This window comes from Helicobacter sp. MIT 03-1616 (assembly GCF_000765685.2).
In the GTDB taxonomy this organism is placed as follows: domain Bacteria; phylum Campylobacterota; class Campylobacteria; order Campylobacterales; family Helicobacteraceae; genus Helicobacter_C; species Helicobacter_C typhlonius.
Genome location: NZ_JROY02000005.1, coordinates 114718 through 172388 on the forward strand (window position 1 = coordinate 114718; position 57671 = coordinate 172388).

At 40.1% G+C, this 57671-nt stretch carries 53 protein-coding genes (2 of these 53 only partly in view); 19 read left to right on the forward strand and 34 right to left on the reverse strand.

Annotation, left to right across the window (positions count from 1 at the left end):
* The 5 genes in view from LS67_RS05120 to lysA are tightly spaced (at most 14 nt apart) and all read right to left on the reverse strand, a layout consistent with a single transcriptional unit that may run on beyond the window.
* Positions 1–580: the 5' portion of an alpha/beta fold hydrolase gene (locus LS67_RS05120; RefSeq protein WP_034325470.1), read on the reverse strand. 527 nt of this gene lie to the left of the window's left edge; 580 of the gene's 1107 nt are visible here — the first part of the coding sequence; its start codon is at positions 578–580; the stop codon falls past the left edge of the window.
* A 13-nt stretch (positions 581–593) separates the two neighbouring features.
* The gene (locus LS67_RS05125; RefSeq protein ID WP_034325471.1) at positions 594–1388 is read right to left on the reverse strand and encodes a glycoside hydrolase family 25 protein; all 795 of its coding nucleotides are present in this window, start codon (positions 1386–1388) and stop codon (positions 594–596) included.
* On the reverse strand, positions 1385–2278 hold the full coding sequence (locus tag LS67_RS05130; RefSeq protein ID WP_034325473.1) for a DUF2156 domain-containing protein: 894 nt from the start codon (positions 2276–2278) through the stop codon (positions 1385–1387). The genes LS67_RS05125 and LS67_RS05130 overlap by 4 nt, the downstream gene beginning before the upstream one ends.
* Positions 2279–2280: 2 nt before the next feature.
* The gene (pheA, locus tag LS67_RS05135) at positions 2281–3366 is read right to left on the reverse strand and encodes a prephenate dehydratase (RefSeq protein ID WP_034325475.1); all 1086 of its coding nucleotides are present in this window, start codon (positions 3364–3366) and stop codon (positions 2281–2283) included.
* 14 nt (positions 3367–3380) lie between these two features.
* Complete coding sequence (gene lysA, locus LS67_RS05140; RefSeq protein ID WP_416372874.1) at positions 3381–4718, reverse strand: diaminopimelate decarboxylase; 1338 nt, start codon at positions 4716–4718, stop codon at positions 3381–3383.
* Between the two features lie 156 nt (positions 4719–4874).
* Here lysA and LS67_RS05145 point away from each other — a divergent pair, with 156 nt between their 5' ends.
* Positions 4875–5282 (forward strand): hypothetical protein, encoded by a 408-nt coding sequence (locus LS67_RS05145; RefSeq protein ID WP_034325478.1) that lies wholly within the window; start codon positions 4875–4877, stop codon positions 5280–5282.
* 57 nt (positions 5283–5339) lie between these two features.
* Here LS67_RS05145 and LS67_RS05150 read toward each other — a convergent pair whose 3' ends face one another.
* Together LS67_RS05150 and metK are read right to left on the reverse strand one after the other, a co-directional pair.
* Positions 5340–6410: an ATP-binding protein gene (locus tag LS67_RS05150; RefSeq protein ID WP_034325480.1), complete on the reverse strand. Its 1071-nt coding sequence runs from the start codon at positions 6408–6410 to the stop codon at positions 5340–5342.
* Between the two features lie 73 nt (positions 6411–6483).
* Positions 6484–7644, reverse strand: coding sequence for a methionine adenosyltransferase (gene metK, locus LS67_RS05155; RefSeq protein WP_034325482.1), 1161 nt, complete (start codon positions 7642–7644; stop codon positions 6484–6486).
* 187 nt (positions 7645–7831) lie between these two features.
* Here metK and LS67_RS05160 point away from each other — a divergent pair, with 187 nt between their 5' ends.
* On the forward strand, positions 7832–9850 hold the full coding sequence (locus tag LS67_RS05160) for a TonB-dependent receptor domain-containing protein (RefSeq protein ID WP_081953893.1): 2019 nt from the start codon (positions 7832–7834) through the stop codon (positions 9848–9850).
* Positions 9851–9914: 64 nt separating this feature from the next.
* Here LS67_RS05160 and rny read toward each other — a convergent pair whose 3' ends face one another.
* Together rny and LS67_RS05170 are read right to left on the reverse strand one after the other, a co-directional pair.
* Positions 9915–11471: a ribonuclease Y gene (gene rny, locus LS67_RS05165; RefSeq protein ID WP_034325603.1), complete on the reverse strand. Its 1557-nt coding sequence runs from the start codon at positions 11469–11471 to the stop codon at positions 9915–9917.
* Positions 11431–12033 (reverse strand): 5-formyltetrahydrofolate cyclo-ligase, encoded by a 603-nt coding sequence (locus tag LS67_RS05170; protein WP_034325484.1) that lies wholly within the window; start codon positions 12031–12033, stop codon positions 11431–11433. The genes rny and LS67_RS05170 overlap by 41 nt, the downstream gene beginning before the upstream one ends.
* Before the next feature lie 58 nt (positions 12034–12091).
* Between LS67_RS05170 and LS67_RS05175 the strand changes: the two genes are divergently transcribed.
* Genes LS67_RS05175 through LS67_RS05190 form a run of 4 tightly spaced genes read left to right on the forward strand, consistent with a single transcriptional unit; the run spans position 12092 to position 15974 of the window.
* Positions 12092–12772, forward strand: a complete 681-nt coding sequence (locus LS67_RS05175; protein WP_231944820.1) for a hypothetical protein — start codon at positions 12092–12094, stop codon at positions 12770–12772.
* Entirely contained in the window at positions 12769–13644 is an 876-nt protein-coding gene (gene ftsY / locus LS67_RS05180; RefSeq protein WP_034325485.1) for a signal recognition particle-docking protein FtsY, read from the forward strand. The genes LS67_RS05175 and ftsY overlap by 4 nt, the downstream gene beginning before the upstream one ends.
* Positions 13645–13646: 2 nt before the next feature.
* On the forward strand, positions 13647–14984 hold the full coding sequence (gene radA / locus LS67_RS05185) for a DNA repair protein RadA (RefSeq protein ID WP_034325487.1): 1338 nt from the start codon (positions 13647–13649) through the stop codon (positions 14982–14984).
* Between the two features lie 57 nt (positions 14985–15041).
* Complete coding sequence (locus tag LS67_RS05190) at positions 15042–15974, forward strand: hypothetical protein (protein WP_138109621.1); 933 nt, start codon at positions 15042–15044, stop codon at positions 15972–15974.
* 68 nt (positions 15975–16042) lie between these two features.
* Here the strand turns inward: LS67_RS05190 and LS67_RS05195 are convergent, their stop codons facing one another.
* Positions 16043–16504, reverse strand: a complete 462-nt coding sequence (locus tag LS67_RS05195) for a DUF4156 domain-containing protein (protein ID WP_034325490.1) — start codon at positions 16502–16504, stop codon at positions 16043–16045.
* The gene (locus LS67_RS09605; RefSeq protein WP_156407272.1) at positions 16501–16647 is read right to left on the reverse strand and encodes a hypothetical protein; all 147 of its coding nucleotides are present in this window, start codon (positions 16645–16647) and stop codon (positions 16501–16503) included. The genes LS67_RS05195 and LS67_RS09605 overlap by 4 nt, the downstream gene beginning before the upstream one ends.
* Before the next feature lie 104 nt (positions 16648–16751).
* On the opposite strand from LS67_RS09605, the gene LS67_RS05200 reads away from it, so the two are divergent.
* Complete coding sequence (locus LS67_RS05200) at positions 16752–16991, forward strand: helix-turn-helix domain-containing protein (protein ID WP_081951491.1); 240 nt, start codon at positions 16752–16754, stop codon at positions 16989–16991.
* 560 nt (positions 16992–17551) lie between these two features.
* Here the strand turns inward: LS67_RS05200 and LS67_RS05205 are convergent.
* The 10 genes from LS67_RS05205 to murJ all read right to left on the reverse strand — a co-directional run bounded on the left by LS67_RS05205 (position 17552) and on the right by murJ (position 33734).
* Complete coding sequence (locus tag LS67_RS05205) at positions 17552–18382, reverse strand: cysteine ABC transporter substrate-binding protein (protein ID WP_034325494.1); 831 nt, start codon at positions 18380–18382, stop codon at positions 17552–17554.
* Between the two features lie 67 nt (positions 18383–18449).
* Positions 18450–19379, reverse strand: a complete 930-nt coding sequence (gene accA / locus LS67_RS05210; RefSeq protein ID WP_034325496.1) for an acetyl-CoA carboxylase carboxyl transferase subunit alpha — start codon at positions 19377–19379, stop codon at positions 18450–18452.
* 13 nt (positions 19380–19392) lie between these two features.
* Positions 19393–20628, reverse strand: coding sequence for a beta-ketoacyl-ACP synthase II (locus LS67_RS05215; protein WP_034325497.1), 1236 nt, complete (start codon positions 20626–20628; stop codon positions 19393–19395).
* Between the two features lie 90 nt (positions 20629–20718).
* On the reverse strand, positions 20719–20952 hold the full coding sequence (gene acpP, locus LS67_RS05220; protein WP_034343474.1) for an acyl carrier protein: 234 nt from the start codon (positions 20950–20952) through the stop codon (positions 20719–20721).
* A gap of 72 nt (positions 20953–21024) precedes the next feature.
* Complete coding sequence (gene fabG / locus LS67_RS05225) at positions 21025–21768, reverse strand: 3-oxoacyl-ACP reductase FabG (RefSeq protein WP_034325500.1); 744 nt, start codon at positions 21766–21768, stop codon at positions 21025–21027.
* A gap of 45 nt (positions 21769–21813) precedes the next feature.
* A complete protein-coding gene (gene pbpC, locus LS67_RS05230) occupies positions 21814–24132 on the reverse strand; it encodes a penicillin-binding protein 1C (RefSeq protein WP_236096352.1) in 2319 nt (772 codons plus the stop codon).
* A complete protein-coding gene (locus tag LS67_RS05235) occupies positions 24122–29578 on the reverse strand; it encodes an alpha-2-macroglobulin family protein (protein WP_081951490.1) in 5457 nt (1818 codons plus the stop codon). Before LS67_RS05235 ends, pbpC begins: the two co-directional genes overlap by 11 nt.
* Positions 29579–29652: 74 nt before the next feature.
* Positions 29653–30558 carry an RluA family pseudouridine synthase gene (locus tag LS67_RS05240; RefSeq protein WP_034325502.1) on the reverse strand — a complete coding sequence of 302 codons (906 nt, stop codon included), beginning with the start codon at positions 30556–30558 and terminating at the stop codon, positions 29653–29655.
* A 225-nt stretch (positions 30559–30783) separates the two neighbouring features.
* Complete coding sequence (gene cysS, locus LS67_RS05245) at positions 30784–32250, reverse strand: cysteine--tRNA ligase (protein WP_201273476.1); 1467 nt, start codon at positions 32248–32250, stop codon at positions 30784–30786.
* Complete coding sequence (gene murJ, locus LS67_RS05250; RefSeq protein WP_034325505.1) at positions 32250–33734, reverse strand: murein biosynthesis integral membrane protein MurJ; 1485 nt, start codon at positions 33732–33734, stop codon at positions 32250–32252. The genes cysS and murJ overlap by 1 nt, the downstream gene beginning before the upstream one ends.
* Before the next feature lie 80 nt (positions 33735–33814).
* Here murJ and LS67_RS05255 point away from each other — a divergent pair, with 80 nt between their 5' ends.
* The 11 genes from LS67_RS05255 to LS67_RS05305 all read left to right on the forward strand — a co-directional run bounded on the left by LS67_RS05255 (position 33815) and on the right by LS67_RS05305 (position 43090).
* Entirely contained in the window at positions 33815–35659 is a 1845-nt protein-coding gene (locus LS67_RS05255; protein ID WP_034325507.1) for a hypothetical protein, read from the forward strand.
* Positions 35656–36252, forward strand: coding sequence for a Holliday junction branch migration protein RuvA (gene ruvA / locus LS67_RS05260; protein ID WP_231944822.1), 597 nt, complete (start codon positions 35656–35658; stop codon positions 36250–36252). The genes LS67_RS05255 and ruvA overlap by 4 nt, the downstream gene beginning before the upstream one ends.
* Positions 36253–36263: 11 nt before the next feature.
* On the forward strand, positions 36264–37862 hold the full coding sequence (locus LS67_RS05265; protein ID WP_034325509.1) for a methyl-accepting chemotaxis protein: 1599 nt from the start codon (positions 36264–36266) through the stop codon (positions 37860–37862).
* On the forward strand, positions 37862–38476 hold the full coding sequence (locus tag LS67_RS05270; protein ID WP_034325510.1) for a hypothetical protein: 615 nt from the start codon (positions 37862–37864) through the stop codon (positions 38474–38476). Before LS67_RS05265 ends, LS67_RS05270 begins: the two co-directional genes overlap by 1 nt.
* A gap of 47 nt (positions 38477–38523) precedes the next feature.
* Positions 38524–38841, forward strand: coding sequence for a hypothetical protein (locus tag LS67_RS05275; RefSeq protein WP_034325513.1), 318 nt, complete (start codon positions 38524–38526; stop codon positions 38839–38841).
* Between the two features lies 1 nt (position 38842).
* A complete protein-coding gene (gene lgt / locus LS67_RS05280) occupies positions 38843–39745 on the forward strand; it encodes a prolipoprotein diacylglyceryl transferase (RefSeq protein WP_034325515.1) in 903 nt (300 codons plus the stop codon).
* The gene (locus LS67_RS05285) at positions 39742–40074 is read left to right on the forward strand and encodes a DMT family transporter (protein ID WP_034325517.1); all 333 of its coding nucleotides are present in this window, start codon (positions 39742–39744) and stop codon (positions 40072–40074) included. Before lgt ends, LS67_RS05285 begins: the two co-directional genes overlap by 4 nt.
* Positions 40075–40084: 10 nt before the next feature.
* Positions 40085–40402 (forward strand): SMR family transporter, encoded by a 318-nt coding sequence (locus LS67_RS05290; RefSeq protein ID WP_034325519.1) that lies wholly within the window; start codon positions 40085–40087, stop codon positions 40400–40402.
* Positions 40403–40421: 19 nt separating this feature from the next.
* Positions 40422–41216: a 3-methyl-2-oxobutanoate hydroxymethyltransferase gene (gene panB / locus LS67_RS05295; RefSeq protein WP_034325521.1), complete on the forward strand. Its 795-nt coding sequence runs from the start codon at positions 40422–40424 to the stop codon at positions 41214–41216.
* Entirely contained in the window at positions 41216–42277 is a 1062-nt protein-coding gene (ruvB, locus tag LS67_RS05300; RefSeq protein WP_052099806.1) for a Holliday junction branch migration DNA helicase RuvB, read from the forward strand. Before panB ends, ruvB begins: the two co-directional genes overlap by 1 nt.
* A 69-nt stretch (positions 42278–42346) precedes the next feature.
* The gene (locus LS67_RS05305; RefSeq protein ID WP_034325523.1) at positions 42347–43090 is read left to right on the forward strand and encodes a carbonic anhydrase; all 744 of its coding nucleotides are present in this window, start codon (positions 42347–42349) and stop codon (positions 43088–43090) included.
* A gap of 74 nt (positions 43091–43164) precedes the next feature.
* On the opposite strand, the gene LS67_RS05310 is transcribed toward LS67_RS05305, so the two are convergent.
* The 13 genes from LS67_RS05310 to mltG form a co-directional block, all read right to left on the reverse strand.
* Positions 43165–44502, reverse strand: coding sequence for a class II 3-deoxy-7-phosphoheptulonate synthase (locus LS67_RS05310; RefSeq protein WP_034325525.1), 1338 nt, complete (start codon positions 44500–44502; stop codon positions 43165–43167).
* Positions 44503–44577: 75 nt separating this feature from the next.
* On the reverse strand, positions 44578–45342 hold the full coding sequence (locus LS67_RS05315) for an SDR family NAD(P)-dependent oxidoreductase (RefSeq protein ID WP_034325527.1): 765 nt from the start codon (positions 45340–45342) through the stop codon (positions 44578–44580).
* Positions 45343–45361: 19 nt separating this feature from the next.
* Entirely contained in the window at positions 45362–46390 is a 1029-nt protein-coding gene (locus tag LS67_RS05320; RefSeq protein ID WP_236096353.1) for a S1-like domain-containing RNA-binding protein, read from the reverse strand.
* Between the two features lie 10 nt (positions 46391–46400).
* The gene (locus LS67_RS05325; RefSeq protein WP_052082077.1) at positions 46401–47015 is read right to left on the reverse strand and encodes a DUF305 domain-containing protein; all 615 of its coding nucleotides are present in this window, start codon (positions 47013–47015) and stop codon (positions 46401–46403) included.
* Positions 47016–47097: 82 nt separating this feature from the next.
* Positions 47098–47862, reverse strand: coding sequence for a DUF815 domain-containing protein (locus LS67_RS05330; RefSeq protein ID WP_034325530.1), 765 nt, complete (start codon positions 47860–47862; stop codon positions 47098–47100).
* A complete protein-coding gene (locus tag LS67_RS05335; RefSeq protein ID WP_034325532.1) occupies positions 47843–50146 on the reverse strand; it encodes an AAA family ATPase in 2304 nt (767 codons plus the stop codon). The genes LS67_RS05330 and LS67_RS05335 overlap by 20 nt, the downstream gene beginning before the upstream one ends.
* 9 nt (positions 50147–50155) lie before the next feature.
* Positions 50156–50455, reverse strand: a complete 300-nt coding sequence (locus tag LS67_RS05340) for an ATP-dependent Clp protease adaptor ClpS (protein ID WP_081951433.1) — start codon at positions 50453–50455, stop codon at positions 50156–50158.
* Positions 50456–50706: 251 nt separating this feature from the next.
* Positions 50707–51264 (reverse strand): 2-oxoacid:acceptor oxidoreductase family protein, encoded by a 558-nt coding sequence (locus tag LS67_RS05345; RefSeq protein ID WP_034325539.1) that lies wholly within the window; start codon positions 51262–51264, stop codon positions 50707–50709.
* Positions 51261–52094, reverse strand: a complete 834-nt coding sequence (locus LS67_RS05350) for a 2-oxoglutarate ferredoxin oxidoreductase subunit beta (RefSeq protein ID WP_034325540.1) — start codon at positions 52092–52094, stop codon at positions 51261–51263. The genes LS67_RS05345 and LS67_RS05350 overlap by 4 nt, the downstream gene beginning before the upstream one ends.
* 1 nt (position 52095) lies before the next feature.
* On the reverse strand, positions 52096–53220 hold the full coding sequence (locus LS67_RS05355; protein WP_034325543.1) for a 2-oxoglutarate synthase subunit alpha: 1125 nt from the start codon (positions 53218–53220) through the stop codon (positions 52096–52098).
* Between the two features lie 9 nt (positions 53221–53229).
* The gene (locus tag LS67_RS05360; protein WP_034325546.1) at positions 53230–53541 is read right to left on the reverse strand and encodes a 4Fe-4S binding protein; all 312 of its coding nucleotides are present in this window, start codon (positions 53539–53541) and stop codon (positions 53230–53232) included.
* A 46-nt stretch (positions 53542–53587) separates the two neighbouring features.
* On the reverse strand, positions 53588–54535 hold the full coding sequence (locus tag LS67_RS05365; protein ID WP_034325548.1) for a malate dehydrogenase: 948 nt from the start codon (positions 54533–54535) through the stop codon (positions 53588–53590).
* 127 nt (positions 54536–54662) lie between these two features.
* On the reverse strand, positions 54663–55592 hold the full coding sequence (gene mltG / locus LS67_RS05370) for an endolytic transglycosylase MltG (RefSeq protein ID WP_173644075.1): 930 nt from the start codon (positions 55590–55592) through the stop codon (positions 54663–54665).
* Here mltG and LS67_RS05375 point away from each other — a divergent pair.
* Positions 55540–57671, forward strand: the 5' portion of a protein-coding gene (locus LS67_RS05375; RefSeq protein ID WP_236096354.1) for a DUF3971 domain-containing protein. 910 nt of this gene lie beyond the right edge of the window; 2132 of the gene's 3042 nt are visible here — the first part of the coding sequence; it begins with the start codon at positions 55540–55542; its stop codon lies beyond the right edge, outside the window. The genes mltG and LS67_RS05375 overlap by 53 nt on opposite strands.

Consider the following 57671-nt stretch of genomic DNA (forward strand, 5'->3'; position numbering starts at 1 on the left):
AAAGAATAAGCGCATTTATTTCATATTGATAGTTTTTAATGTAAGAGCGGGCAAGAAGTGAGCCCATAGAATGCCCAAGTAGCACATAATGCGTGGGTTTAAAACGTGCCTTGATAATCGTAGTAAGTTCGTGCATATCCGCCACTGCGCGCATAAAGCCACTGAGATTCTGTGTATCTTTTTGTGGCGCATTTGATATTTTTGCATTATTTTGTAAATCATCATTTTGCATCTTGTTTAAGCTTTCTGTATCCATTGTATTTTCCGCATATCCTAAGCCCTGCGTTTTGCCTTTCATCTCACCCCACGGGTGTGTGCTATCTATGCTTTTGCCGTGTCCTCTATGGTCGTTAATGACTACAACAAAGCCTTTTTGTGCCAACTGCATACCTACCCATTCATATCTTCCCTTATGCTCGACCATTCCGTGTGCGATTTGCACCACTATGCGAGATTTTAAACTTTGAGAATCTGTGCTGGATTCTATTATTTGAGAATCCATATATACATCGTAAAATATTCGCAGATAATCTACGCTTGATTGAAAGCTTAAATCAAGCTCCTTTATGATGTTTTGCATTCATTTCCTTTAATTAGGGATTTTTAGAGCTTTGCGCATTGTTTTGAATCCATCTCTTCAAATCTGTTTCATCACCATTAAATACATTTAAATCAATGTATTTTTCTGCACCCCGATAGCCTTTTAAAATGCCCTTTGGATTGTATTGCCAAAATACCCAAGCGTCTTTGTCAAAATATACATTAAAGAGTCGCGCCCATAGAGAATCTGGCGCGAAAAAAACAGACCTTATCCATAATGGATTATCTTTATATCGCCCGCGTAAATATATATCATAAAAACTCGGCGTAGTATAAATAATAGGCTTCACTCCATAGTATTGCTCTAAGCGCAAGAGAAGATTATCAAGCTCTTTATACACAGATTGAGCGCTTGGAGGATTGCTTGCCTTTGTGCCATAAAACTCTATATCTACTACAGGCGGCAAGCTCTTAGGCAATTTAGAATCTTGCACATTGCGAATAAAATTCTCTGCCTGTGTAAGTCCGCTGCTATCAAAGCTAAAAAAATGATATGCCCCCACATATAGCCCAGAATCTCTTGCGGAGGCGAAATTATATGAAAAATGTTTATCCACCCAACTGCTACCCTCTGTGGCTTTGATAAAGGCAAAGCTAATGCCTTGCTCTTTGAGTATTTTCCATTCAATATGTCCTTGATGGGCAGAGACATCTACGCCCTTTATGGGATAAGACTTATCACTAGGCATATTAAACCACACAAGCCCATTGTTTTGCAGGATAAAAAACATCCCTCCGAGCACACAAAGAACGATAATATCAATAAAAAAGAAACCTATTTTTTTCACATTTTAAACCTCGCATTCGACTTTTCTAGCAAAAATGCGGGCTGATAGGAAAGCTTTGCCTTACGCAACCCTTCTATGCCTAAATCCTCCTCGCGATTAGCATATTGCGTGTGCGAAAAAGTATGTTTGAGTAAGGCTTGATTAATCGCCTGATATGCGCCATTAAATATGATATTTGCCTTTTCAATATGTATCAATGCGCAATCTTTATCAAGCTCCTCACCAAAGCTAAAAGCGGCGATTTCATTATCAATACGCAAAATTCCACCTTGCAAACTCAGCTCGTCAAAATATGTGAGTGAATCATTTATGCCAAGATTCTCAAAATACAATCCCTTGTCATCTTTGTTTGCATTGCTATACCATAAGTTATTTACAGCAATAACTTCATCAATGTTTGTGCTACTTATAGTTTCAAATTTTGTTTGTGGATACTGCAGATAAAAGCGGTTGAGGTGATTTTTCTTTTTGTGAAACTTGCGCCCAGTGAGCGAGATAAGCTCCTGCGTATTGTAGATATAATCAAATCTATCACGTTGCTTTTCTATCTCAAATTGTCCCGGAAAGTCGCGTGCTAGCTCATCACATTCTTCTTGTGTGAGTGAGTGAAACTCAAGTGGGAGATTCAAAGTCTTGTAATACGCAATAAGTGCCTCGATAATGGGCTTTTTATCCCCCTTTCCTAGAGGATAAAAAATAAAGGGATTTGCATTTGGGTAGCGCGTTTGAATCACACAATGCCCTTGTAGCAAGGCAAAGCTAATCTCCCGTGCGTGTCGCCACATAAACATATTTGTAAAGCTTGTATCCGCAATCCACCGCCCTTGCACGCTCACAAAAGGTTGTAAAACCGCCCTATCGCTTAATTCTAATAACTTAAAATTTATCATTTCTACTCCCGCATATCTGTGAAAACATAACTCCCAAGCCATTTTATCTCATCAGCTCGTTTATTTAGCAGTCTCTGCAATGGTGCATCTTTGTAATGTCCCTCGCAATCGATAAAAAATCCCATTCTAAAGTCGTTACTATCGCGCACAGGACGAGATTCTATGCGTGTAAGATTAATGCCTTCTTTTTCAAAATCACCGAGTAGCCGAAATAAATCCCCCACTTGGTCTTTTTCTTTAAGATTTACAAAAAGCGAGGTTTTGTCTCTTTCACTCGGTGCCATTTCAAAATCGCTTATAATGGCAAAGCGCGTTTTGTTGTTTGTAGAATCTTCAATATCCTCAAACATCAAGGGTAGTTTGTATATCTTACCAGCGATTTTTGAGCCAATCGCCGCGCTGTTTGGATTGTTTGCAGCAAGCTGCGCCGCGCGCGCGGTAGAATCTGTGGGAATCTGCTCGATGTGGTGAAGATTATGCGCGTTGAGAAAGTTACGACACTGCCCAAAAGCAATATCCTTAGAATAAATGGTTTTAATCTCGCTTAAATGTTCGCAATTACTCAAAAAGCTATGGTGAATAGGTAAAATCATATCCGCAATAATCTTGCAGTCAAACCGAGCAAGTAGGTCGATACTCTCGCCCACCATTCCATTTGTGTTGTTTTCAAGTGGCACAACGCCGTATTTTACACGTTTGGCGCATAATGCCTCAAATACCGCACTAATGGTATTAAGTGGTATATATTCGCTCATTGCGCCAAATCGTTCTTCTGCCGCCTGATGCGTGTAGCTGCCAATAGGACCTAAAAAGGCGACTTTTTGAGGAAGTTCAAGGTTGCGCGAAATTGCAAAAATCTCTTGATAAATAGCCTCAATCGCGTGTAAATTCATAAATCTGCTATTTTTTGTGCCAAGCCTTTGGATAATCTGCTTTTCACGTTCGGGACGATAAATCGCACCACCATATTTATGCTTATACTCACCCACTTGTGCCACGAGCAACATACGCTTTTCTAATGCATCAAAAATCGCATCATCGACTTTATCAATCTGTGCGCGTAGCTCTTGTAATATGTTTTCTTGCATTTTGCTGCTCTCCCTCAATCACACTTAAAATCTTTATAATTTTGTAATAACTCTGCCTCATCTCTCATTATATCATCAAGAGATTCTCTATGCTTAATGATGCGAACATCTTCTCCCATAAAAGCTACTTCGGCAGGACGAGGACGCGTATTGTAGTTACTCGCCATACTCGCTCCATATGCACCGGCATTTTTTATCATCAGCACATCTCCAGCTTTGAGTGGAGGTAAAAGCGCATTTTTTGCGAGAAAATCGCTACTCTCACATATTGGTCCCACGACATCGCATAGGCTTTTGTTTGACTCGGGTGCATTTGCCAAATTCTGTGAATCTTGTGTGATTTTAGAATTCTGCGAATCCTCTATATTTTTAGGATCCTGTGTATCTTTAGCTTCTTTTGCAAGGCATACCTCGTGCGTGGCATTATACAGCGATGGGCGCATTAAATCATTCATAGCCGCATCAACAATCACAAATCGTTTCGCTCCATTGTGTTTTTCATACAACACACTTGTAAGCAACACGCCACTTTCTCCCACCAAAAATCGCCCGGGTTCGCAAATAATTGTCAAGTCAAGCCCATACAATGCGCTTAGAATCGCCTGTGCATAGTCATATGGCTCAATCAAAGATTCATTAGTATATCGTATGCCAATGCCACCGCCCACATCAAAGAATTTCAAATCAATTTTGAGTGCAAGGAGGCTATGGGCAAGTTCTGCGATTTTTTGCGCGGATTGCCTAATTGGTTCTAGGTCTGTGAGCTGTGAGCCAATATGGAAGTGAATCCCCACTGGCTCGAGATTTTTAGCATTTTTTGCAAAAATATACATCGCCTTTGCTTGTTCAATATCCACGCCAAATTTATTCTCGTGCAAACCTGTGGAGATGTAGGGGTGGGTCTTTGGGTCAATATTTGGATTCACACGCACAGAGATACGCGCAACTTTATCGATATTTTTTGCTAAAGATTCTACGCGGGATAATTCCTCTTCGCTCTCGACATTGATAAATAAGATATCACTTTGTAAAGCCTCTAAAATCTCGCTATCGCTTTTCCCCACACCACTAAAAATAATTTTATATTTAGGAATCCCGGCTCTTAAAGCGCGTCTTACTTCACCGATAGATACACAATCCGCTCCGCTCCCAAGTTGAGCTAGGTGATGAATAATAGAGAGATTAGAATTTGCCTTTAATGCATAGCAAATAAGCGATTTTCGCGCCTTGAAAGCGTTCTTTATAGCATTAAAGGCATTTGTGATATGCGCCAAATCATACGCATAAAGGGGCGTTTTATAGGTCTTGGCAAGCTCTACATAGTCCATATCTACTCCTATTTTACCGCGCATACTTTAGCTATGCTTCAAGTAAGCAAGGCAAGATTGTGCTTAAGATTCTACAAATTTGATGTGTAAGGTTTGTTTATCGCGCAATTTTATCCACAATAGCATAATATTATGTTAAAATCATCGTTTTGCTTTAATAAAATAATATTAAGGAATGTTATGGTTTTATCACCAGATAGTGTATTTATGCTTGTAAGTATATTTTGTGTAGCGATTTTTGTGCTAGTAACTATGCTGTGGCTCTTTGGTCCAGCACCAAAAAAACTAGAATCTGAAAACGAAGAAAAAGGTATTGTAACTATCGAAGAAATTATGAAGGTTTTAGATAATCCACGAAGCACTCTTACTAAGCTCACAGAAGCCGCGGATAATTTTTTTGAAAACTATGACAAGCTCGAGCTAAGCGACTACCGCAAGAGAAGTTTTCTTTTTGCGATAACGGTTCATCATAATACTTCTACTGAACTCATCGTAAAGACAGAGGAGAAGCTACGAGAGCTCAATCCGACCCTAGCGCGAGATTTGAATAAAACGCTCAATCGCGCCCTTGACGCAAGGAGTTTATAATTTTTTGCCTTTGTTGATAGTTATAAGTCTTACCCTGCGGGATTTTAGAGTGAGATTCTAAATCAAATCTATACTAAATTCTAAGGCAAAGTTAATAAAACTCATCGCTACCCATTGTAAGGGTTGTGGAGCGTGTATCTCTCCATTTCCCTCGAAATCAAAAGTAATGATGAAAATACTTGTATAGGGTGCATTGAGCTTTGTAAGCTTAGATTCTATACTTTCACTTGTGGCAAAGGGGAGAAAGAGAAACACGCCAAGTGCACAAACAAATTCCCCCATATCCCCATAGCTCACCTCTGTGCTAACATTGAATCTCTCGCAAAAGTGATAAAGTTCTAAGAGGAGCATATTTTCTAGCATAGCTTGTAGGTTTTTTTCAATCCTCACGCAAAGCGGGAGCGTGAAATCATAAAAATACAGCTTCTTATGCGCGTTTGTGATGTGGGGCACGAAGTGGATGATGCCTCGCTCTTGCAGTGAGCGCAGGAGTGGGTAGATTCTATCCTTTGAGATTTTATGTGATTTTTTTAGTAATGTGTAAATGTGGTGCGTGCTGAATTTTTGTGCTTGGAGTGGGAGCAGGGCGCAAAATAGGTTAAAGTCATTCCAAAGGGCAAGTTTGAGCATATCCTGTTTATACAAGACCTTTTGATATGTAGGGAGCAGGGCGACTTTAGCGAGGTTGCCCTCTTTCAAAAAAGCGTTAAAGAGGTGATGAAGCGAGAGATTTTTATTATCAAAACTCACATATTCTTCAAAGCTTAGGGCGCGAATATGTTTTGGCTTGAAGTCCTCTGGACAGAGCGTGAGAGAATCTGCGATAAGGATAATGTGATTGAGATTTGGTAAAGAAATATGAGGTGTGTAATTATCGATGATGAGAAGCTCGAGTTTGCGCTCAAGGTAGGATTTGAGAATAAAGGCATTTGCAGATTCTATATCGGTGCGACAATCCTCGCAATTAATATAGAGCGTATTTTTATGCCCCTTGCTATATAAAAGTGCTAATGCACTTTTGCCCACACCCGGTGCGCCATAGAGAAAGGTTTTGCCTACTTTTATACCATATCGGCGAGGTAGCGCACTCTGTGCGCCCTCAAGGTAGGATTTAGAAAGATCCTGCATTATACTTTATACCCTGTTGTACGAGATTCCCCAAAGTGAGTAAGCTTTTAGAATTTCGCCTGTTTTGTAGAAACTATTTAATACCGCAAAAATCCTTAATTGCCTCAACTTTATCTGTTCTCTCCCAAGTGAAGTCTGGCAACTCCCGCCCAAAATGTCCATAGGCTGCGGTTTGACGATAGATAGGGCGGAGTAAGTCTAAAGATTCTATAATACCCTTTGGTGTGAGGCGGAATACCTTTTTCACGCATTCAGTGAGTTTAGAATCTTCAACTTTTCCTGTGCCTTGCGTATCAACTAAAATTGATACAGGCTCTACCACGCCGATAGCATAGGCTACTTGCACGACTGCTTTATCACATACGCCACTAGCGACAAGATTCTTAGCGACATAGCGCGCTGCATACGCTGCGCTTCTATCTACCTTACTTGGGTCTTTTCCGCTAAAAGCACCGCCGCCGTGCGGGCAGCTTCCGCCATAGGTATCTACGATAATTTTACGCCCTGTAAGTCCCGCATCGCCTTGCGGTCCGCCGATAACAAACTTTCCGGTGGGATTCACAAAATAGCGGATATTATCGTTTAAAAATTCCTTTGGTAGCACTTTTTGCACGATTTCTTCAATCACAGAATCTTTAAGATGATTTTGTTGTGTTTCCGGGCTGTGCTGCGTTGAGATAACAATCGTATCAATACTTGCAGGTTTGCCATTTTCATAGCGCACGGTTACTTGGCTTTTGCCATCAGGGCGTAAGAAAGGCAAAGTGCCATCTTTACGCTTTGCCGCTAAACCTTCTGTGAGACGATGAGAGAGCCAAATAGGCAGTGGCATAAGTGAGGGCGTTTCTCTACACGCATAGCCAAACATTAGCCCTTGGTCGCCCGCACCAATCTCGCCATCTTCTCTATCCACGCCTTGATTAATATCTGGGCTTTGCTCACCAATGCCATTAAGCACCGCAGCAGAGCGATAATCAAAGCCATAGAGCGCATCAGTATAGCCAATCTCCTGCACTACTTTTCGCGCAATGTCCTGCATAGGGGCGTAAATGTGAGTTTTGAGCTCACCTGCAATTACGCAAAAGCCATTGCTCACGAGTGTTTCACACGCTACACGCGCCTTTTTATCACGCTCAATGATGTAGTCAAGCACCGCATCACTGATTTGGTCAGCCATTTTGTCTGGATGTCCTTCGGTTACAGATTCCGAAGTAAAAAGAAATGATTTTGACATAAACTCACCTTGTAATTTGAATTTTGTGCGGGATTCTATCACAAAAAATTAATATTACAATATGTATTTTGCATTTTTGTTTATTTTTTACACAATTCATTAATTCAAAAAAAAGAAAATAATTCTAAGATAATTCTTAAGATATATTGTATTATAAGATAACATTGATTTTTAGAGGAGGGCTTTTATGGATTTGTTAAGATGTAAGTGGTTGTATGTTTGTGGGATATTTCTAGCACAAAGCACTTTGTATGCAGAGGAAGAAAATAAGGAGCTAAAAAGACGCATTCTTCCCACATCAGTTGTAACAGCCACATATTCTAAGGACATCTTAGATTCTCCTTTAAATGTAGATATGTATGGTAACGATACACCATTGCATTCAGGTGATGTGGCTAAATCTATGCTCTTGTTTCCGGGATTTTCAATGACGCGCAAAGGTGGTGGCGGAAGTGAAATACTTTACCGCTCACAAGGTGCTTCAAGGTTGCCGATTTTTATAAGTGGTGGGAATCTTAATGGTGCTTGTGGCGGGCGTATGGATACAACAATCACTTATATTTTTCCCGAAAATTATAATCGCATCAGTATATTAAAAGGTCCTCAAGATGTGCGATATGGCGCACTTATAAGCGGTGGTTTGTTGTTTGAACGCGACATACTCAGGCTTGAGAAGGGAAGTTTTAATGTTGATGCAAGTGCAATGTATGGGAGCTTTAATCGCTTTGATATGAATATAAATGCTTTAGCTGGGGGAAAGTATGGTTCTTTACAGGCGATAGTTTCACATTATGAATCTGCAGATTATCGCGCTGGAGATAATACAATCGTGCATTCGGCTTATAATAGAGAATCTGCAAGTGTTATAGGCACACTTACGCCTACTTCAAGCACAGCGATTGAGTTTGATATTGATGTGGGGCGAGGCTGGGCTTCTTACGCAGATAGGGCAATGGACGCGCGGACATTTGATAGAATCTCCTATAATCTTGCCTTAGAGCAGCATATTAATGATACTTTTGATAGGCTTGATGTGCGACTTTGGCATAATGCTATAGACCATATTATGGATAATTTTTCACATCGCCCCCCACAAGTGCTAAATGGGAATCTTTACAATATCAGCAATCCCAAACGCACCAATACAGGCGGTAGGGTAGAGGGGAGATTCTATTTTGGTGAGAGTGTGGAGCTGTATGTAGGGAGTAATTATAACCACGATTCGCACGAGATTCGCAATGGTGGAGGGCAAACGGAATCTGTAGCAAATGCTATACTCAATCAAAAATATAATCCAAACTTTACTTTCAAAAATCTAGGGTTTTTCACACAAGGGCAATATCATTCACAATCAAACTTTGGCATAGCCTTTGGTGCAAGATATGATTATTTAACAACAGAGCGAAAACAACGAGGAACAACACAACAAGCAGCAGAGGATAAAAATAATCTCGCAAGTGCTTTTGTGCGATATGAGCATTATTTGGATAAATCCACATTCTATGCAGGATTAGGTGTAGCGCAGAGAGGAGCAGACTTTTGGGAAGTAAGTAAGACAGGAGGAATGGCTCTCAAACCTGAAACAAATGCTCAACTTGATATAGGGCTTACCTATCAAGATAATGTGCTTAAGGGTAAGATTTCAGCCTATGCTTCGCATATTGCAAATTATATCGTGCTAGATTACAATCCAAGCAATCCAAGTGCTTTTAATACAAATGCTATGCTTATGGGTGGAGAGATAGAGGCAGAAGCTATTACTTGGGAGGTTTTGCATTTTTATGCCTCTCTTGCTTATACTTATGGTTTAAATCTAAGCAGCCAACAAGGCTTACAATCTCATTCACCACTTCCACAAGTCGCTCCACTTCAGGCTCAAGTATCTAGCTTTTATGAAAGCGGTAATTGGCTTTTGCGCCTTGATATGATAGCAAATGCGGCACAACATCGCTATGCCCTGAATTATGGTAATGTGATAGGGCGCGATTATGGCAATTCTAAGGGTTTTGCACTTTTGAATCTGTATGGTGGCTATAAGAGTAAATATTTTATGCTTCTTGCAGGAGTGGATAATCTCACAAATACGCTCTATGCGTATCATTTGTCTAAAAATGGCGTAAATATTGGCGCATTAAATATCGCTCCCACACAGAGAGTGTATGAGCCCGGACGCAGCTTTTGGGTGAAAGTCCGCGTGAAGTTTTAGAATCTAAGACTTACAAATTATAGAATCTAATGCCTACTTTTTAGATTCTATAATACACGCGAGTTTATCTCGCATATTCCACCGCGCGGGTTTCGCGTATCACACTTACCTTGATTTCACCCGGATATTGCAGGGTGGATTCTATATCTTTAGCTATATCTCGTGCGAGAACGATACTTTGCTCATCATTGACAAGTTCTGCGCGTGTAATCACTCGCACTTCGCGCCCTGCGTTAATGGCATAGGCTTGTTTCACACCTACTTTATCCATAGCTATGCGTTCAATATCTTGCATTCTTTTTAAGAAATTTTCCACCGCATCTCTTCGTGCGCCCGGACGAGCGGCAGATAGCGCATCAGCAGCACATACCGCGGCGCATTCTATACTTTGAATCTCCTCATAGCCGTGATGGGCTTTGATAGCGTTGATAACAACAGGGTGTTCCTTGTATCGTGTGCATACTTCAGCACCTAGCTCCACGTGATTGCCACTTAGTTCTTGTGTGAGTGCTTTGCCAATATCGTGCAAGATTCCCGCGCGTCTAGCAAGTTTTTCATCACCACCTAGCTCACCGGCGATAATAGCGGCGAGTTTCGCCACTTCGATAGAATGCCCGAGCGCATTTTGTCCAAACGATGCACGATAGCGCATTTTGCCAAGCAAGAATTTTAGCTCTGGGTGCATATAGCCAAGCTCCATATCAATCGCAATATCCTCGCCGTCTTGCTGAATCTGCTCGTTCATTTCGTTTTTCACACGCTCATACATTTCCTCGATTCGTGCGGGTTGAATCCGCCCATCCTCCACGAGTCGTTCTATGGTCTTTGTCGCAATGGCACGGCGATAGAGATTAAAACTACTCAAAATAATGCTACCGGGCGTATCATCAATAATCACATCTACGCCGCTAATAAGCTCTAGGGCTTTGATGTTTCGCCCCTCTTTACCGATAATCCGCCCTTTTAGCTCATCGCTAGGTAGATTCACTACATTGATGAGTCGTTCATTTGCAAATTCCCCTGCATAGCGCGTGGTCGCTTGAGCTAGGATATAGTTTGCCTTTCTCTTTGCCTCTTGGTGCGCCTCTCTCTCGTATTGGCGGATAAGGTGCGCTCTTTGTTCGCATAACTCCTCCTCGAGATGAGCGAGTAAAATATCTTTTGCTTCATTTTTACTCATTTGCGTATATTTTGAGAGAATTTGTAGCATCTCCTTTTTGCTCTGCATCGTTTCGTTTTTAAGCTTATCAAGTTCCGCCTGTGAGCGCAATACCTTTGTCTTTAGCTCACTGACTTCCTTGCTCTGTTTATCTAGCTCTGCTTTTTGCGCATTGAGCTGATTGATTTTTGATTGCTCGAGTTTGTCAAGTTTAGCTAACTTACAATCATACTCTCGTGCTAATTCTGCACATTCTTGCTTGTAGCTTTGCTTGAGATGAAGTTCCTCTTCTTTCATCGCTAGATGATGATTTTGGAGCATTTTTTGCGTCTCGTATTCAATCGCCTTTGCTTTTGCCTTAGCTTGTTCTACCACGACTTGAGCGTGAGAGTTGCATACCTTTCTTGTAATGATATATACACTAATCCCTACCAATAATCCAAAGATTATACTTCCTATCACATACCATATTTCCATTGTGTTTCCTTATACACAAAGCCGATGGTGTATAAAAATAGTCTCCCTGCACATCATAATCTTGTGTTATGACATCTAGTACATAGTTTGCGCTTCGTGCTACAAAAATGATTTGAATCTTATCTTTGAGAGCAGATATAAATCTATCATACATACCCCTCCCAAAACCTATTCGCCTAAAAAGTTTATCAATACCCAAAACAGGGATAATCACAACATCAACTTTGATTAAATTGAAATGAGAATTATTTGATTCATAAATACCAAAAGCATTTTTATGCAATGGTAGGCGCAATGGTATCATTTTAAAGCTAAATTCTTGTATAAAAGGAATAAAAACACGATATTTTCTCTGTCGCAAAGTAGCAATAAGAGGCATAATATCTACTTCATTGCCAAAAGGCATATATACAAGCACATTTTTGCACTTATGCCGTGCTAAATGTGCAAATAGTGCTTTGCTTAGCTTTTTGTGTGCAAACGGATTGTGGCTTTTGCAGTATTTTAATCGTGTTTTTGCGTGGATTCTAAAATCTTGTTTGGTAATTGTTAATCCTTTTTTTAGATATAATGATACCTAAACATAGCATAAATGGAGTGATTTAATGAAAGCTATTTGTGGCACTTTTGTGGGTTTTGCGAAGTTTTTTGTCATTTTTGTGCTTCTAGGCACGATATTTCAAGCGTGTAGCGATGATGGGGAGCGCGAGAAAGATGTCTTTGGCTTTGAGGGCGGCAGTAAGGACAAGATTTTAACCATTGAAGTGGTAAATACACAAAATGAATCCTTGCGTTTTAAGACAAATGAAGATCAAAGCATTTTTAAAAGCTCTGTTGCGCGTCCAACACTCCTTTTTTTTCTCTCCAAAACTTGTCAAGAGTGTCAAGATGAGCTTTTGCATATTCTTGATTTACATAATAGATACCAAGAATTTATCTCCATAATTGCCATTAGCCCAAAAGATGAATTGGTGTATTTGCAAGAGGAAATTGACAGAGTAAATCCTCGATTCAAGCTTTATGCACCCATAGACAATAAGAATCTGCTCCATTTCCTAGACAAAGATGAAAAGCATAGCTATATTTCACTCTATGACAAGCAAGGCGAAAAGGTGATTGACTATGTTGGGCTTGTGCCAGAAGAAATGGTAGAGATTGATATAAGGTATCAGATTCAAGACCAGCTTGATGCGAAGGCTCAATATGAGTTGCAAACTCTCACGCCAGAGTCGCAAGAAGTCGATGAACAAGATTTAAGTCAGGTAGATTCACAAAACGCACAATGATAGCTTCTCTTACTAAAACTTTACAAAAAACCACGCACAATATTGCGGCTCTGCTTGGCTCAAAAAATAATAAATACACCAAAGAGCAGATTGAGGAGATTCTCATAGAATGCGATGTGGAGTATGGTATTGTAGAATCTGTGCTTGATAATATCCCCTCATATGTTTCGCGTGAGGCACTAGAAAAGGAACTTTTGGCTCTGCTTGAGCTAAATTCCGAATCCGCACAAGATTTAGAGAAAACAAAACCGCTTGTAACGCTTATTGTGGGCGTGAATGGCGCGGGTAAGACAACTACCATTGCTAAACTTGCCAAACGTGCACAAGAGCAGGGCAAAAAGGTGATGTTAGCCGCAGGAGATACATTTCGAGCTGCCGCAATCGACCAGATTAAGCTATGGGGTGAGCGACTAAATATCCCTGTGATTAGCACACAGCATATGCACGACCCGGGTGCGGTGGCTTTTGATAGTATTAGTGCTGCAAAGGCGCGCGGGATTGATGAACTATATATTGATACCGCAGGGAGATTACATAATCATACTAACCTCAATAACGAGCTTGCAAAAATCGTGCGCGTAAGTAAAAAGGCATTGGGCGATATGCCTTTGCGTAGTTACCTCGTGCTTGATGGCACACAGGGGAGTTCGGCAATTAATCAAGCGCGTGTATTTTCGCAGATTTTGCCATTTAGCGGCATTATCATCACTAAGCTTGATGGTACAAGTAAGGGTGGGGCGATTTTTAGTATAGTGAGTGAGCTGAAGATTCCTGTGTGTTATATTGGTGTGGGCGAAAAGGCAGAGGATTTGAGCGAATTTAATGCGAAAGAATATGTCAAAGTCATACTTGATAGCATTTTTGAGGGATAGAATTGGCAAAAAAGCACACGATTTTTGAATGTCAATTTTGTGGGTGGCAGAGTGCAAAATGGCTTGGTAAATGCAGTAGTTGTGGGAGTTGGGACGCATTAGTCGAGCTTAAAGAAGAGCAAATTAGTGCTAAAAAACAGCCGCTTAACTCTAATATCAAAGCCACTCCTATTACGCAAGTGCATTTAGAGGAAATTACGCATTTTAGCTCCTGTGAAGAGGAGTTTGACATTGTGCTAGGTGGAGGCATTGTGCCGGGTGGTTTATATCTTATCGGTGGTAGTCCGGGCGTGGGGAAATCCACACTGCTGCTAAAAATCGCGGGGAATCTCGCTACAAAGGCGCATAAACGCGTTTTATATGTGAGCGGTGAGGAGAGCGCAGGGCAGATTAAAATGCGTGCTTCTAGGCTTAATGCGATGAGCGAAGAGCTATTTTTGCTGAATGAAATTGATTTAAATATCATCACCAATGCCATAAATGAGCAGCCTTATAGCCTGTGCGTGATAGATTCTATACAGACAATTTATTCTCCGGAGATTACTTCCGCACCCGGTTCTATTTCGCAAGTGAGAGAAGTAACTTTTGCACTTATGCGTCTTGCCAAAGAGCGCAATATTAGCATTTTTATCATCGGGCATATCACAAAAGAGGGCGCGATTGCAGGACCTCGAATCCTAGAGCATATGGTGGATTGTGTGCTGTATTTTGAAGGCGACCCAAGTAAAGAGCTAAGAATGTTAAGGGGATTCAAAAATCGCTTTGGTAGCACAAGCGAAATAGGGATTTTTGAGATGAAAGAAAATGGCTTGGTGAGCGCTAAAAATGCTTCACAACTTTTTTTCACACAAAAGAGTGCGCAGGCAGGGAGCGCCATAGCAGTGGTTTTGGAGGGCTCTCGCGCATTAGTCATAGAAATTCAAGCCTTAGTGAGTGAATCAGGCTATCCTAGACGCTCTTGCACCGGCTTTGATAGTAATCGCTTAAATATGCTTCTCGCCCTGCTGGAGCGCAAACTCGAGATTCCATTGGGGCGATATGATGTGTTTGTCAATGTCGTGGGCGGGATTAGAATCAACGAGACAAGCGCAGATTTGGCAGTTATTGCAAGTATTATTTCAAGCTTCCGCAATCGTCCGCTTAATGCTAAAACTGCCTTTGTGGGCGAGGTTTCACTCGTGGGTGATATACGCGAGGTGAGTAATATCGATGTGCGTTTAAAGGAGCTTTCTAGCTATGGATTCCAAAAAGTAATCCTCGCTCAAAAACCGAGTAATCCACCCGCTGGACTGAAATGTTTTGAAGCAAATGAGGTGAGTAAAATTTTAGAATGGATGTAGGTTTTTGCTGATAATGCCGATTTATGAATATCCTTAAAATTTATACAAAGGATTCTAATGTCTCATATATCTACTTTGTTTTTCTCTCATACAAAGTCTTTTCTTTGTTGTCTATCGTCCATATATTTTGTAGGACGCAGTGCAATATACATTATGCTTTTAAGCTTTATCGTGCTTTTTATCGCTTCTTGTGCTGGGGCTTCACAATATTCACAGGGAGAATCTGCTACAAAGGAGGTTTTAGCAGAAAATGCCACAGACAATATTACGGAAGCAGACAAAAGCAATATTAAAGAGGATTTTATGTCTATTGCTCCCTATGCTAAGGAGGGCTATTATTATCAGGTTGCTGCATATAGAGGCGAAATGTCGCAGGATATTCTCGCACAGATTGAAAAGTATCCTTATATAGTCTATGTGAGTGAGCAAGACTCTAAACCAATGTATCACTATCTTATCGGTGCGTATGATACAATAGAATCTATGAGTGTAGATAAAAAAGCGATTTATACACTTACAAAAAACACGCATATCCAAAAAAATATGAAGCCTGTTGTATGTTATGTGAATAAAAATAATGAACTTGCAGGAGTGCGTCCAAATGGCACTTTAAGCTCGAGTGTGATAATGGCTACTGAAGTGAGATTTGGTAAGATTGCAAGTGCGATGCAAGAAAGTGAGATTTATAAAGATGATGAGGCGGGTGCATTAGCAAATGCAATAAATACAGATGAAATGCAAGAAGATAAGATTTTAGTCAATGCAGAAACAACAGATGAGGCTTACTTAGCTGCTCAAGCGCAGGATTCGCAGAACCTACAAGAACTACAAGAAAATGTTGCTCTTGTCCTCACGCAAGATACAAATTTTAATGATGAGAGATGTGCGAGTGTGTGTGCGGCGCAAAATAGCGAATATTATATGATAAGGGAAAAGAGAAGAAATCAAGGCAGAAGGGATAATTTTGTCTTATTGCCACCGAGTAAGTAGCTTGTTTGTAGAGAATGATTTAAAAACACCCTCTCAAGCATATGAGAGGATATGAGTGTTTTTATTACCTACTTTTCGCCGCAGTCAAATATATCAGCGTGGATTCTATGTGAAGCGAGTGAGCCTTGAATCGCATTAGAAGGTAAGCCATCATTACATTTAACTACTTTTCTAATTAGTTGTCTGTTTTCTTGCACTAAAGCATTGCATAGCACTTCTTCTTTATCAATTTTTAACATAATGCGTTTGTTTTCACCAACCACATTTCCTGCTTCATTTTTTAAATCGTTGATTGCCCCTTCACGCAAAGTTTCTCTTGTTGCTCCTTGTGTGCCTTGAGTGTCGTCTTTTCCCTCAACTTCACCTAGAGCTTTGCAATTATAAGGTGTAGATTTTGCAACCGTGATACCTTTGCCTTGTGCTTCCAATGCCTTGGGTTTAAACATCGGTAATTGTGGTTCAGGGTCAGCACAACCAAAAATGAGGAATGAAACTCCTATGCCTATTCCTAGCGATACAAGCTTTTTCATTTCTTTGCTCTTTGATTAGGATTAAGCTGTTTGCCACGATTCCCTTGATTCTGTGCGTGTTGTTGGTTTTGTCCGCTTGTGCCTTTATTTGCATTTTGCATATTTGCCGCATTATCTGCTGGTTTCATCTTTTTGTCAGCCACTTCTGCTCCTTTTTAATAAAATACTCTATTATAGTAGAGTGAAATAAGATTATAAACAAACTAAACTTAAGAAAATCTATAATGATAGAGTTTAAAGGGAGTTTGTGATACATCATTTTAGTAAAGAAGAAATTGAAAATTTCCATAGGCAAATTGCCAAGAATGTCGCACAAATACGCAAAGAAAAAGGTTTATCGCAGTTAGAGTTAAGCCTAGAGATAGGCTATAAGTCAGTTTCGCTTGTAGCTGGAGCAGAGGCTGGATATAAAAACATTCATTTTAACTTAGAGCATTTATATAAAATCGCTAAAGTCTTAGAGATTGATATAAAAGAATTATTATAAAATCCACTCACAAATCGCGGATAGCAGGATTTTGCAGATTTGCAGACAATAGCAAGAATATCAAAGAATTCTTGGTGCTTAATGAAGAAAATATTGCTATTGAAGTTATTTCTAATACACAATTTGAATCTTAAACCTGTTTCTAAAGATACGAAGAGATTTGCGAGAGTGAGCATATGTATATAAGAGAAAAGCAGGAAAACAAGGCAAGATAATTTTATCTCTTTGCGTGAGCTAGATTCTATTTTTGGGTGTGAAAGGAGATTTTTAAAATCAAGTGGTGTAAAAACACAATCAAAAACATATTGGCAATTTTGGAATCCTTTAGTTTTTTTATAAGAGGGGCGGAGGATAAAAATATGCAAGTGTGGGTTAGATTCTTACAAAATGAGCGCAAAAATATTCTCCTTTATGTCACGTAGAATATATTGCTTTACCCCTAACACTAGAGTTGCTGATGTTGCGTTGATTTTATGAGATTTCAATGCCACTTTTATTTGAGGCTCATAGAATGGGCGAATCTTTAAAATCTTGGCAGATTCTAAAGATTATTTACGGATCTACTCGTATGATAAAATAACAGAATCCATTTTTTCTTCGCCAAAAATGGGTGCAAGAGTCGCCATATACGCTTCTTTCATAAAGCCATTTTTTGTGAGGGTATCGATTTCATTATCAAGCCACGTCTTGAGTGCTTCATTTCCTTTTTTTACAGCAGGAGCAATGACATCTTCATCGCCTAGTGTAGCAATCCCTACGGCAAAGCCATCATTTTCCATAGCCCACGCGAGCACTAATGTGTTGTCGTGCGCTAACGCATCGCCTCTGCCGTCCTTTAAAGCAAGAAATGCTTCAGTATTTTGCTCATATTTTAGCAATTCAATCTCTGGATAATTTTTGCTAAAAAATGTATCAGCAGTCGTGCCCTTATTGACTATAAGTTTTTTACCCTTTAGTTCATCAACATTTGTGATATTGCCATTTGGAGATACCACGCCTAGAGCCACTTTCATATATGGCTTTGCAAAATCTACCACTGCTTCGCGTTCGGGTGTTTGTGTAAAGTTTGCCATAATGATATCAACCTTATTCGAGCGCAAAAACTCCACGCGTGAAGCTGCCTCTGTGAATACAAACTCTATTTTGTTTTCATCGCCTAATAAGTCCTGTGCTATACGTTTTGAGATAAATACATCAAAGCCGTCATTTTTGCCATTTTCATTCACAAAGCCAAAAGGGGGTTTGTCGCTAAAAACACCAATACGCACAATGCCTTTTTGCTTGATTTGTTCGAGTATATCTTGTGTGTTTGATTCTGTGCCATTATTGCTACACGCGCTAAAGAATACTATAAAAGCTAAGCCTACAAATGTCAAAAGCCATTTTTTCATTTTCGTTCTCCTTAAAAATAGTTGAACAAGCATACAAACACATAGTTATTGTTTGAGTTATGCTTGGTTATTGCCCAAAAGCTCCATATGCTATAATCTTTTGGTAACGTTTGCTGAGGTAATTATCATCTTGTGAAATTTCTTCAAGTGCTTTGAGAAAGTAAGATTCAATCATTTTTGCAGCACTTTCTTTATCTCTGTGTGCGCCAATAGATGGCTCATCAATCACATCATCGATAAGCCCATATTTTTTGAGCTCTACAGGGGTAATTTTGAGGGCTTTCGTGGCAGATTCTATTTTTGCTGGATCATTCCACAATATAGCGGCACAGCCCTCTGGTGAGATAACGCTAAATACAGAATACTGCATCATAGCAAGTCTATCAGCTACTGCGATAGCCAAAGCCCCTCCACTACCACCTTCGCCTATAACAACGGCAATCGTTGGAGTTTTAAGCTTAGCAAATTCTTGCAGATTCCTAGCAATTGCCTCACTTTGTCCGCGCTCTTCCGCACCCAACCCGGGATACGCACCCTGTGTATCGACAAGCATAAGGATAGGAATATGGAATTTTTCAGCTAGTTTCGCCGCTCGTAAAGCTTTGCGATAACCCTCTGGGCTTGGCATACCGAAATTTCTCACGAGTTTATTCTTTGTGCCTCGTCCCTTTTCCTCGCCAATGACTACCGCAGTCTGTCCACCTATTTTCCCTAAAAAGCATACAATCGCCTTATCATCTTTAAAATGCCTATCACCACTTATTTCATAAGAATCTTTACAAATAAGCTCAATATAATCCATAGCATAGGGACGGTCAGGGTGGCGTGCGAGCTGTAATTTTTGATAATCACTTATGTTGCTATACACATTGCGAACTTCTTTTTCAAGCTCTTTTTCAAGAATCAGCTTTGCATCGTCATCGCCACGCATAAGCGCAGATTCTATATCATCTTGCAGGTTTTTAATCTTTTGCTCAAAGTCTAGATAAGTAGCCATTCCCACACCTAATTTAGGCTTTGCCAAATATTACCACGCCATTCGTGCCACCGAAGCCAAACGAATTGCTCATAACCACATTGACTTTAGCCTCACGCGCGGTATTAGGGATGTAATCAAGGTCACATTCAGGATCCGGATATTCCTGATTGATGGTTGGTGGAAGTATGCTGTTTTGCATTGCCATAATGGAGATAATTGCCTCAATAGCACCAGCAGCACCCAAACAATGTCCAATCTGCCCTTTTGTAGAACTTACAGGTGGGACTTTATCTTTTCCACCAAAGGCAGCTTTAAGTGCCATTGTTTCATAAAGGTCATTGTATGCAGTGCTTGTGCCGTGCGCATTGACATAATCCACCTGAGTATTTGCCATTGAGAGAGCGGCTTTCATCGCACGTAACGCACCTTCTCCCTGTGGGGCTGGAGTGGTGATGTGATTTGCATCGCCACTCTCGCCAAAGCCTATGAGTTTAGCATAAATTTTTGCACCGCGCTTTTTGGCACTCTCATAGTCTTCAAGCACCAATGCTCCGGCTCCCTCGCCCATTACAAAGCCATTGCGCTCTTTATCAAAAGGACGAGAGGCTTTGAGTGGTTCATCATTCCTATCACTTAGTGCTTTCATTGCCGCAAAGCCACCAATTCCCACAGGACAGATAGCAGATTCAGCACCAACGACTAGCATAGCATCTGCGCCACCAAGCATAATAGTCTTTGCTGCCTCGCTAATAGCGTGAGTTCCTGCTGCACACGCAGTAACACTCGCAAGATTTGGACCTTTTAGCGCGTATTGTATGGAGATAAAGCCACCTAGCATATTCACAAGCGCAGAGGGGATAAAGAATGGATTAATGCGTCTAGGACCTTTTTGTTCGCAAGTAATTGAGTTTCTCTCGATGTTGCCAAGCCCACCAATACCCGCGGCAGAACTTATGCCAAATCTATCGCCAAGCATAGAATCTGCCATACCATTTTGAAGCAAACCACTTTCATTCATTGCCTCTTGCGCCGCTTTTAGCCCAAGCTGTATAAATCTATCAGCCTTTTTGACTTCGCGTGGGTCGAGGACTTCTTCAGGGTTAAAATTTGTAATCTCACCAGCAATTTTGACGGGAAAATTCTCTACATCAAAGCAAGAAATACGTTTAATGCCGCATTTGCCTTCAATGATTGCCTTAAATGATTCTTCTTTGTTTAGTCCTAGTGCATTCACCATTCCTAAACCGGTTACTACGACTTGACGCATATACCATTCCTTTGTGTTTATGAGGTTGCGCTGAAGAATCTACCATACAAGCATATATGAGGTTCTTTGATAAATGGTAGATTCTAATTGTTATTTTGCTTTATCAATATAATCAACAACATCTTTAACGGTTTTGATTTTCTCCGCATCTTCATCAGGAATTTCGATTGAGAATTTTTCCTCCAATGCCATAACAAGCTCTACAACATCAAGTGAATCTGCATTCAAATCCTCAATAAAGCGAGATTCTAACTTCACTTCATTTGCATCAACGCTTAATTGCTCTACAACTACTGACTTTACACTTTCAAATGTGCTACTCATTGTGTTCTCCTTAGATTTAAACTTTAAAAGCCGAAATTATATCAAAAATTTGTTAAATGGCAAGTTGCTCTACTACATATATAGCCCACCATTAACTTTTAGCACTTCGCCAGTAATGTAGCTTGATTGATTTGAGAGCAAAAATGCCACAGCTTCAGCCACATCACTTGCTTCCCCAAAACGCGCTAATGGGATATTTTTCATATAGCTCTCCACAATTTCAGGTTTTAGCTCATCTGTCATATCACTTTTTATGAATCCGGGCGTGATGCAGTTAAAGCGGATATTGCGCGGTGCGCCTTCATACGCAAAAGATTTACTCATCGCAATCATTCCACCCTTACTTGCTGCATAGTTTGACTGCCCCATATTGCCGCGCTCACCAATTACTGAAGCAATATTGACTACACTACCAAATCTTTGCTTACCCATTATTTTGAGTGCTTCTCTACAACCAATGAAACAAGACTTGAGGTTTGCATCAATTACACTTTCAAAGTCTCCTATACTCATACGCAAAGCAAGTTTATCATTTGTGATACCTGCATTATTGACGAGATAGTCTAGCTTGCCATCACTTTCAATGATGACCTTTAGCGCACTTACAAACTCTTCCTCCACACTTGCGTCAAATTTAATCACAGCCGCCTTGCCACCGCTAGATTCTATTTCCTTTTGCAGATTATCTGCAAGCTCTGGCTTTGAGCGATAGTTTATCCACACCTTTAATCCATACCCTGCTAATGTCTTAGCGATTTGCGCCCCAATGCCCTTACTTGCTCCTGTAATTAGCACATTGCTTCCTTGAAATTTCATCTGCTCTCCTTAAATTTTTTGTGAATCTTAGCCTATTTTGGTAACTTAATCTTTTATATAAAAACTCACGCTATCCATACTGCCGTCCTCACCCACGATTGTGAGATGATAATCCCCCGGAGATAAGCGCGTCTTAAAGGAGGATTGTGCGGAGCTATGGACAAGCTTTTTATTAAGATACCACGAAATGGGTTGATTCTTGATATTGCTAATATTAATAATGAGCTCTTTATCGCCATCTAAGTCCTTTGCCTGCAATATTTTAAGTCCTTGCGTGGGGTAGAGAATCTGCACACTTTTTTTATGTCTTTGGATATGCTTATCAATTTGTATGTTCTGAATCTTGTAGTAGTTGAGCACACTAAGGGGAATCTTGATGATGAGTTTTGGGGTAGATTCTAAAAAATGACTATCGTGTGAATCTACCTCCTTGTCCCCATACATAAAGGCTTTGTGGTAGAATGGCGAACGTTCTAGGGGTTTTGCGTGAATAGGGTAAAGAATACTTTTTTGTGAATCTTCTTTTTCGAGCAGATTTTTATACTCATCATCGAGCCTATATCCGCTAAATTTATCCACCTCTATATATTCTAACTCCTCCGTGGGAAGCTCGAAGTTGATATTATTGTCTGGCAAAGCGGAGAGAATCTCAAAAAGCAGAGTTCCCGCAGTTTTCACACCTAAAATATTTGGATTTGGTTTGGCATCAAAATTCCCCACCCACGCAACAATAGTATATTTCGGGCTTACACCTGCAGCCCACGCATCTTTTCTGCCATAGCTTGTTCCGCTTTTCCACGAAAATACCATTTTCTCTTTGTGAAAGTCGAGGATTCCCTCGCGCTCTAGCTCTTTTAGTGTTTGCAAGGTAAGATAAGCACTTCCTTTTGTAAGAAATCTTTGCATAGGTTTTGGCTGTGTATTTGCTAAGAATCTTAGCTCCCCAAATACGCCATAGTTACCAAGCCCACGATAAAGTCTTGCGATTTGAAGCATATTTATCTCTTTTGAGCCAAGTATAAAGGACAGGCCATATTGATGTGGATTGCTCGCTGGCAAATGCGCCATATCTTGCAAGGTAAAGAAAAATTTTTCATAGCCATATTCTTGCAAAAGCTTTACAAAAGGCACATTGAGTGATTTTTGCAGGGCATATTCTGCTGCGACTAATCCTTTGTAGGTTTTTGTCGCATTTTGTGGCTTGAAATTAGCAAAGTAGAGTGGCACATCGGTCAAAAGGCTTTGTGGCGCAATGAGTCCATTATCAATGCTAAGGGCATACAAAAAAGGTTTAAGTAGTGAGCCCGGAGAGCGCAACGCACGCACACCATCTATTTGTCCATAATTTTGTATATCTAAAAAATCCTGCGAGCCTACATAGCTTAGAATCTCGCCGCTTTGTGTATCCACAACAAGTGCGGCAATGTTTAAAATCCCCTGCGGATAGAGTTTTTTATGATATTGCTTGATGACAGATTCTGCACGTATTTGGAGATTTTTATCAATCGTAGTATGAATATTGTAAGCCTTTTGTGTGCGTGCTAAATGCACACTGAGGTGCGGCGCGATATTACGATAGGCTGTCTTTGTCTGTGGTAGTGGTTCTTTGAGAGCAAGGGAAAGTATTGTTTCATCAAAATATCCCTTTTTGTGTAATTTTAAAAGTAAGGTATCACGCTTTTGTTGTAGGATTTGTGTGTTTTTATTAAGATTGAGTAGTCCCGGTGCGTTTGGAAGCACGGCTAAAAGAGCAGATTCTGCCCAAGTGAGCGCATTAGAATCTTTATGAAAATACAAAAGTGCAGCTGAATGATAGCCCACGATATTACCACCATAGGGCGCATTATTGAGATACATATTGAGAATCTCATCTTTGCTATATGCGCTTTCGAGCGCAAGTGTTTGAAAAATCTCATTAAATTTATTTGCAAATGTACGTGGTGCGTTGGTGTAGAGCTTTACTACCTGCATACTAATCGTGCTTCCACCCATTCTTTTGTGTGAAGTGAGATTATTTTTTGCACTGCGCAAAAGCGCGAAAATATCAATCCCACAATGTTGATAAAAGCGTCTGTCTTCATAATTGAGCACAGCAACGCGAAGTTTGTGTGGTGGCGCGTGAGGCAGCTTTAAATGCCATTGTTCTTGTTTGTTTAAAAACACACTAAGGAGTGTGCCATTTCTATCAAAAACACTTTTGCTATAAACAGATTCAAATAAATCTTTTTTCAAACCCTCTTTTGTCTTAAGCGTATCATAAAAGCTTACAAACACGCCTAAGCCGTAAAAGAAAAGTAGCACAGCACCAGTCGCGCAGAGAATAAGCGGTATTTTGGCACGAGCAAAAATCGCGCTATCTCTCACGAGAGCTTACCACAACGGGCATAGAGCTTGTATTGGCAAGGAAGCTATTATCATACATCGCCTCTGCAGTAGCTGGTGGGAGGATATATTCTCCGGGTGTAATGGCATTAATTTTCACAAACATCACTTTGCTATTGCCGTGGTAGTCCATAAACCACATTATCTTATCATCTCGTATATCAGTGTAGGTAATGCCACTATTTGTTACAAATTTTGGTAAAATCACATCGTCTCTTAGCCTTGTGTTTTCTATCTCCCAGCCGCTAGGCAGATTCTGTGTAATGGCGACATTATTTACCCTTACACGCTCACTTGCATTGCTTAGGGTGAGTTTCATATAGAATGTGCTAGAAGATGGTATGTTGCTTACATCGATAGGATTGCCACTTTCATCTAAGAAGCTTCGAGCAAGTGCGATTTTTTGCGATTTTGCTTGAATATCTTTCTCTAATAAAATGCCGTCCCATACTTGATTGATATAGAGCGGGAAGGCGTTGTTTGAGCTAAGTTTGCCCTCAATCGCGTCAAATGGGATTTTTATAGAATCTGCTCCCTTATCCGCCTTGAAGTTTTTGCCATTGAAATTTACATCAATTATGTTATTGCCCTTATCCTCGCTCGCAGGCATTGTGCTAGAGAGTGCAAGGAGCGAGTAACCAAGTGTTTGTGTCGAATACCAATTATCACTTTCGAGTTTTTGGATAAGAAGTGATAGTGCCTCTTTGTGCGGTGCGCCATAAATCTCCGTGTAGGCACGCAAAATCATCGCATTATCGCGCAAAGATGAGCCATAGCTATATATGTAGTAGCTCTCATCTCGCTCTTTGGTTATTGTGGGGAGATTCTTTGTGATTTTTTCAGCGATTGATTGCATTCCTGCGAGTTTGTATGCTGCACCCAAAAGCCACTTGTTGCTTACATCTATATTAAGACTATCAAGATTTTCGTATATCGCATTTAGCAAACCAATTTGTGGCTCACCCGCGAGTGAAAGCAAGTAGAGTGCATAGATAGCCGTTTTAGGATCTTCTGTATTTTTGGCAAGGTTCTTTTGGTAGGAAATCCAATTTTTTAGCACATTGTCCGCTACATAATAGCCATTTGCCTTAGCAAGAAGTAGGAAATGCCCTGCATATGCGCTACCCCACGGATTAGAGCGTGTTTCTCCCTGCCAATATGAGAAACCGCCATCACTTGTTTGGAATCTTCCTATGCGCTCAATTCCTGCGTTAATGTTTCGCACAATTTCTTGCTTGTCGATAAAATTACTTTTGCTCAGTTTGTTTAAGAAAAGCTGCGGCATAACGCTTGAAGTCGTTTGCTCGATACAGCCATAAGGATAGCGGATAAGCCATTTGAGGCGATTATCAATGCTTAAAATCGGGCTTTGGCTCACAATCACATAACTATCGCTTGAGCCGATAATAGAATTTTTTGGATTTTCTAGTGTGAGTGAATCTTTAGGTTTAAGCGTGAATTTCTGGCTCAAAGTCGTGTAAGGGTTGTTTGGCAAAATATCAATCTCGCTTTTTTGGTTTAGCTTAAAGTCCTTGCTTGATAGACTTATATCGATGAAATCCTGCCCGATATGATTCTCACTCGCTTGTGCGTTGATATACACATTTTGGGATTTTTTGTCATCAAACTGCAAAGTAATTTGATTTTTATCAAATGCGATTTTATCGCCACTTTTGAGATTTAAAGTAACCTTGCCTACCTTTTCTTGTGTTGGCAACACTTCAATAGCAAGGGTGAATTTATCGCCATTTTTGAGGCTACGCGGTATAGTGGGTAGCATAGCCACAGGTGCGCTTACTTGCATATTTTGTGAAGCTCCGCCATAGGCTTTTTCATCAACCGCTACTGCCATAATCCGCACACTCCCCATATATGAGGGCATTGTGTAGGTAAATTTTGCCTTGCCCTTATCATCACTCATTATGGGTTTGGCATAAAATGCCACAGGTTTAAATCTTTGGGCTTGATTCAAATCTTTGCGCTTTGCACCAGCTTTAAACATCGCCTCACCGCCGACTTTTAAAACTTGATGAATCTTATCTATATTGTGCCCAATAATCATATCGTAGTTATCAAAATTCAGCAGTGAAAGGGCTAGTTTTTTGTAGAAATATACCCACGGATTTGGCGAAGAAAAATCTGTCAAATCAAGCAGCCCCTCATCAACAATCGCGAGTGTGTAAGCGACTTTTTTCTTTTCTTTGTTTGAGAGATTCACGACAAAATTATCATTGGGGCGGATTGACTTAGGCGCGTCAATATCAATAGTAATTTTAGAATCTGCATTTTCCACCATAAGCGGTATAATGCCATAAAGTCGCTGTGAGCGGTCATTATTAATACTATTATAATCTTGCAGTAGATGCACACTCACATACACATTGGGTGCATAGGCTTTTTTAAGCGGTAGCTCAAACTGCGTTTGCCCATCTTTTGTATCGACAAAGAATCGCTCAAATACCTTATCTGCACCGATAATATTCACAAGTGCTTTAGAATCTTTGATGCTTTCAAAAGTAACAACTGCCTTTTCATCGCTTAAGTAATGTGTCTTGTTTGAACTCATTTTAAGGGCTGTGATTTTTGGCTCAAGGTTTGGCTCACCATATTCACTCGCATAGAGTGAGAGCGCACTCTTTGTGCCATTTGTTAAGTCTTGCACTTCGATAAAGAGCTCCCCGCTTTGATTTGGGGTAAATGTTAAAACAACAGGTTCTGCCTTTGAAGTGAGGTTACCCTCTTGCAAAACCCTTGTGTATTTACTGCTTTTTATCGAGCGCACAAACTCATCATAGCTGCTATAATCCCACCACCACGATTGATTTGAATGATAAATTGTATATTTGAGTTTGCGATTAACTAAAGGCTTTTGCGTATCGCTTGAAAGCACGATAATTGGCAAATGAATCTCTTTATCCGCACTCACATAGCGACTTTCTGGCTTTTTAATCCCAACAAAAGCATCAAAAAGCATAATATCCACAGCCTTTGCATTTTGGACTTGACGCCCACCACTTTCGATGACCTTTGCACTCAAGATAGCGCGGAGGTTTCTGCTCGCCTTTTCTATGAAATCGTCAATATCAATTTCTATATTTTTCTTGCCATTTTCATCGAGTTTGCCCTCAAAGTCATCATAAAAATCATTTAGGCTTTGATGTGAGGTAAAGACATAGTCTTTATACGCAGGTGCGTAAAAATTTACTTCTTTAACAAGCAAATCTATATTGTATTTGAGATTGCTCGCTGGCGCACCAAAGAGATATTTTGATTGCAGAGTAAAATTAAGCTCATCTACCGTGCTTATTTTGTCCGGAGATGCTATTTCTACCTTTATGCGATTTGGCACGACATTTTCTACCGAGATTTTATGCCAAAAACTGCTTCCGCCAACTTTTGCTTCAAGCTCATAAATGCCACTTGGGGCGTTAGATTCTGTTGTAAATGTATATGAAAACAATCCAAAAAGCTGTTCTTTTAGGCTTAGATTCTCTATGATTTTTTTGCCCTGTGGTGAGGTAATGCTAATGTGTATTGGGTGGGTAATCGGTTTAGAATCTGCTCGTGCAAGGATATTTATATGCGCACTTTCGCCCGGGCGATACACGCCTCTATCGGTGTAGATATATGCCCTTGTGTTCCCATCAAGCACCTCTCCAGCAACATCAAAGCCCTCTGTGCTTACAGGATTCTTAAGGCGCAGAATCGTATTGTCATCATCTTTATTCGCGTCAAGATACATAATTTTAGAGGATTCATTAAATGTGGCAATGCCTTGTGAATCTGTGCTTATGCTCTGCAGGGTTTGATTTTTCCGACTAATGGCATTGATTTGCACCGAGGAGAGTGGCTTATTACTTACCATATCAAGTGCCATTACTTCGAGTTTATCATCGCCACTTTGCTGGGCGATGAGGGCGATATTTGAAAAAATCAAATGCTTTTGTATGGTTGCCTTATCAAAAAACTGACTTTTGCGCCACGATGAAGTTCCCTCTGGAAATTCATACATCATATCTTCTTCTTTAAAGCCAAGTTCGATGATGAAAATGCCCTTTTTGTCCTTAAGTGCGGATAAATCTATCTCGCTTTGAAGCCATTGATTTTGCTCGGCTTCAAGCTCAAAATCTTGCTTAAGCACTTCATCACCCAAACGCTCAAAATCCGCGTAAATACCCCTATCGCTATACTCATCATCATAGTAGTGATCATCGCGTGAGTAGTTGTTGTATTGTGTTTCGCCGATGAGATTTTGTCTGTAAAGATATGCGGTGATGTTGTTTGGGTAGATTTTGCTTATCTTTAGTCTTACTTTTTTGATATTCATACTCTTAAAAGCGATTTTGTGTGCGGCATTGCTTGGGAGGAAAATACCCTGTTGTGAAAAGGCTATTGCTGGGGTGATTTGATGAAAAAATATCGAATCTTCTTTGGCAGTTTGCATACGCGCTTTATCCACGCCTACCAAGCCTTCTTTAATGCGGATTTTGTAGTTTTTAGAGAGACTAAAAGGCGCGTCAATTCGCACGACATTGCCGCTTTGAGAGAATTTTGCCTTAATGTCTGGCTCAATGCTAATAAAATTCTCCAAATGTGTATTTTGAGCAAGATATGAAGAAAAAGCCACTTCGATATATGGTGTCTCTGTGCTTATAGCCCTTATGCCCACCACTTCTAGATTCCCCACGCTCTGTATGTATCGCGCTACCTTGTCTTCTTTGAGCCCAAAATATTTAGCCTTGATGGTTAAGGTATAGGCTTTATCCTCCTGTATAGGTAGCTCATCACTTTTAATAAAAAGTGCCTTTGGTGCGGCTTGTAGTGTGAATCCCACATCTGCGCCTTTATCATCTTGCAAAGTAATGGCTTTTGCTATCTCTTTTTTATCATTAGATTCAATAGCCTGTAAAAGTGCGCTCATATCGAATCTTTGTGAAAATTCGACACTTGTGCGGAAGCTCAAGCTTTGACTAGCATTGTATGTAGGCTCAAATGGCAAAATATCCGCCTCCGTCAAATTAGTCCGCACATCAAGGGAGAGAGAATCTTTAATAAGTGTGTTTTCAAGTTTTGCAAGATTCACATTGAATGTGTATTTTGTGTTTGGTTTGAGCGTGGCAAGAGGAAAGATGAGTATTTCATAAGTGGAGCGATATACATAAGTCGCATCAACACCTTTGCCATTAATCTTTATGATATCATCACTCGCTTTTACCTCATAAATCTTACTCGCATTAAATGTTTCTTCGCTAACGATTGGGTTTTCAAAAGTAATTCTAATATTATCATCTTGCTCGGTGGAGATATTTTGCGTATAAGAGCTGACTGATTTATTATCCGCACACGCGCTTATAAAAAATACTAAAAACACGCACAACAGCAAAGCAACACTTATTTTATTGTTTGTTCTTGTTTTTATAGTATTCATAGCTATCTCTTTCAACGGCAGGATTTGCAAAATCTAAAATTCTTGATTGTATCAAAAATTCCATAAACACAAACTTAAAAATATGCTTCAAAATGTGGCGCGAAGTCAAAATGGAGTTTGCTTGTGAAGCGATATTCTTGCTCTCTAAAACAAAAGTGCAAAGAATGTGCATTGAGGCATAAATAGGGTGCGCCGAAGTATTGCTCATACTCGGCTAGATGTTTGTTGTCTAAATACATTCTGCTATATTTCTCATCTGCCCCATATAGCGGGTCGCCTAGGATTCTATGTCCTATATAGGCGCAATGAGCGCGGATTTGGTGGGTTCTGCCTGTGAGTGGTAGGGCATTAATAAGTGTAGAATCTGTTTGTGCGTGATAAAAAATAGGGCGCACAAGTGTGCGAGATTCTTTGCCATTTTTACATATAATACTTTTGATACATAAATCCCCACCCTTATGCTTTTGCGTGGCGAGTGGCTTGTCAATGAGTATCTCCTGTGTGAGATTCCCCTCCACGATAGCATAATAACTTTTGTGAATCTGCCGCTGCTGCATTAGCATTTTGAGTTCTTTTTCGCTTACAGGATTTAGGGCGCATAGCAATAAGCCGCTAGTTTGCCTATCAAGACGATGAATGATATTTGCATTTTTGCCAAAGCGCGATTTGAGTGCGTCATTAAGTGAGTAGTGAAAATATCTGCCTTTGGGGTGGCTTAGGAGGTTGTGTGGCTTGTCATACACGCAAAAATCTGCATTGGAAAACAAAGGTTCTAAGTTAATATCACGGGCTTCAAACTCGTTTAGCTCGACTTTACCACAAATAATTTCAGCCTTTGATACTGCGCGTCCATTTTGCCTTAAATAGCCCTTGTCTATGGCTCTTTGGGCAGCTTGTATGCTGTATTGTTTGTGGCGCATAAGGAATAAAAACGCTGCTATGGGTGTGCTAATCTCGTATTCACGCGTGATAAAGGGCATTTATAATCCTTTGAAACAATAGGCGTTTTAGAATCTACTTAAAGAATCTCATAGAGAACCGCACATTGCACTAAGGCAAAGATTCTATACACGTTTACTTTAAGGTTTCTCATTGCATTAATTTATAGGATTCTAATTTGTGCCCCTTTTTTAACAAATCCCACATTTATAGAATCCTGCATAGCATCTTTATGGCATTGTAAGCGCAGATTTTTGGTTAAGATTCTATATTTTCTCCCAAGTTGTACCCTCTGGTGTATCCATAATCTCTATACCCTCCTGCCTTAGGGCTTCTCGTATGCTATCAGCAAGGGCATAATCTTTAAACTTTTTTGCCTCATTTCGTTTTTCTATCTGTGCTTGTATATGTGTCTTTTGCTCCTCACTTAGCCCAAGTTGGAAGTAGCTTGTAGCGTCCTTGCCACCAAGTCCTAGTAAAAACTCTATACACTGCAAATTCGCACTAATGCTTTGTTTTTGTGCTTTGTCTTTTGGATTTTTATCAAGCATTTCGTTGCTGTAAGAGAGCATATCCTCGATAACGCTTAAAGCCTTTGAGATATTATAATCATCACTCAATGCTTCAAGCAAAGATTCTAAAAATTCCTTTTGTGCCTTTGTCGCTATGCTTTTTATCGCGCTTGTATTTTGCAAAGATTCTATGGTGTTTGTTAGTGTGATAGAATCTGCTGTATGTCCTTGCACACGCTTTTTGAGGCGGTAGATTTTATCAAGTCGCTTTTTGCTTTGGAGCAAATCCTCCTCGTTGAAATTGAGTATCAAGCGATAATGCACTCCTAAAAGATAATTACGCAAAATCTCGCCGTCATAGCTTTTTAAAGCGTCTTTTACAAAAAAACTATTGCCTAGAGACTTACTCATTTTTTCGCCATTGATATTAACAAAACCATTATGTAGCCAATACTTAGCGATTTCTCGCCCTGTGGCACAGCGGGTTTGTGAGGCTTCATTTTCGTGGTGGGGGAAGAGCAAGTCCGCGCCCCCCGCGTGAATATCAATGGCATAGCTTTCATTTTTGTAGGCTATGTGCTTTTCAACCATTGCCGAACATTCGATATGCCACCCCGGGCGTCCCTTGCCAAATGGGCTATCGTAGGCAATGTCGTTTTCTCCTTTATAGGCTTTCCATAGGGCAAAGTCGCTGTGCTCTAACTTGTCTTGCGCGTTTTCTATGCGGCTCTGTGCGTGTGAATCTTCCACTCTGTGCGAGATTGAGCCATAATGTGAATCTTTATGAATGCTAAGATATACATCGCTATTTTCGCCCTTGTAGGCATAGCCTTTTTGCAATAAGGATTCTATCATTTCGCACATTTGAGGCAAATGCTCGGTAGCTTTTGGCTCAATATCTGCGCGTATCACGCCAAGAGAATCCATATCCCTAAGATATGAATCCATATAGCGCGTGGTAATCTCATTTACGCTTATGCCACTATCAAGTGATTTTTTGATAATTTTATCATCAATGTCGGTGAAGTTTTTGACAAAGATAACCTTGTAGCCTAAAAATACAAAGAGTCGCCGCCACAAGTCAAATGCAATCGAGCTTCGCGCGTGTCCCAAATGCGAATCATCATAGATTGTAGGACCACACACATAAATACGCACTTCATTGTCTTTTATGGGAGTGAATGGAAGCTTTTGTTTTTTTGTGCTATCAAAAAGTGTTATCATAAAATATTCCTTACAAAGAGATGAAAACTATCGACTAAGGCTTTGATATGGGGCTTTAGAAACCATAAAATGAGGAATTCTACACAGAGAATAACCACGAGTGCTAACCACGCTTTTTTATGATTTATTATATCTAAGAATCTTGCAAACCCAAAGATTCTAATTGTAAGCACAAAAAGCACGAATCCGCTTAAACTCCCAGATAGTGCCAATCCCATTGCACCAAAGGGGTGCATAAGTATAAGTGAAAAGACAATGCCACAGAGTAAAGAAATTGCCGAGATTTTTGCTGCTTTGCCCTGCATTTGATGAGAGTAAAGCCAGAGTGAAAAGATTTTACTTAGCCCAAAAGGCACTAAACCAAGCATATATGCGCTAAACACACCCGCGACAATACGCGTGTTTTCTTCGCTAAATTGCCCCCATTGATAAAGTAGGCTAATGATCTCCTCGCTCAACATTATCCCGCCACACACGCACACGCATAGCACGATGAGGAGAAACCAAAAGGACTTTTTGAGCGCGTTAAAGGCTTGTAGGGATTGATTGTTTTTAATAGCCTTTGCCACAAGTGGAAAGAGTGCGGTCGAAATGGCTATGGCAAAAATGGCAAGGGGAAATTGAAAGATTCTGTTTGCGTAATAAAGCGCACTAATGCTCCCTGTGGCGAGAAATGAAGCTAAAAGCGTATCGGTAAAAGTTGCAAGTTGGGCTGTGGAGCTCCCTAGCATTGCAGGGAAAAATTGTTTAAAAAACATCTTTATATCTGCTTTTGCGCATTCAATGCGTTTTTTGATTTTAGAATCTGGCTCTTTTGTGCACACCCACTGCCATAGCTCTATCACACCAATACATAAGAGCTTAAAAAACCTCAAGCGATATAGTGGATAAAAATGTAATAGAATTTGTGCTACCCCGCCACAAATCACGCCATAGCTTAGCATATACACGACTTGCATAGAATCTTTATCGTGCGCTAAAAGTAGGGCAGCAATCATAGAGAGATTTAAAAGCGCGGTGTTGTAAGCATTGACCCAAAAGCAGTTTTTATACTGCAAGAGCGAGGAAAGAAAAGTTACAATAAACACAAGCTCCAAATACCAAAAATTAATCGCCACAATGGGCTTTGCGAGAGCGATAGTCTCATCATCAAAGCCATAGGCTAAGAGCTTGGTAAAGAATCCGCTAAAGCACACAACAAGGAGTGAGAGGCAGAGGATAAAAAAGGCGAAAATGAGGAAAGTTACCAGTGCAAACATACCCTTTTTGCGACTATGAATGAAATTTGGCAAAAAGCTTTGCGTGAAAGCCCCCTCGCCAAATACGCGCCGAAAGAGATTGGGGAGTTTAAATGCGGCAAAGAAAATATCGCTATATACGCTTGCCCCTAGTATTTTTGCCGTGCATAAATCCCGCACTAAACCAGCAATGCGCGAAAGTAGTATGCCGCTACTATTTGTTAAAAATGCCTTTTTTATCAAATTTTGCCCTTACTCTAAAGTGTTTTAAGCATAAAAGTGTTATTATAGCTGTAATAAACAAATCTATTTAAAGAGGTTTTATGCAACTCTTTGAGCCTATCTCTATCAAATCCTGCACAGATGTAAGCACCGAAGTCAAAAAAATATGCGAGTTGTATGCGCTTGAAGAACAAATGGTGAGCTTTGATGTATCTCATATTACTACGCTTTTTCGCGGCGAGACAAAAAAAGATTTTAGCATTCTGCCACCAGAGGATTACCCTACGATTTTAGGTGATGAGGCGAGATATAATACAAATGATTTTGATATTAAACAAGTGTATGATGTCGTGCTACGTGGGCTAAAAGAGGACGACTTAGCACCTTTTGTCAAGCTGCATTTAGATAAAGAATGCTATGAGCTGACCCTCCAGATTAAAGAGGGGCTAGAAGTGCGCGATGATGAGGCTTTTTTCACACAGCTTTATGAGCAAATCACGCGGGAGAAAGTCGCTAAAAATGTGATTGTGAGAATCTTTGGCGCAGATATTAAGCAAGAAATTGCTTCTTTGAAGACATTATTTGACTCCTTGTCGATAAAAGGCAAAATAGAATCCACGCGCTATGTGTCGCTTATGAAAGCGAGTGGATTTGTGCCAAGCTTAAGTGGGGAGTTTAAATTCACTCTCAAAGAGGAATGGGATAAATCACATTCAAAGTCGGTGGAGTTTGCCTCCTACGCGGCAAAAAGTGGCGAACTCGTGGGCTTATCCACCAAATCTCAAGTGGGGGTGAGCGGACGGAATCTAAGAGGAGAGTATATCCACGCTAAAAAGCAGGATAATATGGATTTAGATATGAAAATGTCCTACAAAGAAGGCGAGTTTAGAAGTGAGGAAAAAGAAGAAGTTGTAGAATATTATGCTTCACAAGATGGCTATGTATCGCTAGGGGAGGGTGAGTTAAAGATTCTTGCAGATTTTAATTTGCCCGAAATCACTATGCGCACGAGTGGGTCATTGCTCGGTGGAGATAAAAAGGGCTTTGTGATGGAGGTAACTTGCACAGATCTTAATCAAGATGCCGTAGGCGCGGGGATTGTGCTTGAAGTGGGAGAGATAAAAATCTATGGCAGTGTGGGCGAAAATGCGGTAATAGTAGCCAATAAGGTTGAGATAAATGGACAGACTCATCAAAGCTCAATTATTAGAGCAAAAGACATCAAAATTGACACACACAAAGGCTCGGCAAAGGGTGAAAAGATTCACATCACTCGTTTGGAGCTTGGGAGTATAGATGGCGAGGAAGTATCAATTGAACAAGCAAATGGTGGCAATATTCGAGCAAAGAATATTATCGTTGAGAATCTTTACTCGCATACGAAATTGTCCTTATCACTTAGCGCACATATAAAAAATATAAGCGGCAGCGAAAATTGTTTTCTCATCTCATCACACACTTCTTTGAGGGCACAGGAGGAAGTAGCATATATTAACGCGAGTATTGCGCACAATATCCAGCTTATGAATACGCTCCTTCAGGTGTTAAACAAAGATTTAGCACTCGTGCGTAAAACAAAGCCGGTAGTGAAAAAAATTAAACTCATTATGGAGGAGAATAAGAAAAATAATAAACCGAATGAACGCAACATTACCGAATCTATGGCGCAATATGTGATTTTGCTCCACCGCACAAAATACCTCAAAGATCGTCTAGTTGCGCTTAAACAAGAGAGTAAAGAGCTGAATAAACGACTAGAAATGCTAGACTTGCAGACACAAGAGGCGTGCATTGTGAGTGATATGCCTTGGCAAGGCAGTAATGAAGTGATATATGAGAGTTTTTTCCCTGAAAGTAGGGACATAATGAAAATTGGTGAAGGTGAGAATGTAGAGATTATCATTGACAAAGAGCAGCACAGACTGCAAAAAGTAGAACATCAATGAGTATGAATCTCATCATAGGCTTAAGGGGCATAACACGTAAGATAGAGCCGATGTTTGTAGAGCTTGATGTGGGTGGTGTAATATATGGCGTGCAAATGTCGCTCAATGCCACTACTTCTTTGAAATCGCAGGTAGATTCGCAATCACATAGTGAAGTGAGAATCCTCTGCACGCATATCATACGCGAAGATGCACATTTGCTTTTTGGATTCATAGAGGATATGGAGAGGCAGACTTTTGAGCGATTAATTAAGATTAATGGTGTGGGTCCTAAAGTCGCTCTTGCGATACTCTCTACCTATACGCCTACACATTTTGCTACCATTATTGCGAATAAAGATATTGATGCACTCAAAAAAGTGCCCGGTATTGGTCCAAAGAGTGCAGGTAAGATTATGGTTGATGTGGCGGGATTCTTTGCGGAATTGTTACAGAATCAAAATATGGAGCCGCAGAATAATTTAGCTAAAGAGGCGAGTTTGGCTCTAAAATCACTTGGCTTTAAGGAGGGTGAAATTGCAAAAGCCCTTAGGGGCATTGAGGCTACAAATGTTTCAGAGCTTGTCAAAGAAGCATTAAAGAGATTATCTTAAGGAGGCGTGCGGTGTTACAGACATTTCGTTCTAAAGTGCTTTTCACATTATTTATGTTTATTGTCATTGGTTTTAGCATACTCTATGCGTTGATTGCGGCGGGATTTGAGGGTATGGCTGTAAAAGAGAGCAAGAGAAATGCCCAAATGCTTGGAGATTCTATCTTTCAAACCGTGCGTATGAGTATGAATATGGGGATTCGAGAGATGATTGACGTGGGATTGGAGGAAGCAGCTCAAATCTCGGGTGTATCTTTCCTTAAGATTCACAAAAGTCAAAGCGTGATTGACCTCTTTAGTATGAGCGATAAAGTGAGTGAAGATGAGGAGATTGTAGAGATTTTTAACAATAAACAAGCCAAAATTGCAGAGAGCAAAGAGGGCGATATTCACTATGTTACATTCCTCAAGCCTTTGGTGGCAAACGAAAGCTGTATGATGTGCCACGAGTATGATTCGGTAAAAGTTGGCGATGTGCTCGGTGTGCTGGAACTCAAAATTTCAACAGAAAGTTTTTATGAGCAAATCGAACAAAATGAGGATTATCTCTTGCTTACAATGTTTGTCGCTGGAATCTTAGCATTGATTGGACTTTATATATTTTTTGAAAGAGAACTCGTCAAACCGCTTAATCATTTGCGTGATATGGCGAAGTCGCTTACAGAGGGTGGGAGTGGCGACCTCACAAAGCGCATTGCGATTAAACGCAACGATGAAGTGGGCATTACTTCAGGCTATGTAAATAAATTTATCCAAACCATACGAGATACGATTTTAGTCGGCAAAAGAGTGAGCGATGAGAATATGCAAATTTGTGATAAGCTACTTGGTATGTCAAATACATTGTCAAAAAATTCTGATGAGCAGTTTGAGCTCGTGGATAAGGTCAATGACTTGGCGCACAAAGTGAGTAATAATCTCGATGATGCCGAGCAAATTGCTGATACAACAAAAAATGAAATTGAGCAGACCGAAAGCACACTTGATGAATTTGTAAGTAATTTGCAGGATTCAATTAATCTTATCTCCTCTTCCGCACAAGGACAGCAGGAGATATTGGGGCGCGTGGAGGAGCTCGTAGGACACGCCGAGCAGATTAAATCCGTGCTTTCTATTATTAGCGATATTGCCGACCAGACAAATCTTTTAGCCTTGAACGCCGCTATTGAAGCAGCAAGAGCAGGAGAACACGGCAGGGGCTTTGCAGTGGTAGCTGATGAGGTGAGAAAACTCGCCGAGCGCACCCAAAAATCTCTCAATGAAATCGCCGCAAATATTAATCTTGTAACGCAAAGTATTGATGATATGGGGCAAGATATTCGAGATACTGCCGAAGATATGGTACAAATTACAGGCAAGACCACGCCACTTATTAATGAGGCAGATAATACACGCACCAAGCTAAACTTAACCAAGCAAAATGCGATACATTTGAAAGATATTAGCACCTTTATTGCACAAAGCACGAAAGAGTTAGCAGAGATGATGCAAGAAATTGCAAAATCTTCCGAATCTACGCAGAGCGTGGGGCATGACATACAAAAGCTTGCAAATGCTATGGCAGATAAGGCAAAAGAGCTAAACAGCGCGATTGGCAAGTTTAAGACTTGATGAAAGTCTATGTGAGATATTTTTATGCGCATTGGTTGGAGGTGGATTCAGTCTTTGCGTGGATAGAATCTGTTATGCTGCGCGTAAAAAATGCAGATGAGATAAGTTTGGCATTTTGTGAATGTGCGAACAATATCATTGAGCATCATATTTTGCGCGTGAGTAAGAATGAGCTTTTTTCTACAAACAGCACTCATAATGCGAAAATGCAATATCCACGCAGAGATTCATACAAGATAAGACAAGGTATAAATATTCCGCGCAATTTTTGTAGTTTGCAAAATAAGATTCACAATAAACTTTATAATAAAGCCAATACACCACAAATACACAAAGCCTACGCGATGAAAAAAGCTCCCATAAGCCATACATATTTTTTACACAAATTCACGCGTATCACCTGCATACTCACGCTTAAGCCAACGCGCATTTCTATCACTTTACTCTTTCCTTTTAAGCCCATTTATAAGGAGCGTAAAAGTTTTGAAACTAGGGCTTTAGGCGGTAGGGGAGGGCGCATTATCACGCTTTATGCCGCACAGATTCACACAAGGGTGCATTATAAAATTTCACTTGGCGTTACACAGCTTTGCTTCTTAAAGCATACATTGTAGTGTTGAAGTTTTGCGATATAATGCGCTATTTCTAGCAAAGGGAGACAATGGCACTTAGTGTTCAAACAATTAATGACTTGCAAATGGTGCGCAGTGTGGGTAAGCTTAAGAGTTATGAGGCATTTTTGACTTTTAAGATTGAGCTTGAGGATATTTTGCCAAAATTCCTTGGAGAACAGCATATGTTGAGAATCTATTTTGTCAGGGCATATCCCATTAGCTCCTATGTGCTAGGCTATTTGTTTAAGCTACGCAATACAGATAAGATAAAAATAGAAATTGTTGTTGATGATTTAAGGTTGTTTATGTTTTTTGAGGAAATCAACTTAGTCGATGAGTTTCAAATCAAAATTATGGAGGCATAGATTGGAGCAATATAGCGTATGGAATAGAATCTATGAGTATATAAATCCTATCGCATTTGATTTTTTTGGTATAAATGTGCATTGGTATGGCATTATGTATGTTAGTGCTATGCTCGTTGCCCTCGGTGTTGCAAAGCTTTTTGTGAAATACAACAATGCCCGTTTTCCTATTACGCAAGAGCAACTCGATAGTTTTTTTATTTGGGTAGAAATTGGTGTGATTTTAGGGGGACGCGTTGGCTATGTGTTGGTGTATTCGCCACAGAGATGGGAATATCTAATGCAGCCTTGGCAGATGTTTAATCCCTATATGAATGGAGTATTTGTCGGCATTAGTGGAATTAGTTATCACGGCGCAGTGCTTGGCTTTGTGATTGCGGCATTTTTGTTTTGCTATTTCAAAAAGCAGTCTTTTTTGACCTTTATGGATTTATCCGCGATTTCTATCCCTCTAGGTTATGTGCTTGGGCGCATTGGTAATTTCTTTAACCACGAGCTTTATGGGCGTGTGGTGGAAAGTGATAGCCAAAGTATAGGCATACTTGTCAATGGCGAGTTGCGCTATCCTAGTCAGCTCTTTGAGGCTTTCAGTGAGGGTGTGCTTGTCTTTATTGCGCTGCTTGTAGTGTTGAGATTTACAAAAAGGCGCGGGATTTTATTTGTTTCTTATGGTATTTTCTACGCCTTAGCTCGATTTTCTTGCGAATATTTCAGGGAGGCAGATTCACAAATGGGATATTACGCATTTGGCTTATCAATGGGGCAGATTCTAAGTTTTGTAATGCTTATTGTAAGTATAGTGTTTTTTGTTGTGATTATGAAAAAGCCTTTAGAGGCTAGCCTCCATTCTGGTTTGGAATCTCGCAAAACAAAGGCACAAAACAAGCAAAGGAATAGTAAATGAGTCTAAAAAAAGCGTATATGTTTTTGGTCTTTGCCATTCTTACTGAAGTTTTAGCAGTAAATTTAATGAAAGCAAGCGAGGGTGATTATTGGGGGCTTATATGTATGTATGTCTTGCTTGTGCTTTCTTATTATTTTATGGCACTTTCACTTAAGAGAATCTCCGTGGGTGTGGCGTATGCGATATGGGAAGTGTTGGGTGCTTTATGCGTGGTGTGTATTAGTGTGTTTTATTTTGGTGAGGAGCTGTCTTTGGGGCAAAAAATCGGTATCGTGTGTGCCATTAGTGGTATTGCCTTGATAAATTATGCGGAAATTAAACGCAAATGAGGAGAGCAAAATGAGTTTAGCACTAGCATATGTTGTGCTATCAGCAATATTAGATGTGATTGCAAATTTATTTCTCAAAAGGTCTAATGTTTTCACACATAGGGGTTATACAATAGGCTGTATTCTTATGGTGTGGGCAGCTTTTAGTGTGTTGGTTTTGGCACTTGAAGATATGCCTTTGTCTGTGGCGTATTCTACTTGGGGAGCGGTAGGCATTATTGGCACGATACTTGGAGGCTATATATTCTTTAAAGAAAAGCTTGATACTTTGGGGTATATAGGTGTTGTTATGGTAGTATGCGGAGTGATTTTGTTGCATTGGGAATAGAATCTTCAAAGGAGAGAAAATGCTAGAGAAAAAGTTGAGCCTAAATGCCCTAAAGGCTAAGAAAAATATAGAGAAAATTAGCGCAATTACCGCATATGACGCGCTTATGGCACATATATTTGATGGTGAGGTTGATGTGATTTTAGTAGGAGATAGCCTCAATATGAGCTTTGGTGGGCAAAATGATACGCTAAGCCTTAGTGTGGACGAAATGCTTTATCATACAAAGGCAGTTTGTAGGGGGGTTACGCGTTCATTTCTTATTGCAGATATGCCTTTTGGAAGCTACACTACAACAAAAGAAGCACTTAAAAATGCGCGTAGATTCTATAAAAATACAACAGCAGATTCTCTAAAACTTGAAGTGGGAATGGATAAACTCCCTTTGATTAAGGCATTATGTGATGAAGGCTTTGCGATAATGGCGCATATTGGTTTAAAACCTCAATTTATGCGTTTTGATGGAGGATTTAAAGTAAAAGGTAAAGATAAGGCGCAATCCCAACAACTTATAGAAACCGCCATTGCTATGCAGGAAGCCGGAGTATTTGGAATCTTAGTAGAGGGTGTGAGTAAAGAATGCGGAAGTGCTATCACAAAAGCCCTATCTGTGCCGACTATTGGTATTGGTGCGGGGGTGGATTGTGATGGGCAGATTCTTGTATGGAGTGATGCCTTTGGATTTTTTGATGAATTTAAGCCAAAATTCGTGCGCCGCTATTGTGATGGCAAGAGTATTCTTAAAGATGCTATTAGAGCGTATGCTAAAGATGTAAAATCTCAAGCATTTCCAAGTGAACAAGAGAGTTATTAATGGAAAAAATCTCACTTCAAAAAGCACAGATTCAAAGCACGGAGATTAATCGCGTGGTTGAGGTGGAAAAAATGAGTTTTGATACCACTCAAGAATCTTCTTTGCGTCCAAATGTGTGGGAAGAATATATCGGGCAAGAAAAAATTAAGAAAAATCTCAAAATTGCCATCGAAGCAAGCAAGAAGAGAGGGGAGTGCCTAGATCATATCCTTTTTTTTGGACCTCCCGGACTTGGTAAGACAACTTTAAGCCATATCATTGCTCATCAAATGGGGAGCAATATCAAGGTAAGTGCAGCACCTATGATTGAAAAAGCAGGAGATTTGGCAGCAATTTTGACAAATTTAAGTAAGGGAGATATTTTATTTATCGATGAGATTCATAGGCTTAGCCCTGCGATTGAGGAGATTCTCTATCCTGCAATGGAGGATTTTCGCCTTGATATTATTATTGGTTCTGGTCCTGCCGCACAAACTATTAAGCTTGATATTGCGCCTTTTACATTGATTGGAGCAACTACTCGAGCAGGTATGCTTTCAAATCCATTGCGTGATAGATTTGGTATGAATTTTAGACTGCAGTTTTATGAAAATGATGAATTAGCACAAATTGTCTGTATTGCGGCAAAAAAAATGAATAAAACGCTCTTGCAAAGTGGAGCAGATGAAATTGCACGCCGCTCAAGAGGCACTCCACGCATTGCTTTGCGCTTGTTGCGTAGGGTGAGGGATTTTGCTGATGTGGGGATATATGCTAAAGAGAGCGAAATAAGCCTTGAATGTGTGCGTTATGCGCTGAATGAGCTAGGTGTGAATGAGCTAGGCTTTGATGAGCTTGATTTGCGCTATTTGCAGATTCTCGCGCAGGCACAGGGCAAGCCAATAGGACTAAATACCATTGCGGCGGCGATGAGTGAAGATGAGGCAACCATTGAAGATGTGATAGAGCCTTATTTGCTTGTAAATGCTTATTTAGAGCGCACAGCAAAGGGGCGTGTGGCAACTGCTAAAACCTATGAATTATTACAGATTCCAAATGTGATGCAAAAAACACTTTTTTAATATATTATTTTTAGATAGTTTTGCGCTAGAATAGCACTCTTTTATTTTTTGAATTTTAAGGAGAATAGTATGTTAAAGTTTTATGTAGCTATATGCTTGTTGTGTGTAGGTTTGTGGGCGAGTGAGGCTTCAGGTGTCCATTGGGGTTATGATGGGGAGAATGGTCCTAAAAATTGGGGAGACTTGGATAAACAATTTGTGTTGTGCAAGACAGGTAAGGCACAAACACCAGTTGATATTATTCCATCTCAAACAAAAAAGACAAAACAAAACATTGTTTTTGCTTATGATGAAAAGACACAAAATATTACTAATAATGGACATTCTGTGCAGATTGATTTAAAAGATAGCACTTCGTCTTTGCGATTTCATAATACAACCTACGAACTTATGCAATTTCATTTCCACACACCTTCCGAAAATCATATCAATGGTGTAACTTATCCGCTTGAAGTGCATTTTGTGCATAAAAATGCCAAGGGTGAATTACTTGTTGTTGGCGTTCTTTATAAGGAAGGAGCAGAGAATAAGGTATTTGATAAAATCATTAAGAACTTGCCTAAAGATGTTAATAATTCTAAGAAATTCCAAAACTTTGACTTTTTGTCTTTATTGCCAGAAAACAAGGGATATTATGAGTTTATTGGAAGTTTGACAACGCCACCTTGTAGTGAAAATGTGCAATGGGTAGTGATGAAAACTCAACCTGAAGTTTCTTCAAAACAAATTAAATCTTTAGAATCTGTATTGCACCATAATGCAAGAGATATTCAACCACTCAATAAAAGAGTAGTAAAATCCACAGAAGAGTAAAAGGTATTTGAATCTAAAAGAATAATTTAGATTCAAATACTCTAAGACTTTAGACTATAAAGTGCTTTAAAGTCTTAGCGATTTTTAATCATCTCTGCAATAAGAAATGCCATTTCAATGGCTTGTGTAGCGTTGAGGCGTGGGTCGCATTGCGTGTTATAATTGCATACCAAGCCTTCCTCCGTAATTGCTTGTGAGCCTCCTACACATTCTGTAACATCTGCCCCTGTCATTTCTAAATGAACCCCTCCAGCATAACTTCCGCACGCTTTGTGAATCTCAAAAAAGCTTTTGACTTCACTTAACACACTATCAAATACACGCGTTTTGTAGCCATTATTTGCCTTGATTGTGTTGCCGTGCATTGGGTCGCAACTCCACACAATCTCACGTCCCTCTTGGTTGATAGATTCTAAAAGTTTGGGGAAATTTTGCTTAATCTTATCCGCACCCATACGCACAATAAGATTAAGCCTACCACTTATGTTATTAGGATTGAGTGCATCGCAAATCCCCATAATATCTGCTTTTGTGGCATTTGGTCCAATTTTTACACCCACAGGATTTTTTACACCACGCAAAAATTCAATATGCGCTTCGTCAAGCCCTCTTGTGCGCTCTCCAATCCACAGCATATGAGCCGAGCAGTCATACCAATCGCCCGTGAGTGAATCTTCCCTGCACAGAGGCTCTTCATAGTGCAATACAAGGGCTTCGTGCGAGGTGTAAAACTCTGTCTCTTTTAGACTAGGGTGCTCTGGGCTAATGCCACAGGCTTCCATAAAATTAAGTGCCTGTGTGATGCGTGACGCAAGTTCCTCATATTTGCGCCCAAAGTCATTGTTTTTCACAAAACTTAGATTCCATTTATGTACTTGATTTAAATCTGCAAAACCACCTTGAGCAAAGGCGCGCAAAAGATTAAGTGTGGCAGCACTTTGATGATAAGCTTGAAGCATTCGCTCGGGATTATGTTCTCGAGCCTCTGGCGTAAATTCCATACCATTAATCATATCTCCGCGATAGCTTGGAAGCTCACATTGTTCATTAGATTCCATATCGCTTGACCTAGGTTTAGCAAACTGCCCTGCAATGCGTCCTACCTTAACTATCGGGCAAGACGCGCCAAAGGTAAGAATCGCACCCATTTGGATAATCACTTTAAATAAATCACGAATGTTAATTGCATTAAATTGAGAAAAACTTTCAGCGCAATCCCCGCCTTGGAGCAAAAAAGCTTCCCCTTTGCATACTTGAGCTAAACGCTCTTGCAAAGCCCTTGATTCACCTGCAAAAACAAGCGGTGGGTAAGATTTAAGCTGTGCTTCCACAGATTCTAAAAGTGCTTTATCCTTATAAGTTGGGTGCTGCTTGATAGGTTTATCTCGCCAACTTTGTGTAGACCATTGCATACTACTCCTTTGGTTACAACATAAAAATGAGAAAATTATTCTACCACCTTTATGAATACAATTATGTTAAATGCCCTATTTTTTGCCTTTATTTGTATTTTTATAGACATTTAATGCTGCTGGAGCTTGAGTAGTAGGCATTATTTCAAGCGTATTGATATTGATATGTTGAGGTAGTGAGGCAACCCATAGCACACTTTGGGCAATATCTTCAGGCATAAGTGGAGTTGTATCTTCATATACACTTTTTGCCTTAGCCTCATCACCTTTAAAACGCACTTGTGAAAATTCACTTCCACCGCATAGCCCGGGTTCAATATTGGTTACGCGAATGTTTTTATCATACAAATCTGCCCTTAAATTAAGGCTAAATTGCCTCACAAAAGCCTTGCTCGCGCCATATACATTGCCACCCGGATAAGGATAGTTTCCTGCGATTGAGCCAATATTGATAATATGTCCATAACCTTGCGCTACCATTTGAGGTAGAATCAAATGCGTAAGCTTAATAAGAGCTAGGATATTCACCTCTACCATTTCTTTCCAATCGCATATATCTGCTTTGTCTGCGCTACTTAATCCCAAAGCTTTTCCGGCATTATTCACAAGCACATCAATATTTTGAAATGGCGTTGGGAGATTTTGAAGTGCAGATTGTATATATTGTGTATCACTCACATCACATATTATGCTTTGGCAAGATTCTCCTAGGGTTTTTTGTAGATTCTTAATTTTATCTTGTCTCCTTGCCAAGATAATCACTCTATGGGAATGCGCCACAAAAAGCCTTGCAATCGCCTCGCCTATGCCCGAAGATGCACCAGTGATGAATGCAGTCATTTTTACTCCTTTGTTTGTATTATTTTATGCGCCTAAATATACCATTTTCTTTATCAAATGTGATTTGCCCCTCACGCACGAGCTCGTTTATGAATCTTTTAAAAAGCTTTTTGCTGATGTGGAATGTTGCAAAAATATCCTCTGGTGAGCTAGAAAAATCCAAGTGTAAGGGCATAGATTTTAAAATAAGTGATTTTATATCATCGCTGTGCGGGACAAAAAGTGTAAGGTTTAGTTTATTGTCATCACGGTAACCCTGCGTGTAGGCATCGATATATGTGCCAATCTCCACTTTTGTGTTTTGAGGAATGGCATCTGTAAAAAGTAACCCATAGTATTTTGGGGGTGTTTGTTCGGGTAGATTCTGTAATTGTGCGCTATGCTGTGAATATTGTCTTTGAGTTGGGTTTTTGTCATTTTGTATAGAATCTACAAGTTCCACAACACAGCCAAAGCCAAGCGGTGTGCGCTCAAATACAAAGGCTTTTACTTGTGTGTGTGGCGGGATATGTGAAATTTTGTGCAAAAATGATTTGACATTTTTTGCGATGAGGCGTGATTGTTTATCGAGTGTGAGAATCACAGCGACTTCTTGATGTAGTGCGAAATGTGAGGGATTCTTAGTGGGCATAAAAATATCTTTATTGATACCAATATCCAAAAAACAACCAAACGCGTTATGTCCTACGACTTTGAGTATAGCAATATCATCGCGTTGTGCCTTTGGGTGCTGGGTGGTAGCAATAGGGCGGTCATCTGAATCTGTATAAACAAAGACTTTGAGCACATCGCCAATTATACTTTGCGATGGGAGAAATTTATTTGGCAAGAGCACTTGTGTTACAGAATCTTCATTTGTTTTTGCGTGAGATATATACTCTTTGTCAATCTGTGATTGTGCTTTGTTTTGAATAATCTCTTGTATGTGGGGTTGCGAGGGTGTGAGATATGCGCCGTGCGGACTTAGGCGCGAAATACAAAGATTCTGAATCCGCCCCATAATAATTGTATTTGGGGCATTGCTTGTTTTATTTTTAGCTTGATACATACTCGTATGCTTACTTCTTTGTTGGCGGGGCAAGGGCTTGGAGTGATTGGAGGATTTGCTCGTGGGTGGCAAGCATTTGTTCGGCGATTGCCTTTATTTCCTCGATTTGTGTGTATTGCAAAATTGCCTTTGATATGCTGACAATATGTTGCTGGTATGGGGTGAGCATAAGGACAAAATTTGTGCTGATATTTCTACCGAGGTCTAGCCCATCAAGTGTTTCAATTAAAGTTGTCTTATTGTTTATGTTTTGGTTATTAAAAAGCGTTGCTTCTTTTGGGCTATATAGTCTTTTTTGCTCCGCAATTTGTGGCAAAAGTGATGTGAGAGTGGCAATTTCATTTTTGTAGCTCTTGGTAATATTTTGTGCAATATCAAGCGTTTTTTTGTGCGTGGAGTGTTTGATAAAAAATGTAGAGGTATCTGCCGCACCTTGGAGATACACCATTAGGGTGCGGAGATAGTTTAAGTCGAGATTGTCCCCGCTGTTGAAGTTATCATCTTCTATGGATTGGAGGAGAATCTCACGCATTTGTGTGCTGTCTGGATTCTGCACGGGCATTACATTATGCGCAAAGAGCGTGCAAGTAATCATACAGGCAAATAAGCAAGATAGAATACGCATAGAATCTCCTTTTATGTGTGGCAATCATAGCTAAAAAGTTTGTCTCATCTGTAAATAATAGCTTAATTCGCTAGAGTCGTATTTATAGAATCTTGTTGCGATAGAGGATACAAAATTCTTGCGCTATGCGGGGAGAACACGAGCCTTTGAGTGTGCTAAATCGCATCGCTCTTGTTTGAATTTCATTATCAAGCTTTATGTTTAGAATCTGTGCTATTAGCTCCAAATACTCTGCGCGAGAAAAAGCATAGAATCCTATACTTAGTCCAAATCTATCACTAAGGGAGAGAATCTCATCTTGTGCGTCATTAAGATGGAGTGTATCCTGCGGGTAAGATTCACTCACTAAATGGCGATAGTTTGAAGTCGTGTATAAAAGCACATTATGCGCTTTATTTTCAAACGAGCCTTCAAGGATACTTTTTAATGACTTGTAGCTATGGTCGTTAGATTCAAAACATAAATCATCGCACACGATGACAAATTTATAGGGCAAATCACGCACACAATCCTGCACCATAGGCAAGATTCCAAGCGATTCTTTGTTTAGCTCAATGACACGCAAAATAGAATCTTCGCGCAAAAATTGAGAAAGAGTGAGCTTTAAAAGTGAGCTTTTGCCACAGCCTCTAGCACCCCAAAGCAAGGCGTGAGAGGCTTTTTTATCCTCTAAAAAAGCTCGGGTGTTGTGTGAGAGAGAGAGCATTTCTTTCTCTAAGCCTACAAGCGTGATGTTTGCCTTAAAATCATTGATTGGCTTAAAATATCCGCCAAAACCATCAAATGCGGGGCGATACACGCAGGCTAGATGCGAATCCCAGCAAAAATTAAAGAGATTTGGCAACATCTTTTTTTGCTCTTGTTTTTTGCGATTTCTCGCATAGGAGCTGAATGCGCGATTGGTTAGTGTTTGTTTTATCGTCTGCTTGGTTTGTGGCTTTAGAATCCGCCTTTGTTTCTTTGCGGAGTGTGATTTTCACATTGCCACCCTTTTTGAGCGCACCAAAGAGAATCTCATCACTCAAAGGAATTTTTATTTCATTGTCAATGATTTTTTTCATCTCGCGTGCACCCAGTGCCTTATCCATACTCTGCGAGGCAAGATAATTGAGGGCTTTAGAATCTATGGCAAGATTGATATGGCGATTTTTGAACGAGAGGGCAAGGTCGTTAATGTATTTTTGTGCGATGAGCGTGTATTCCTTGATAGTAAGTGGATTAAAATGAATGACACTATCGATACGACTGCGTAGCTCTGGTGAGAATAGAATCTTTATCGCGCTATCATTCTTGCTTTGCATATCCGCCCTAAATCCTAGTGTATTTGCCTCTTTGCTCCCGGCATTGCTCGTCATAATAACAATAACATTTTTAAAATCCGCCTTATTGCCGGCATTGTCTGTCAAACTTGCAGAATCTAGAATCTGCAATAACACATTGTAAATATCACTATGTGCTTTTTCAATCTCATCAAGCAAAAGCACACAATGAGGATTTTTACGCACCGCATCGACAAGCAAACCACCCTGCTCAAAGCCCACATATCCAGCAGGCGCACCAATGAGGCGGGAGATAGAATGAGGCTCCATATATTCGCTCATATCAAATTTGACAAAGCCAATACCTAGAATCTTAGCCAATTCTTTGGCGAGTTCAGTTTTACCCACGCCGCTAGGTCCAGCAAAGACAAAACTACCGATTGGCTTGTTACCCTCGCTTAGTCCGGCTTTATTTTTCTTTATTACATTGCTAAGTTCCTCAATCGCCCTATCTTGTGAGAATATACGCTCTTTGAGCTTGCTTGATAGGTGCAGAAGCGACTTACTTTCATCTGTGCTAATGGAGCTTTTGGGGATATGCACGCTTTTGCTAAGGATAGATTCTATATCTTTTATGGTGATTGTGGGTGTGGAGTGTCTATCTGTGCGGTAAATTTTGCTATTTGCTCCCACTTCATCGAGCAAGTCAATCGCCTTATCAGGCAGAAACTTATCACTTATGTATCGCGCGGATAAATCCACACAGGCTTTGAGCGCACTTTTGGTGTATTTGATATGATGATAGGATTCATAAATGGGTGCTAATCCCTCTATGATTTTATAGCAATCTTCAATGCTTGGCTCTTTGACTTCAACCTTGCTAAAGCGGCGAGAGAGGGCTTTATCCTTGTCAAAATGTGTTTTAAACTCATTGAAAGTTGTTGCGCCAATACAGCGCAATGTGCCATTGGCAAGGGCGGGTTTGAGGAGATTTGACGCATCAAGACTTGAACCAGAAGTAGCCCCTGCGCCCACGATGGTGTGAATCTCATCAATAAATAATATGCTATGTGGGATTTGAGCTATTTCTTTAAGCACACCCTTAAGACGTTTTTCAAAATCGCCTCGATACTTACTCCCTGAAATCATTGCTCCCATATCAAGTGCAAAAACTTGAGCGTTATGCAATGTTTTTGGTAATCTTTTGTGATAAATTTCAAGCGCTAAACCCTCTGCTATGGCGGTTTTTCCCACACCCGGTTCGCCTACAAGGATAGGATTATTTTTCTTACGCCGACAGAGTATCTCACTCACACGCCATATTTCTTCCTCGCGTCCAATGACGGGGTCGATTTTGCCCTCTCCAGCAAAGTGAGTGAGATTCTTTGTGTATTTTGCGAGGTAGTTTTCTAGCGATTCTTTTGAATCTGGCTCCGTATCTTGAATATCTTGATTTTGCTGCGTAATTACCTCTAGCACACTTAGGCGGTCAATGCCCTGCGACTTTAGAATCTGTGTGCTAAAGCTCTGACTCTCCTCCATAATTGAAGCGAGTAAATCACCTACATCAATATTTTGTCGATTACTATTTTGGGCGTGTTTAACCATTGTTTCAATGATTCTATCAAGGGCGGGTGTTTGGACAGGATTTTCTGTAAGCTCGTGAGAGAAGGGCACGTATTTTTGTAGATATAGGCTCGTCATTCGGCGCATTTCCTTGATATTACCACCACATCGTTTGAGTATAGACCTGCCTTGTGTGTTGTTTAAAGTTGCGAGAAAAATATGTTCGGTAGTTATGATATTATGACGCATTTCCCTAGCAATATCAAATGAGTCACTGAAAATAAGCGTAAGATTCTGTCCTATCATTTGCTACTCCTAAGGCATTTCCTCGACAATAACGCGCAATGGATAGGATTGCGCTTTTGCCTTTTGACTGACAATTTGGCTTTTGAGTTCAGCAATATCATAGGTGTATATACCACACACGCCCTTACCCTCATTGTGAATCTTGAGCATAATCGTGGTGGCTTCATCGGAAGTTTTATCAAAGACCTCGATGAGAATTTGTGTAACAAAATCCATAGCAGTATAATCATCGTTCAAAAGCAATACACGATAGAGCTTTGGTTCTTCAAGCAGTAGGTCTGTATGCGTCTGGGTGTCTGTATATGCCACAAAAATCCTTTAAGATAAAATGCCCGTATTTTAGCATAAATTCATAACGCATTGCTTATGTTATTGTTTCTCTCAAATCTGCTTATGAATCTGTCTGCGCTATATTGCGTGGAAAGTGAAAGTAGGGGAGTGTGGAAATAGTAGATTCACGCAACTTGATTAGATTTTTAAAGGCTTTAATCAAAGATAATGCAATGTTTTCTAAAAGTTTTGCTTAAAAGAGTTGTGTCTCTTTTAAGCTTTGCCTAAAACTAGGCTTTTTCTTGTGCGATTTTGGCGTATTTTTCGCCTAGCTCAAACGCCTTTTTATTTGCTTCTTGCACTTTAGCAGGGACTTTTTCAATCATTGTCTCAAAGACAAGGTCTCTATCTACACATTTTGTAAAAGCAGTTGTAATGGCAAGTGCCACAACCGATTGTGTTACGACATTTCCCACCTCTTCTTTTGCGATTGTGATGATAGGAATCTCATAAATTTTAAATTTTTTTCTGTCCTCATCACTTGGGCGCACGAGGTTTGGCTCGACAACAATCACGCCTCCTTCTCTCACGCCATTTTTAAACGAGTCATAGCTTACCTGCGCAGTAGAGAGCATAAACTCAATTTCGCCCTCATTTGCATAAGGATAGAGAATCTCCTCATCACTAAGCAATATATCCACCTTTGTAGGACCTCCACGCACTTGGCTTGTATAAGTAGCCGCCTTTACGCCATAGCCCTTATCTTTGATTTGCGCTTCAGCGAGAATCTCTCCTGCCAAAAGCACACCTTGTCCGCCTACACCGGTAAATCGTAGTTGATGTATCATTTCGCACCCCCTGCTTTAGCTTGAGCTTTAGCAATCACGCCATCATACGCCTCTGTGTATTCGATTTTGTCAGTTTGATGTTTGAGCACACCTGTGGGGAATTTACCCACTTGTTCTTCTGGTGAGAGTGCATCAAATTTAGTTTTTGACACAAGGCGAGATTCTATCCATTTAAGCATAGAAGTTGCCTCACCCATTTTGTTTTTGCGCCCGAGATTGATATGGCAGTTACTATGAATATCAAAGAAACTAAAGCCCTTATGCGTGAATCCCTCCATAAGCACTTTTTCAAGCTTTTTGGGAGAAAGCACACTTTCCCTAGCGACAAAAGTCGCCCCCGCAGCACTTGCCATTTCGCAAGGATCAAAATTTGGGTCTATATTGCCATATTGAGCCGTAACAGTCCAAAAGTCTTTTGGCGTTGTGGGCGAGGTTTGGGAGTTTGTAAGTCCATAGATGAAGTTATTAATCATCACAAGATTCAAATCAATATTGCGGCGACAAGCGTGTATCGTGTGGTTACCACCGATTGCCATTGAATCTCCATCGCCTGAAATAACAATAACCTTCTTATCCGGATTGGCAAGCTTGATACCCGTAGCATACGCCATTGTGCGCCCGTGCGTAGTATGCACTGTGTTGCAATTTACATACGAGCTAAAGCGTCCAGAACAGCCAATACCGCTTACGATACAGACATCATTCATATTCCAACCAAGCGAATCAATAGTGCGTATAACGCTTTTTAGAATTACGCCATCACCACAGCCCCAGCACCAAAGTGTGGGCATTTTGTTTATTCGTAAATATTCTTCGTAATTAAAAGCCATCTTAGAACTCCTTGATTTTTGTGATAATTTCTGTTGGAGAGATACTGCGACCATTTGCTTTGCCAAGGAATGTAATGTCTTTTTGCATAATGTGCTCTACCTCCTGTCTGTATTGTCCCTTATTTAGCTCAATCATCAATATCTTGCTAAACTTCTTGCCTAGAGCCTTAAGCTGTTTTGCAGGGCTAGGCCAAAGTGTGATAGGGCGGAAAAGCCCGACTTTGATATTTTGCTTACGCAAAGAGTGGATAGCTTCTTTTACAGAGAGTGATACCGAACCATAAGCGATGATAACAATATCTGAATCATCAAGCATATATTCTTCGTACTCCACAATATCATCAACGCGAGATTCTATTTTGTTAAAGAGTCTATCAATGAGATCTTGCGAGAGTTTTTCGTCTTCAGTTGGGAATCCGCTCCCGCTGTGATGAAGCCCTGTAATGTGGTATTTGTAGCCCTTGAAGAATGGATTCAAAATGGCTGGTTCATCTTGTGGCACTGCATAAGGCTCATAATCTTTAGGGTCGCCTTTAAACTCTCGTCTATTGCAGATAGTTGGCTCAATATCCTTAAAATCAGGAATAAGCGTCTTGCCGTGCATATGTCCTATGGTTTCATCAAGGAGCAAAAATACAGGCGTCATATATTTTTCGGCGAGATTGAAAGCACGGATAGTCTGTGTGTAGGCTTCCTGTAAATTTCCAACTGCAATAGCAATAGAGCAAAAATCCCCGTGGCTTGGCGATTTAGCTTGATTTACATCGCCTTGTGATACACGCGTAGGAAGCCCCGTAGAAGGACCACCGCGCATTACATCAACAACCACGAGTGGAATCTCTGCCATAAAGCCATAGCCGATTTGCTCGGATTTGAGCGAAATCCCCGGACCCGAAGTAGCAGTCATCGCCTTTGTGCCGCTCATAGATGCACCCAAAGCCACAGCAATACCGCTAATTTCATCTTCCATTTGGATAAATTTCCCACCAATTTTTGGTAACTCCACGCTCATTTCGTGGGCAATTTCACTCGAAGGTGTGATAGGATACCCACCAAAAAAACGACAACCAGCCTCTCTCGCAGCCAAGGCGACAAGCTCATTTCCTCCTGTAATTAACTCACGCATACTTTCTCCTTACACTACCATAAATTTATTTTCTTTGATTTTTGCTGCTCTCTCTTGTGCTTCTTTGCTGACTTTGGCAAATTTAAACTCCTCTTTATCGGCAACAAAGATAGCAAAATCTGGACAATGCAATTCGCACTCTCTGCAGCCTATGCAACTCTCTGGATATGCCACAGAGATGATTTTGCCTAGAATCTTATGCTCATCTTTTCTCATACCCAAAACGCCACTTGGACAAAGTGATACACATACATCACACGCCTTGCAACGCGTCTCATCAACCCATACCGGCACATTTTGCGGTGCTTTTTTAATACCCATTTCCCTTCCTTTCTTTTAGTTTGAACTTAAGTGTATGGTAGATTCTCTATCCTAACAATTTGTTATTTTTAAGAATCTCAACTTGTTTTTTGATACCCTGTGCGGAGATTTTTAACATTTCCCGCTCTTGATCGTTTAACTTTAGCTCTACAATATGTTTTACTCCTTTTTTGCCAAGTTTGATAGGAAGTCCAAGATAAATGCTTTCCATATCGTATTCACCCTCTGTATATACGCTACATACGAGCACATCATCACTTGGTGAATCAATTAACTCAAGCATTCTTACCACCGCACTCGCAGGAGCAAAATACGCACTTCCTTGTTTATAGTAGCCCACAATCTTTGCCCCACCACCTTTTGTTTGCGCTATCACTTCTTTTTGCATTTGTGAATCCAGCACATCAGCCAAAGTTTTGTCATTGCATACACAATGGCGCAGTAGTGGCAGCATATCATCGCTATGCGCTCCTATCACGCAAGATTCTATATGTTTTGTAAAATCATTCAAAACAACCTTGCTTTCATAGGCAAGTCTAGCACCATCGAGTATGCCAGCCATACCTATCACGCGATGTTTTTCGAATCCACTCCATTGCTTTGCGACAAGACACATACTATCAAGCGGATTTGATACGATGATGAGTATCGCATTTGGGGCAACTCTCGCGACATTTTGTGCGATTTCTTGCACAATCTCCGCGTTTTTGAGCAATAAATCATCGCGAGTCATTTGTGGTGTGCGTGGGAATCCAGCTGTAATTACCACCACTTCACTTTCTCTCAAATCCTCATAAGATTCGCAGCCTTTTACACAAACAGGGATATTAAAAATCGCGGCAGCTTGTGAAATATCAAGCCCAACTCCCTTACAGCGAGGCAAATCAATACTAAAAAGGAGAAACTCTTTTGCCAAGCCTCTCATCGCTCCTAAAAACGCAATATGAGAGCCGACATTCCCAGAACCGCCTATGATGGCTATTTTATTAAACATCTTTGTCCTTATCAGTTGTGCCATATTTACTTTTTGCAATGTTACTACAAAGTCAAAATCTTACAAAAGTTAAACAAAAATTTTAACTTGCTAACTATGAAACAATTTAACTTAAAAGCAAATAAAATTAAAAATGACTGCGATGTTCTTCATAAGTTTTGCTAAATTTATGTGTCCCTGTGGCTCTATCTCGCACGAAATAGAGATAATCCACTTGAGCAGGTTTAAGCACTGCTTCAATGGCTTGTAGGCTCACGCTTCCGGCGGGATATGGAGGCACACCTTTGTATTTATAAGTGTTATAAGGGCTTTCATCATTTCTTATCCTCTCTGGTGTTACCTTGCTGTGTGAATATTGCCCATAATTTAGTGAGCCGTCCATTTGTAGGGGCATATTTTTCTCTAAGCGATTAAATACTACGGCTGCCACGATAGGCATTTCCTCATTGTTTGCGGCTTCTTTTTGCACCACAGAAGCGATTGCTACATTTTTAAACCATTCTTTTTCATCATATTTGCCAAGGAGTCGTTTTGCATTTTGCTCGTGTTTTTGCATTGATAGTTGATAGAGAAGATTCATTGTCTCATCTTCATTGATGCCAATAGGCAAACTATAAGTATCGGGAAAAATTACACCATCAGGGTATGGAAAATACTTATCATAAGCCTCTTGCAAGGATTCTGTTGAGAGAGAGAAAGTTTGGGCTAAAATGCGTATGAAATAATACATCGTCTCACCCGGAATAAGTGTAACATCTTTTGTAGCGGCTTTTGAGCTAACGAGTGCCTTAAAAAACGCTCCCTTAGGTAACACTTCGGCTTTAATATCTATGAATCCACTTTGGGGCTGTCCTAAAAAACGTATAAAAAGGCTATCAAGCTTATTGAGCGAAGTTCCATTATTGTCTAAGTATGTTATAATCTTGTTGAGAGAGCCTTTTGGCAGATTCAGTATGCGTTCAGTCTGCACAGGTTGGAGCAAATAAAATAGAATGGTTATGGCAATGAGAAAAATTAAGTCTAAAAGTATCGCAAGTATCGTTATTTTCTTAGGCATTATGCTTACACTCTCCATTATGGGATATAAGGTGCTTTCAAACGGCATTTACGCTCAAAGTATGAGCTTTGGTAAAATTCATATTGATGGATTCTATCTTAGATTAAATAACAAGTTGATTTTGCACATTGATACGCTCAATCTTAGTGCATTGCAAGATGATGAAGGGGTGCAAGAAGACGATGAAGATTTAATGAGCGCAGAGGATATTTTAGGGTGGATAAAAAAATTCCTTTTTGTCATTTCGTATTTTGAAAAGCTTGATATTGAGCATATTGCCTTAAAGGACAATCTAGCGTATAGTGTGCATTATGATGGTAGTGAATACAGCATTAAGACGCCGCAGCTTTTAGCACAATTTATTGTGGAGGAGAATAGCAAGGTTACAGAGTTACGTATTTTGCAGCTCGAGATTCTCTCGCTTGGTATGCAGATACAAGGGAAACTTGCTTATCAAGGGGTAAAAAAGACGCTTGAAGCAGATATGAGTATTTCGCCAAAAGAGCCAACAGGCGATATGGAGCAGCCCACACTCTTTATACACGCAATCACTGATTTTTATAAGATTGACTTAGAGGCGTCCTCATCGCATTTGTATAATCTTAATACTTTTAAGCCCTTTATCCTTAAGCTCAAGAATAAAACACTCAATGATTGGCTTTTTAAAAATATACGCTATGATGTGCTAAAGCTCCACTCTCTTCGATTTCAAAGCACGTTTGATAAGCTTTTTTTTGCAAAATTGCAAAAAACGCTCGAACTTGATTTGGCTATAGAGGCACCTAAAGTCTATCTCGCTCCACATTTAAAGCCCATTGAAGCTACGCGCGTGATTTTGTATATGCGTGATGAAAATTTACGCTTTTTGTTTAAAAAGCCATCTTTTACAAATATTGACCTTGAAGGCTCAGAGGTTGTGATAAGCAATGTTTTTACCCAACCCCTTGGCGTGAAAGTAAGCATTGCTTCGCAAAATACACATATCAATAACGAGCTTAACGAGCTTTTGCAAGTCTATGGAGTGAATCTCCCCATAAGGAGTGCAGATTCTGCACTAAAAGTAAAGCTTGATATTGATATAAAGCCTCAAAAAGACCAAACGCAAGTGTGGCTTAATGGCAATATAAGTGCCGCAAAAACAATACTCAAGTTTGGCTCTCAAAGTTTGGAAGCACAGCAGTTGCAGCTCGTTTTTTCACATAATGACAAAAACGCGTATATGCAGATTCTTAACACAAAAGTTGATTACGCTAATAGTATTCAAGGCACGCTCAATATACTATGGAATCTGCAAGATTCAAAGTTGCAAGGGGATTTGTTAATTAATAAATTCGCGCTGACTTCACAAAGCTTTTCTCAAAATGTATCATTACCGAAGATTCCAAAAGATAGCGATGAGCTGACAAAACGTATCATTCAAGCCATACACGATGAATCTAAACGTGGCTTTAGCGAGGAGATTCTAAAAATCAATAAAAATCGTTTGCATAAAATTAGTATTTTTGGGGATTTGGGTAAGCAAAAGATGATTGTCCTACCAGATTTTGGGCTCACTATGCACTTTGGTGATGAGAGTGTGTTTGAAGTAAGTGATATTGCAAAGGTGTATCCATACTCACCGATTTTGCAGTATTTTGGCATATCAAAAGGTATGCTTAAAGTGTGGAGCAAGGATTTTGATGTGATTTATCTTAGTGGAGACATTAATGATTTGCGCTACCCGTTGTATGATAAGAATTCTAAAATCCTAAGCCATTTGAAACTAGAGGGAAAAATTGATAGTAAGGGTATTTTTATCAACTCCACAGATAAAAGATTTATGCTTACTAAAGAGGGCAATACCGTTAAGGTTATCGCAGATGGCTATGATTTGTATATTGATGAGGTATTTTCAAGCACTTTGCCTGTTTTGGCGCAAATTAATCAAAAAAATGAGAATGGAGAGAAGCTGAGCGCAAAAGAGCGTGAGGAGTTTGAGAAATTTATTAGGGCAAAAAGGGCGTATGAGCGTCAAAACAAGCTTTCACCGCATATTACTTACATTGAAGCGCGAAATATAGACTTTCATTTAGGTGGATA

Bases quoted from the DNA above. Each gene is read 5' to 3' on its own strand.
- LS67_RS05130 (WP_034325473.1), bottom strand. From the start codon at position 2,278: ATGATAAATTTTAAGTTATTAGAATTAAGCGATAGGGCGGTTTTACAA.
- pheA (WP_034325475.1), bottom strand. From the start codon at position 3,366: ATGCAAGAAAACATATTACAAGAGCTACGCGCACAGATTGATAAAGTC.
- lysA (WP_416372874.1), bottom strand. From the start codon at position 4,718: ATGCGCGGTAAAATAGGAGTAGATATGGACTATGTAGAGCTTGCCAAG.
- LS67_RS05145 (WP_034325478.1), top strand. From the start codon at position 4,875: ATGGTTTTATCACCAGATAGTGTATTTATGCTTGTAAGTATATTTTGT.
- LS67_RS05150 (WP_034325480.1), bottom strand. From the start codon at position 6,410: ATGCAGGATCTTTCTAAATCCTACCTTGAGGGCGCACAGAGTGCGCTA.
- metK (WP_034325482.1), bottom strand. From the start codon at position 7,644: ATGTCAAAATCATTTCTTTTTACTTCGGAATCTGTAACCGAAGGACAT.
- LS67_RS05160 (WP_081953893.1), top strand. From the start codon at position 7,832: ATGGATTTGTTAAGATGTAAGTGGTTGTATGTTTGTGGGATATTTCTA.
- LS67_RS05175 (WP_231944820.1), top strand. From the start codon at position 12,092: ATGAAAGCTATTTGTGGCACTTTTGTGGGTTTTGCGAAGTTTTTTGTC.
- ftsY (WP_034325485.1), top strand. From the start codon at position 12,769: ATGATAGCTTCTCTTACTAAAACTTTACAAAAAACCACGCACAATATT.
- LS67_RS05190 (WP_138109621.1), top strand. From the start codon at position 15,042: ATGTCTCATATATCTACTTTGTTTTTCTCTCATACAAAGTCTTTTCTT.
- LS67_RS05195 (WP_034325490.1), bottom strand. From the start codon at position 16,504: ATGAAAAAGCTTGTATCGCTAGGAATAGGCATAGGAGTTTCATTCCTC.
- LS67_RS05205 (WP_034325494.1), bottom strand. From the start codon at position 18,382: ATGAAAAAATGGCTTTTGACATTTGTAGGCTTAGCTTTTATAGTATTC.
- accA (WP_034325496.1), bottom strand. From the start codon at position 19,379: ATGGCTACTTATCTAGACTTTGAGCAAAAGATTAAAAACCTGCAAGAT.
- LS67_RS05215 (WP_034325497.1), bottom strand. From the start codon at position 20,628: ATGCGTCAAGTCGTAGTAACCGGTTTAGGAATGGTGAATGCACTAGGA.
- acpP (WP_034343474.1), bottom strand. From the start codon at position 20,952: ATGAGTAGCACATTTGAAAGTGTAAAGTCAGTAGTTGTAGAGCAATTA.
- fabG (WP_034325500.1), bottom strand. From the start codon at position 21,768: ATGAAATTTCAAGGAAGCAATGTGCTAATTACAGGAGCAAGTAAGGGC.
- LS67_RS05235 (WP_081951490.1), bottom strand. From the start codon at position 29,578: ATGAATACTATAAAAACAAGAACAAACAATAAAATAAGTGTTGCTTTG.
- LS67_RS05240 (WP_034325502.1), bottom strand. From the start codon at position 30,558: ATGCCCTTTATCACGCGTGAATACGAGATTAGCACACCCATAGCAGCG.
- LS67_RS05255 (WP_034325507.1), top strand. From the start codon at position 33,815: ATGCAACTCTTTGAGCCTATCTCTATCAAATCCTGCACAGATGTAAGC.
- ruvA (WP_231944822.1), top strand. From the start codon at position 35,656: ATGAGTATGAATCTCATCATAGGCTTAAGGGGCATAACACGTAAGATA.
- LS67_RS05270 (WP_034325510.1), top strand. From the start codon at position 37,862: ATGAAAGTCTATGTGAGATATTTTTATGCGCATTGGTTGGAGGTGGAT.
- LS67_RS05275 (WP_034325513.1), top strand. From the start codon at position 38,524: ATGGCACTTAGTGTTCAAACAATTAATGACTTGCAAATGGTGCGCAGT.
- LS67_RS05285 (WP_034325517.1), top strand. From the start codon at position 39,742: ATGAGTCTAAAAAAAGCGTATATGTTTTTGGTCTTTGCCATTCTTACT.
- LS67_RS05290 (WP_034325519.1), top strand. From the start codon at position 40,085: ATGAGTTTAGCACTAGCATATGTTGTGCTATCAGCAATATTAGATGTG.
- panB (WP_034325521.1), top strand. From the start codon at position 40,422: ATGCTAGAGAAAAAGTTGAGCCTAAATGCCCTAAAGGCTAAGAAAAAT.
- ruvB (WP_052099806.1), top strand. From the start codon at position 41,216: ATGGAAAAAATCTCACTTCAAAAAGCACAGATTCAAAGCACGGAGATT.
- LS67_RS05305 (WP_034325523.1), top strand. From the start codon at position 42,347: ATGTTAAAGTTTTATGTAGCTATATGCTTGTTGTGTGTAGGTTTGTGG.
- LS67_RS05310 (WP_034325525.1), bottom strand. From the start codon at position 44,502: ATGCAATGGTCTACACAAAGTTGGCGAGATAAACCTATCAAGCAGCAC.
- LS67_RS05315 (WP_034325527.1), bottom strand. From the start codon at position 45,342: ATGACTGCATTCATCACTGGTGCATCTTCGGGCATAGGCGAGGCGATT.
- LS67_RS05320 (WP_236096353.1), bottom strand. From the start codon at position 46,390: ATGTATCAAGCTAAAAATAAAACAAGCAATGCCCCAAATACAATTATT.
- LS67_RS05325 (WP_052082077.1), bottom strand. From the start codon at position 47,015: ATGCGTATTCTATCTTGCTTATTTGCCTGTATGATTACTTGCACGCTC.
- LS67_RS05330 (WP_034325530.1), bottom strand. From the start codon at position 47,862: ATGTTGCCAAATCTCTTTAATTTTTGCTGGGATTCGCATCTAGCCTGC.
- LS67_RS05335 (WP_034325532.1), bottom strand. From the start codon at position 50,146: ATGATAGGACAGAATCTTACGCTTATTTTCAGTGACTCATTTGATATT.
- LS67_RS05345 (WP_034325539.1), bottom strand. From the start codon at position 51,264: ATGATACATCAACTACGATTTACCGGTGTAGGCGGACAAGGTGTGCTT.
- LS67_RS05350 (WP_034325540.1), bottom strand. From the start codon at position 52,094: ATGGCTTTTAATTACGAAGAATATTTACGAATAAACAAAATGCCCACA.
- LS67_RS05355 (WP_034325543.1), bottom strand. From the start codon at position 53,220: ATGCGTGAGTTAATTACAGGAGGAAATGAGCTTGTCGCCTTGGCTGCG.
- LS67_RS05360 (WP_034325546.1), bottom strand. From the start codon at position 53,541: ATGGGTATTAAAAAAGCACCGCAAAATGTGCCGGTATGGGTTGATGAG.
- LS67_RS05365 (WP_034325548.1), bottom strand. From the start codon at position 54,535: ATGTTTAATAAAATAGCCATCATAGGCGGTTCTGGGAATGTCGGCTCT.
- mltG (WP_173644075.1), bottom strand. From the start codon at position 55,592: ATGCCTAAGAAAATAACGATACTTGCGATACTTTTAGACTTAATTTTT.